The sequence below is a fragment of the Serratia sp. YC16 genome (assembly GCF_009707615.1).
GTDB classification, from domain to species: Bacteria; Pseudomonadota; Gammaproteobacteria; order Enterobacterales; family Enterobacteriaceae; genus Serratia; species Serratia surfactantfaciens.
This window is the reverse complement of the sequence record NZ_WLYN01000012.1, coordinates 57,390-105,748: the sequence shown is the minus strand read 5'-3', so window position 1 is coordinate 105,748 and position 48,359 is coordinate 57,390. Positions and strand designations below refer to the sequence as shown.

46 protein-coding genes, 9 tRNA genes, 1 pseudogene and 1 riboswitch (1 of these 57 only partly in view) are annotated in these 48,359 nt (G+C 59.7%); of the genes and pseudogenes, 6 read left to right on the top strand and 50 right to left on the bottom strand.

Features of this window, described 5'->3' with window-relative positions:
• The 6 genes and pseudogenes from GKN89_RS21900 to GKN89_RS21875 form a co-directional block, all read right to left on the bottom strand.
• On the bottom strand, positions 1–534 hold a 534-nt coding region (locus tag GKN89_RS21900; protein WP_154747759.1), incomplete at its 3' end, for an amino acid ABC transporter ATP-binding protein.
• 9 nt (positions 535–543) lie between these two features.
• Entirely contained in the window at positions 544–1,431 is an 888-nt protein-coding gene (locus tag GKN89_RS21895; protein WP_154747758.1) for an amino acid ABC transporter permease, read from the bottom strand.
• 30 nt (positions 1,432–1,461) lie between these two features.
• On the bottom strand, positions 1,462–1,989 hold the full coding sequence (locus GKN89_RS21890; protein WP_154747757.1) for a GNAT family N-acetyltransferase: 528 nt from the start codon (positions 1,987–1,989) through the stop codon (positions 1,462–1,464).
• Positions 1,990–1,998: 9 nt separating this feature from the next.
• Positions 1,999–3,016: pseudogene (locus tag GKN89_RS21885) on the bottom strand (transporter substrate-binding domain-containing protein).
• Between the two features lie 26 nt (positions 3,017–3,042).
• Positions 3,043–4,368: an LLM class flavin-dependent oxidoreductase gene (locus tag GKN89_RS21880; RefSeq protein ID WP_154747756.1), complete on the bottom strand. Its 1,326-nt coding sequence runs from the start codon at positions 4,366–4,368 to the stop codon at positions 3,043–3,045.
• Between the two features lie 189 nt (positions 4,369–4,557).
• The gene (locus GKN89_RS21875; RefSeq protein ID WP_019454095.1) at positions 4,558–5,721 is read right to left on the bottom strand and encodes a M20 peptidase aminoacylase family protein; all 1,164 of its coding nucleotides are present in this window, start codon (positions 5,719–5,721) and stop codon (positions 4,558–4,560) included.
• Positions 5,722–6,066: 345 nt separating this feature from the next.
• Between GKN89_RS21875 and cspE the strand changes: the two genes are divergently transcribed.
• Positions 6,067–6,276, top strand: a complete 210-nt coding sequence (gene cspE / locus GKN89_RS21870; protein WP_004940030.1) for a transcription antiterminator/RNA stability regulator CspE — start codon at positions 6,067–6,069, stop codon at positions 6,274–6,276.
• A gap of 57 nt (positions 6,277–6,333) precedes the next feature.
• On the opposite strand, the gene GKN89_RS21865 is transcribed toward cspE, so the two are convergent.
• The 3 genes from GKN89_RS21865 to crcB form a co-directional block, all read right to left on the bottom strand.
• Entirely contained in the window at positions 6,334–7,524 is a 1,191-nt protein-coding gene (locus tag GKN89_RS21865; protein ID WP_154747755.1) for a multidrug effflux MFS transporter, read from the bottom strand.
• A gap of 6 nt (positions 7,525–7,530) precedes the next feature.
• Positions 7,531–8,127, bottom strand: a complete 597-nt coding sequence (locus tag GKN89_RS21860) for a TetR/AcrR family transcriptional regulator (protein WP_063918885.1) — start codon at positions 8,125–8,127, stop codon at positions 7,531–7,533.
• Between the two features lie 288 nt (positions 8,128–8,415).
• On the bottom strand, positions 8,416–8,799 hold the full coding sequence (gene crcB, locus GKN89_RS21855; RefSeq protein WP_019454092.1) for a fluoride efflux transporter CrcB: 384 nt from the start codon (positions 8,797–8,799) through the stop codon (positions 8,416–8,418).
• Between the two features lie 79 nt (positions 8,800–8,878).
• Positions 8,879–8,941: riboswitch (Fluoride riboswitch) on the bottom strand.
• Between the two features lie 83 nt (positions 8,942–9,024).
• On the opposite strand from crcB, the gene GKN89_RS21850 reads away from it, so the two are divergent.
• Positions 9,025–9,453 carry a GNAT family N-acetyltransferase gene (locus tag GKN89_RS21850; RefSeq protein WP_154747754.1) on the top strand — a complete coding sequence of 143 codons (429 nt, stop codon included), beginning with the start codon at positions 9,025–9,027 and terminating at the stop codon, positions 9,451–9,453.
• Between the two features lies 1 nt (position 9,454).
• On the opposite strand, the gene GKN89_RS21845 is transcribed toward GKN89_RS21850, so the two are convergent.
• Entirely contained in the window at positions 9,455–10,522 is a 1,068-nt protein-coding gene (locus GKN89_RS21845; RefSeq protein ID WP_019454090.1) for a diguanylate cyclase, read from the bottom strand.
• A 218-nt stretch (positions 10,523–10,740) separates the two neighbouring features.
• Between GKN89_RS21845 and tatA the strand changes: the two genes are divergently transcribed.
• Positions 10,741–10,959 carry a Sec-independent protein translocase subunit TatA gene (tatA, locus tag GKN89_RS21840; protein ID WP_019454089.1) on the top strand — a complete coding sequence of 73 codons (219 nt, stop codon included), beginning with the start codon at positions 10,741–10,743 and terminating at the stop codon, positions 10,957–10,959.
• 94 nt (positions 10,960–11,053) lie between these two features.
• Here tatA and lipA read toward each other — a convergent pair whose 3' ends face one another.
• From lipA to leuS, 13 genes are all read right to left on the bottom strand, one after another.
• Positions 11,054–12,019: a lipoyl synthase gene (lipA, locus tag GKN89_RS21835; protein ID WP_025301835.1), complete on the bottom strand. Its 966-nt coding sequence runs from the start codon at positions 12,017–12,019 to the stop codon at positions 11,054–11,056.
• A complete protein-coding gene (gene lipB, locus GKN89_RS21830; RefSeq protein ID WP_025160045.1) occupies positions 12,012–12,680 on the bottom strand; it encodes a lipoyl(octanoyl) transferase LipB in 669 nt (222 codons plus the stop codon). The genes lipA and lipB overlap by 8 nt, the downstream gene beginning before the upstream one ends.
• A 134-nt stretch (positions 12,681–12,814) precedes the next feature.
• A complete protein-coding gene (gene ybeD, locus GKN89_RS21825) occupies positions 12,815–13,081 on the bottom strand; it encodes a DUF493 family protein YbeD (protein ID WP_004940012.1) in 267 nt (88 codons plus the stop codon).
• 104 nt (positions 13,082–13,185) lie between these two features.
• Complete coding sequence (dacA, locus tag GKN89_RS21820; RefSeq protein ID WP_019454086.1) at positions 13,186–14,397, bottom strand: D-alanyl-D-alanine carboxypeptidase DacA; 1,212 nt, start codon at positions 14,395–14,397, stop codon at positions 13,186–13,188.
• A 180-nt stretch (positions 14,398–14,577) separates the two neighbouring features.
• Positions 14,578–15,663, bottom strand: coding sequence for an endolytic peptidoglycan transglycosylase RlpA (rlpA, locus tag GKN89_RS21815; protein ID WP_019454085.1), 1,086 nt, complete (start codon positions 15,661–15,663; stop codon positions 14,578–14,580).
• A 10-nt stretch (positions 15,664–15,673) separates the two neighbouring features.
• On the bottom strand, positions 15,674–16,786 hold the full coding sequence (gene mrdB / locus GKN89_RS21810; RefSeq protein WP_004940006.1) for a peptidoglycan glycosyltransferase MrdB: 1,113 nt from the start codon (positions 16,784–16,786) through the stop codon (positions 15,674–15,676).
• A gap of 8 nt (positions 16,787–16,794) precedes the next feature.
• Positions 16,795–18,690: a peptidoglycan DD-transpeptidase MrdA gene (gene mrdA / locus GKN89_RS21805; RefSeq protein ID WP_019454084.1), complete on the bottom strand. Its 1,896-nt coding sequence runs from the start codon at positions 18,688–18,690 to the stop codon at positions 16,795–16,797.
• 38 nt (positions 18,691–18,728) lie between these two features.
• Positions 18,729–19,199 (bottom strand): 23S rRNA (pseudouridine(1915)-N(3))-methyltransferase RlmH, encoded by a 471-nt coding sequence (gene rlmH, locus GKN89_RS21800; RefSeq protein ID WP_004940002.1) that lies wholly within the window; start codon positions 19,197–19,199, stop codon positions 18,729–18,731.
• Positions 19,200–19,202: 3 nt separating this feature from the next.
• Complete coding sequence (gene rsfS / locus GKN89_RS21795) at positions 19,203–19,520, bottom strand: ribosome silencing factor (protein WP_016928774.1); 318 nt, start codon at positions 19,518–19,520, stop codon at positions 19,203–19,205.
• A gap of 194 nt (positions 19,521–19,714) precedes the next feature.
• Positions 19,715–20,377, bottom strand: coding sequence for a nicotinate-nucleotide adenylyltransferase (nadD, locus tag GKN89_RS21790; RefSeq protein WP_063918888.1), 663 nt, complete (start codon positions 20,375–20,377; stop codon positions 19,715–19,717).
• Positions 20,367–21,401 (bottom strand): DNA polymerase III subunit delta, encoded by a 1,035-nt coding sequence (holA, locus tag GKN89_RS21785; RefSeq protein ID WP_019454082.1) that lies wholly within the window; start codon positions 21,399–21,401, stop codon positions 20,367–20,369. Before holA ends, nadD begins: the two co-directional genes overlap by 11 nt.
• Positions 21,398–21,958 (bottom strand): LPS assembly lipoprotein LptE, encoded by a 561-nt coding sequence (lptE, locus tag GKN89_RS21780; protein WP_063918890.1) that lies wholly within the window; start codon positions 21,956–21,958, stop codon positions 21,398–21,400. Before lptE ends, holA begins: the two co-directional genes overlap by 4 nt.
• 14 nt (positions 21,959–21,972) lie before the next feature.
• Positions 21,973–24,555: a leucine--tRNA ligase gene (gene leuS, locus GKN89_RS21775; protein WP_025160042.1), complete on the bottom strand. Its 2,583-nt coding sequence runs from the start codon at positions 24,553–24,555 to the stop codon at positions 21,973–21,975.
• Positions 24,556–24,840: 285 nt separating this feature from the next.
• Here leuS and GKN89_RS21770 point away from each other — a divergent pair, with 285 nt between their 5' ends.
• Complete coding sequence (locus GKN89_RS21770; protein ID WP_019454079.1) at positions 24,841–25,323, top strand: zinc ribbon-containing protein; 483 nt, start codon at positions 24,841–24,843, stop codon at positions 25,321–25,323.
• A gap of 40 nt (positions 25,324–25,363) precedes the next feature.
• Here the strand turns inward: GKN89_RS21770 and GKN89_RS21765 are convergent, their stop codons facing one another.
• From GKN89_RS21765 to miaB, 12 genes are all read right to left on the bottom strand, one after another.
• Positions 25,364–26,068 (bottom strand): FMN-dependent NADH-azoreductase, encoded by a 705-nt coding sequence (locus GKN89_RS21765; RefSeq protein WP_154747753.1) that lies wholly within the window; start codon positions 26,066–26,068, stop codon positions 25,364–25,366.
• Positions 26,069–26,216: 148 nt separating this feature from the next.
• Complete coding sequence (rihA, locus tag GKN89_RS21760) at positions 26,217–27,149, bottom strand: pyrimidine-specific ribonucleoside hydrolase RihA (RefSeq protein ID WP_154747752.1); 933 nt, start codon at positions 27,147–27,149, stop codon at positions 26,217–26,219.
• 113 nt (positions 27,150–27,262) lie between these two features.
• Positions 27,263–27,988, bottom strand: a complete 726-nt coding sequence (locus GKN89_RS21755; RefSeq protein WP_019454076.1) for an amino acid ABC transporter ATP-binding protein — start codon at positions 27,986–27,988, stop codon at positions 27,263–27,265.
• Positions 27,988–28,662, bottom strand: coding sequence for a glutamate/aspartate ABC transporter permease GltK (gltK, locus tag GKN89_RS21750; protein WP_019454075.1), 675 nt, complete (start codon positions 28,660–28,662; stop codon positions 27,988–27,990). Before gltK ends, GKN89_RS21755 begins: the two co-directional genes overlap by 1 nt.
• Positions 28,662–29,402, bottom strand: coding sequence for an amino acid ABC transporter permease (locus GKN89_RS21745; RefSeq protein ID WP_154747751.1), 741 nt, complete (start codon positions 29,400–29,402; stop codon positions 28,662–28,664). Before GKN89_RS21745 ends, gltK begins: the two co-directional genes overlap by 1 nt.
• Before the next feature lie 213 nt (positions 29,403–29,615).
• Positions 29,616–30,512: an amino acid ABC transporter substrate-binding protein gene (locus GKN89_RS21740; protein WP_019454073.1), complete on the bottom strand. Its 897-nt coding sequence runs from the start codon at positions 30,510–30,512 to the stop codon at positions 29,616–29,618.
• Between the two features lie 391 nt (positions 30,513–30,903).
• The gene (gene lnt, locus GKN89_RS21735; protein WP_019454072.1) at positions 30,904–32,433 is read right to left on the bottom strand and encodes an apolipoprotein N-acyltransferase; all 1,530 of its coding nucleotides are present in this window, start codon (positions 32,431–32,433) and stop codon (positions 30,904–30,906) included.
• 7 nt (positions 32,434–32,440) lie between these two features.
• Positions 32,441–33,319, bottom strand: a complete 879-nt coding sequence (gene corC / locus GKN89_RS21730; RefSeq protein WP_004939973.1) for a CNNM family magnesium/cobalt transport protein CorC — start codon at positions 33,317–33,319, stop codon at positions 32,441–32,443.
• An 84-nt stretch (positions 33,320–33,403) separates the two neighbouring features.
• Positions 33,404–33,877 carry an rRNA maturation RNase YbeY gene (ybeY, locus tag GKN89_RS21725; protein ID WP_004939970.1) on the bottom strand — a complete coding sequence of 158 codons (474 nt, stop codon included), beginning with the start codon at positions 33,875–33,877 and terminating at the stop codon, positions 33,404–33,406.
• Positions 33,874–34,929 carry a PhoH family protein gene (locus tag GKN89_RS21720; protein ID WP_154747750.1) on the bottom strand — a complete coding sequence of 352 codons (1,056 nt, stop codon included), beginning with the start codon at positions 34,927–34,929 and terminating at the stop codon, positions 33,874–33,876. Before GKN89_RS21720 ends, ybeY begins: the two co-directional genes overlap by 4 nt.
• Before the next feature lie 234 nt (positions 34,930–35,163).
• Complete coding sequence (locus GKN89_RS21715) at positions 35,164–35,499, bottom strand: zinc ribbon domain-containing protein YjdM (RefSeq protein ID WP_004939967.1); 336 nt, start codon at positions 35,497–35,499, stop codon at positions 35,164–35,166.
• Between the two features lie 120 nt (positions 35,500–35,619).
• On the bottom strand, positions 35,620–37,044 hold the full coding sequence (gene miaB / locus GKN89_RS21710) for a tRNA (N6-isopentenyl adenosine(37)-C2)-methylthiotransferase MiaB (RefSeq protein ID WP_154747749.1): 1,425 nt from the start codon (positions 37,042–37,044) through the stop codon (positions 35,620–35,622).
• Positions 37,045–37,241: 197 nt separating this feature from the next.
• Here miaB and ubiF point away from each other — a divergent pair, with 197 nt between their 5' ends.
• A complete protein-coding gene (gene ubiF / locus GKN89_RS21705) occupies positions 37,242–38,423 on the top strand; it encodes a 3-demethoxyubiquinol 3-hydroxylase (protein WP_154747748.1) in 1,182 nt (393 codons plus the stop codon).
• 87 nt (positions 38,424–38,510) lie between these two features.
• Here ubiF and GKN89_RS21700 read toward each other — a convergent pair.
• From GKN89_RS21700 to nagB, 15 genes are all read right to left on the bottom strand, one after another.
• Positions 38,511–38,585, bottom strand: a tRNA-Gln gene (locus tag GKN89_RS21700).
• A gap of 4 nt (positions 38,586–38,589) precedes the next feature.
• A tRNA-Met gene (locus GKN89_RS21695) sits at positions 38,590–38,666 on the bottom strand.
• A 41-nt stretch (positions 38,667–38,707) separates the two neighbouring features.
• Positions 38,708–38,782, bottom strand: a tRNA-Gln gene (locus tag GKN89_RS21690).
• Positions 38,783–38,826: 44 nt separating this feature from the next.
• Positions 38,827–38,901 (bottom strand) — tRNA-Gln (locus GKN89_RS21685).
• 44 nt (positions 38,902–38,945) lie between these two features.
• Positions 38,946–39,020 (bottom strand) — tRNA-Gln (locus tag GKN89_RS21680).
• 44 nt (positions 39,021–39,064) lie between these two features.
• Positions 39,065–39,139, bottom strand: a tRNA-Gln gene (locus tag GKN89_RS21675).
• A gap of 44 nt (positions 39,140–39,183) precedes the next feature.
• A tRNA-Gln gene (locus tag GKN89_RS21670) sits at positions 39,184–39,258 on the bottom strand.
• Positions 39,259–39,288: 30 nt separating this feature from the next.
• Positions 39,289–39,373: transfer RNA gene (locus tag GKN89_RS21665), tRNA-Leu, on the bottom strand.
• Between the two features lie 16 nt (positions 39,374–39,389).
• Positions 39,390–39,466 (bottom strand) — tRNA-Met (locus GKN89_RS21660).
• A gap of 218 nt (positions 39,467–39,684) precedes the next feature.
• Positions 39,685–41,349: an asparagine synthase B gene (asnB, locus tag GKN89_RS21655; RefSeq protein WP_019454068.1), complete on the bottom strand. Its 1,665-nt coding sequence runs from the start codon at positions 41,347–41,349 to the stop codon at positions 39,685–39,687.
• Positions 41,350–41,633: 284 nt separating this feature from the next.
• Positions 41,634–43,076 carry a glycosyl hydrolase family 18 protein gene (locus tag GKN89_RS21650; protein WP_063918896.1) on the bottom strand — a complete coding sequence of 481 codons (1,443 nt, stop codon included), beginning with the start codon at positions 43,074–43,076 and terminating at the stop codon, positions 41,634–41,636.
• A gap of 189 nt (positions 43,077–43,265) precedes the next feature.
• Positions 43,266–44,018 carry an HAD-IIA family hydrolase gene (locus tag GKN89_RS21645; RefSeq protein WP_019454065.1) on the bottom strand — a complete coding sequence of 251 codons (753 nt, stop codon included), beginning with the start codon at positions 44,016–44,018 and terminating at the stop codon, positions 43,266–43,268.
• 67 nt (positions 44,019–44,085) lie between these two features.
• Positions 44,086–45,306, bottom strand: coding sequence for an N-acetylglucosamine repressor (locus GKN89_RS21640; RefSeq protein WP_019454064.1), 1,221 nt, complete (start codon positions 45,304–45,306; stop codon positions 44,086–44,088).
• Between the two features lie 27 nt (positions 45,307–45,333).
• On the bottom strand, positions 45,334–46,473 hold the full coding sequence (gene nagA, locus GKN89_RS21635) for an N-acetylglucosamine-6-phosphate deacetylase (RefSeq protein ID WP_154747747.1): 1,140 nt from the start codon (positions 46,471–46,473) through the stop codon (positions 45,334–45,336).
• An 18-nt stretch (positions 46,474–46,491) separates the two neighbouring features.
• A complete protein-coding gene (gene nagB, locus GKN89_RS21630) occupies positions 46,492–47,292 on the bottom strand; it encodes a glucosamine-6-phosphate deaminase (protein ID WP_004939952.1) in 801 nt (266 codons plus the stop codon).
• A 335-nt stretch (positions 47,293–47,627) separates the two neighbouring features.
• On the opposite strand from nagB, the gene nagE reads away from it, so the two are divergent.
• Positions 47,628–48,359: the start of an N-acetylglucosamine-specific PTS transporter subunit IIBC gene (gene nagE, locus GKN89_RS21625; protein WP_025160040.1), read on the top strand. Its footprint extends 1,305 nt past the window's final position; the window shows 732 of its 2,037 coding nt (coding positions 1–732); its start codon is at positions 47,628–47,630; the stop codon falls past the right edge of the window.

Here is a 48,359-nt window from a genome sequence, read left to right as displayed (position 1 = left end):
CTGCTGTTGGCCGCCGGAGAGGTGGCGCGGGTAGGCGTCCGCCTTGTGACGCAGCCCGACGGTGTCCAAAAGTTCATAGGCCACCGCCTTCGCCCGTTCGCGGGAATGGATCTTGTGCACCACCGGCGCTTCGATGATGTTTTCCAGCACCGTCAGATGCGGGAACAGATTGAAGTTTTGGAACACATAACCGACGTTGATGCGTTGCCGCAGAATGGCCTTTTCCTTCAGCTCGTACAGCCGGTTGCCTTTGCGGCGGTAGCCGACGTAGTCGCCGTCGATGCGGATAAAGCCCTCATCGACGCGCTCCAGGTGGTTGATTGCCCGTAGCAGCGTCGATTTGCCGGAGCCGGAAGGGCCGAGGATCACGGTCACGGTGCCCGGCTGCAGCGTCAGGCTGACGTCGTCCAGCGCCTTGTGCTTGCCGAAGAACTTGCTGACGTTGCTGATTTCGATCAGGCCGCGTGCCGGCACCGGGGTGAGGTTACGTGTCGGCTGCTCGGACAAGGCGTAATAATCAATAGCTTCAGACATGCGGGGCTCCTAACGTTTTAACCAGCCGGCCAGTTTCTGCCAGGGTGTCGGCGGCAGTTCGCGCACCGCGCCGCGGGCGAAATAGCGCTCGATGTAGTATTGGATCACCGACAGCGCGGTGGTGATGAACAGATACCAGACGGTGGCGACCATCAGCAGCGGTATCACCTGCTGGGTGCGGTTATAGATCACCTGAATGGTGTAAAACAGCTCCGGCAGCGCCAGCACATAAACGATAGAGGTACCTTTCGCCAGGCTGATGATCTCGTTGAAGCCGGTCGGAATAATGGAGCGCAGCGCCTGCGGCAGAATGATGCGGAAGGTGCGGCGGTAACCCGGCAGGCCCAGCGCTGCCGCCGCTTCGTGCTGGCCGTAATCCACGCCCAAAATGCCGCCGCGGATGATCTCGGCGGTGTAGGCGGACTGCACCAGCGTCAGGCCCAGCACCGCCACCGCGAACTGGCCGAGAATGTCGATGGTGGGGAAGCTGGCGAACACCACGGAGGTGAAGGGGATGCCCAGCGAGATGGCGTCGTACAGGTAGGAAAAGTTGTACAGGATGATCAGTACCAGGATCAGCGGCAGCGAGCGAAACAGCCAGATATAGCCCCAGGCCAGCGACGCCAGCAGGTAAGAGCGCGACAGCCGCGCCAGCGCCAGCAAGGTGCCGAACAGAATGCTGAACAGGGTACCTAGCAGCGTCAGCAGCAGAGTTTGCCCCATCCCGGCCAGCACCGCCGGCGCGAAGAACCACTCGGCGAATACGCCCCATTCCCAGCGCGCGTTGCCCGCCACCGATTGCACGATGGCGGCCAGAATGAACAGCGAAAACAGCGCGCCGATCAGCCGCAGCGGATAGCGGGCGGGCACCACTTTCAAGACTTCTTGTTTGGACATGTCAGGTCTCCTGCTACAGATAAAAAAGGGTTAGGCGATTTTCCTTTCCGACGCGCAACAACACGCGTCCTCTGCAATCAGGCTCTTGCGGAACGGCAGGCGACCGTCGTAGGGCGGGCGGCTGTAAACCTCGCTGTCGACGGCCGGATCGAACTGCGGCTGATAGCCGTTGTTCAGATACAGGCCCACCGCTTCAGGCTGGCGAAAGCCGGTGGTCAGATAGAGCCGGCGATATCCCTGCGCCAGCGCCAGCGCTTCCAATTGCTGCAACACCCGCTGCGCCAGGCCTTGACGGCGCAGATCGCTCCGCGTCCAGATCCGTTTCAGTTCGGCGGTTTGCGCGTCGTAGCGCTTGAAGGCGCCCATGGCGATCGGCGCACCGGCGCGCAGCAGCACGATAAAGGCGCCCTGCGGCGGCGCGTACAGATCCAGCGGTTCCGGTTCCTGGTCACCAAAATAATCGCCGTAACGCTGGCGATATTCACCGAACAGCCCCTCGATCACCGGGGCGATCAGCGGGTCGGTCGGCAGCGTCTGAATGAAGGTGTCTGCTGTCATCGCACGCTCCTAGTCGCCCAGGCCGGGCGGGTTGATTTCCGACTGTGCAAGGCGTTCGACGCTCTCGCCCCAGCGGTTGAGCACCCGATCGTATTGCCCGCCGCGGATCGCGCCGTTCAGCGCTTCGTTCACCGCCTGTACCAGGCCGTTGCCTTTGCGGGTGGTGACGGCGATGTGCGCCGCCTTCGGCCAGCCGCCTTCCACCGTGCCCGCCAGCCGGGTGCGGCCATTCAGCGCCGCTTTATAGGCGCCGAGCACGTTCGGCCCAAAGTAGGCGTCGGCCCGGCCGGACTGGATCGCCAGCGTGGCGGCCGCATCATCGGTCACGTAGATCGGTTGGAAGGGTTTGAGCCCCTGCTGCCGGTTCTGTTTATCCCACGCCAGCAGGATCGCTTCCTGATTGGTGCCGGAGCCGACGATGATCTTTAATCCGGCGATATCGGCGGGTTGTTTGATCGTCGCGATCTTGCCGCCGGTTTTGACGTAAAAGCCGAGCGAATCGATGCGGTAGGTGGCGAAATCGAAGCGGGTTTTGCGCTCTTTAGTGACGGTAACGTTGGTGATGGCCGCGTCATACTTGCCGGAGACCACCCCCAGCGGCCAGTCTTCCCACGAGGTTTGCACCACGTTAAGCGTTAGGCCCAGGCTGTCGGCCACCAGCTGCGCGATATCCACTTCGCTGCCGATAAGCCGCCGGTTGTCGGNCCCACGAGGTTTGCACCACGTTAAGCGTTAGGCCCAGGCTGTCGGCCACCAGCTGCGCGATATCCACTTCGCTGCCGATAAGCCGCCGGTTGTCGGCGGCGAACAGCGCCAGCGGCGGCGTGTTGAGCGCGGCGATCGCGACGGTGAACTGCCCCGGCTTTACGAAGTGGAAATCGGCCGGCAGTTTGGCGATCGCCTGCGGGTTTTTCGGCGCGTGGATCGGGGTTTCATTGGCCTGCAAATCGATGCCGGTGCCCGCCTGCGCGGCGCCGGTCAGGCTCAACAAGGCCGCCACGAGGGCGGCGGTAACGGTTTTCTGCATAGCGGGTATCCCTGAAAGCGATCTTATTATTGGGTGAATCTGTTCAATGGGCGTTTCAGGCCCAGGTGTTCGCGCAGCGTGTCGCCGCGGTACGCTTGGCGGAACAGGCCGCGCCGCTGCAGGACGGGCACCACCCGCTCGACGAAGTGACCGAAAGCGTTGGGCGTACCGCCGCTGATGATGAAGCCATCGGCGGCTTCGCTGTCGAACCAGCGCTGCAGGCCGTCGGCCACCGCTTCCGGCGTGCCGCTGAACACCGGGCGCGGCGAGGCGGCTTCCAGCGCCACCTGGCGCAGCGTGAGGTTACGCTCACGGGCGTTGCGCTTGATCGCGTCGGTGGTGCTGCGGAAGCTGTTTTGCCCCAAATCGCCGATGTCCGGGAACGGGGCATCCAGCGGATGGCGAGCGAAGTCGTAATGTTCGAAGTAGCGGCCAAGATAGTTGAGGGCGTTTTCGATGCTTACCAGGCGAGCGGTCTCCTGATACTGGCGCTCGACGTCCGCGTCGTCGTCGCCGACGATCACGCTGACGCCCTGGAAGATACGCAGATCGTCCGGTTCGCGCCCTTGTTCCACCAGTTGCCGTTTCACGTCCTGATAGAAATCCTGCGCCTGTTCCAGCGTGTCGTGATGGGTGAAAATCGCATCGGCGTGCCTGGCCGCCAGGCGTTTGCCGTCTTCAGAAGCGCCGGCCTGGAACAGAATCGGGCGGCCCTGCGGCGTGCGGCCGATGTTCAGCGGCCCTTGTACCGAGAAGAACTCACCCTGGTGGTTGAGGGTGTGCAGTTTCCCGGCGCGAAAGAATTCGCCGCTGGCTTTGTTGCGCACGAAGGCGTCCTCTTCCCAGGAGTCCCACAGTCCTTTGGCGACGTCAAGAAACTCATCGGCGATGCGGTAACGCAGGCTGTGCTCCGGGTGTTCGGCGCGCGAGAAGTTTTTGGCTGAGCCTTCCAACGGCGAGGTCACCACGTTCCAGCCGGCGCGGCCGTTGCTCAGGTGATCGAGGCTGGCGAACTGACGGGCGACGGTGAACGGATCGCTGTAGGAGGTGGAGAGGGTGCCCACCAGGCCAATTTTGTCGGTGGCGGCGGACAGCGCGGCCAATAGGGTCAACGGTTCGAAGCGATTAAGAAAATGCGGAATGGATTTTTCGTTGATATATAAGCCATCGGCGACAAACACGAAATCGAATTTTCCCTGCTCGGCTTTTTTCGCCGTGGCGATATTAAATTCGAGGTTGATGCTGGCGTCGGCAGTAGCGTCCGGGTGGCGCCAGGCGGACATATTTCCCGACGCGCCATGCAGAATGGCGCCCAGCCGTAATTGACGTTGATTATTCGCGCTGTTGCTCATCGTGATTATCCCATCATGCGCCGCAGAGGCGCGCAGTGTCTGATGGAACCACTATTGATGAGCGGCGGCGGGATGTAAAACAACAAAACAGCATATTCAAATGTTGAAAACGGCAAATATCACGGTAGGCGAAAATAATAATCCCCGGCGCGGCATCAGCAGCGTCGGGGAAATAATATTTGTTGTTATTCAGGCGTTGCTGAGGGTTTTTTCCGGCGCGGTGGTTAATTGTTGCAGCGTGCGTTCCGCCAGCAGCGTGAAATATTGCGCCGCCGGGAACAGAGCGCGTTCATCGGGATTGAAACGCGGATGATGCAAGCCGAACTCGCTGGCGGATCCGATGCTGACAAACACGCCTGGAACATGGTGCAGATAAAGCGCGAAATCTTCGCCGCCCATCTGCAGTTCCGCCTCTTCAACCCGGTAACCGGCCTCGGCGGCGACGGTTTTGCTGAATGCCGCCCAATGCGCGTCGTTGATCACCGCCGGTGGCCCCGGCTGCCAGTGCAGTTCGGCCTGGGCGCCCAGCGCGGCGGCGACGCCGTCGATCACCTGACGAATCTTGTCCGGCACCTGGCGGCGCACCGCGTCGCTGTGGGTGCGCACCGTGCCTTCCAGCTCCACGGTTTGCGGCAGTACGTTCCAGGTATTGCCGCCTTCGATGCGCGTCACGCTCACCACCAGCGATTCCAGCGAGCTGAAGCTGCGGCTGGGCAGCGTCTGCAGTGCGCCGACGATCTGGCTGGCGGTGACGATGGTGTCGACGCCCTGTTCCGGTTTGGCGGCGTGGGCACCTTTGCCGGTGATCTGGATCTGGAAACGATCGACGTTGGCGTAAAACGGCCCGGCGCGGGTGGCGAAGGTGCCGGTGGGCAGTTCCGGCGCATTGTGCAGGCCAAACACCGCCGCGACGTTATCCAGCGCGCCGGCGTCGATCAGGTGCCGGGCGCCGTTGAAGGTCTCTTCCGCCGGCTGGAAGAAGATGCGCACCGTGCCGGGTAGCTCGGCCTCGCGCGCTTTCAGCAGGTGTGCGGCGCCGAGCATCACCGAAGTGTGAAAGTCGTGGCCGCAGGCGTGCATCACGCCGCGGTTTTGCGAACTGAAGGGCACATCGGCGATCTCGTCGATCGGCAGCGCGTCAATGTCGCCGCGCAGCGCGATGATCGGCCCTTTGCCGCTGCCGATCTCCGCCACGACGCCGGTTTTCAGCGCCAACGGCAGCAGGCGAATGCCCGCCTCTTGCAGCCAGCGAGTCAGCCGGGCGGTGGTGGCGAATTCGTGATTGGAAAGCTCGGGGTTTTGGTGCAGCTCACGCCGATAGGCGATAATTTTGTCTGCCAACTGGCTGGTCATAGGCTTGGCTCACAGTGGGAAATAAACCCTAACCCTAGTGCAGCGGGCGCCGAAGCAAAAAGACCATCTGGTTATATTTCATAGCGATTGCGTCTGCACGGGGGCGTCAACGATGGCGAAATGGGCAAGTTTGGGCGTTCGCTCGTTGTTTGCCGGCGCCTGAAGAGGATTGACCTGAAACGGTAACTTATCGCAACCGGTGCAATCAATTTACACCGGGCAACACGGATTTTTTCACTCTTTATCGGATTTCTGTGATCGCGGTGGTGGACAAAATCCTGCCTGCTTGCTGTACTGTGATCGACACAGGTTTTGTGTCTTTCATTCACGTTAAAGGTAAGTTTGATGTCTAAGATTAAAGGTAGCGTTAAGTGGTTTAATGAATCCAAAGGCTTCGGTTTCATTACTCCGGAAGATGGTAGCAAGGACGTTTTCGTTCACTTCTCTGCCATCGTTAGCAACGGTTTCAAAACGCTTGCTGAAGGCCAGCGTGTAGAATTTGAAATCACGAACGGTGCCAAAGGCCCATCTGCCGCTAACGTTACTGCTATCTAAGCTGCGTAGCTGAATTTCTTAAAACCCGCTCATTGAGCGGGTTTTTTATTGGGCGCATTATGCTTCGCTGCGGCGGGCCAACAGGCTGAATAGCAGGATGGCGACGGCGTAGCAGCCGACGATGGTCAGCGCCATCGACAGGCTCGAGGTGCCGCCCAGCCCGGTGAGCGGCACGGCGCAGGCGCCGAGCGCGAACATGCACACGCCGATCAAGGCTGAGGCGCTGCCCGCTTTGTCACCCTGGCTTTGCATCGCCAGCGAAGAGGCGGTCGGGCCGACGATGCCGATCACCGCCACCGAGAAGAACAGCGGCACCAGCAGCAATACCAGCGGCGCGTGCAGCGCGGCGGCCAACAGCAGCAACAGCGACGCGCCGGCCGCCAGCGTCAGCCCGCTCTTCAATACCCGCCGCTCACCCCAACGCGAACTGAGGCGGCTGGCCAGCTGCGCTGCAATGATCAGCCCGACGCCGTTAATGGCGAAGCACAGGCTGAACATTTGCGGGCTGAGGCCGTAGATCTGCTGCAAGACGAAAGGCGAGGCGCCGATATAGGCGAACATGCCGGCCATCACGAAGCCCTGCGTCAGGCACAGCCCCATGAAATAGCGCTGGGTCAACAAACTGCCCAGCGACATCAGCATCGCCAGGATGCCGCCCTGGCTGCGGCGCTCGACCGGCAGGGATTCGCGCAGCTTCAGCGCCGACAGGCTGAACAGCAGCACCGCGATGGCCGCCAGTACGCCGAAGATGCCGCGCCAGTTCATCACCTGCAGCATGACGCCGCCCAGCACTGGCGCGACGATCGGCGCCAGGCCGTTGACCAGCATCAGCAAGGCGAAGAAGCGGGTCAGCTCATGCCCGGCATACAGATCGCGGGCGATGGCGCGGGAAATCACCGCCCCACCGGCGCCGGCGATGCCCTGCAGCAGGCGAGCGATCAGCAGTTGGTCGATGGTGGGCGCCAGCGCACACCACAGCGAAGCGCCCAACAGCAGGATCAGCGACAGCAGCAGCGGGCGCATGCGGCCCAGTTTGTCGCTGTAAGGGCCGAAAATCAGCTGGCCGACGCCCAGACCGAGCAGCCCGGTGGTCAGGCTGAGCTGCGCGGCGGCGGTGGAGGTATTCAGCTCGCCCGCCATCTCCGGCAGGGCGGGCAGGTAGAGATCGGTGCACAGCGGCCCCAGCGCGGCCAACAGGCCAAGCACGACGGCGTACACCAGACGTTGTCTGGCTAAGTGTTTGGTCATGAGAGATTAGGATTTCCTGAACAGATGAGAAATGGCCTGCTGATACAGATCGCGCAGCAGGGACGCATCAGCTTTTTGCGTGGTAAGGATCCGGTAACCGGTGCCTTCGCTCATGACGGCGATAAACTCCACTCGCGCGGCGATCTCTTCCGCGCTGAAATGGGGATACAGCCGCTGCAGGTTGTGGCACACGTGGCGAAACAGCCGCGCTTCAGCGTCGCTGAGCATTTTGGCCACCACCGGATTGCGCGTGGCCTCGGCGGTCACTTCCAGCATCAGCATGTGGTCGGTTTCGCTCTCGCCCGGCTGCTGGAACAGCGTGCGCGCCGCCAGCACGCCGGCGATCAGATTGATGTGATCGCCAAGGTTTTCCAGGCGCTGCATCTTGTTGGCGATGATGCGGTTGACGATCTCCTCGATAATCGCGTCTTTATTGGCGAAATAGCGATAGATTTGGCCGACGCTGAGCTGTGAGCCCTGGGCGATTTCCGCCATGCTGGCGGCGTGGAAACCGTGGCGGCGGAAGCTGATTTTCGCCGCTTCGACGATCTGATCGCGGCGCGCCTGCACCTTGGCCTGTTTAGTGTCGTTGGGGGAGAGCATCTGCCCGATCCTTTGCTACGCGTGAGCCGGGTTCACATTTTTGGGTGTGAACGTTCATTCTCAATTGTAGTGCAACCGACGGGAAGGGTGCAAGATGAACGAGTGCTGCGGGAAAAGGCGTTTAAGCGAACAGGTAAGATTTGATAAAGGCGGCGACGATCAGCACGCACAGCGCAACGGCGATCGCTTCGGCGGCGGTTTTCGGCAGGCTAAACATAGCGGTTTCTCATCCAGTCAGGGGTACTGGATGAGATTATGCGCATGCAAGATTAAGGAAACATTAAGGACTTAGCGCCCGTTGACCCACATGACCAGCATGAAAGCCAGCAGCGTCATCGCCAGCGAACCGGCCAGGTTGAGCAGCATATTGGCCAATGCCCAGCCGAAGCGGCCATCCTGCATCAGGTACACCACCTCCAGCGAAAAGGTAGAGAAGGTGGTCAAGCCGCCGCAAAACCCGGTGGTGATCAGCAATTTCCAGGTGGGATCCAGGTGCGTCATGCGGGTGAAAATCGCCATCGCCAGGCCGATGATAAAACCGCCGACCAGATTGACCATCAGCGTACCGAGCGGAATGTGGGCGTTCAACGGATTCATTTTCATGCTTACCGCCCAGCGCAGTACGCTGCCGACGCCGCCGCCGATAAATACGGCCAGTAAAGAACTCAACATGGGGCAACTACCTTTCAATCAGAGAAATTCACGGGACTCGGAAAGGGACAGGCGTAACGCTACGCGCCTCTCTCCGAGAGGTTACGTAGACATCATCAGCCTGTGAAGGCGGTTAGGGAGGAATGTCATCTCCAGCGTGCCGCACGGCCTTTTTCGCCGTACCCGTTGGATGTTACACCTAAAGCCGCCTATTTTGTAGTATCGACACTTTGCGAGGTAAAACGGATGGAAATCAGAACGGCGCGTCTGAGCGACCGGCACGCTATCGCCGAATTAATGACGGCGCTGGATTATCCCGGCACCGAGGCGTTTCTGACGCAGCGAATGCAGCAACTGTTGGCGCATCCGGATGAGGCGCTGCTGGTGGCGGTGGAGGAGGAGCAAGTGCTGGGCGTGTTGTCGCTGCATTTTCTGCCTCAGCTGGCGTTGGCCGGCGATATTGCCCGCATCAGCTATTTTTGCGTCGACGATCGGGCGCGCGGCACGGGCGTAGGGCGGTTGCTGTTGGCGGAGGGCGAGGCGCTGGCGCACCGTCGCGGCTGCGATCGGTTGGAAGTTCATTGCCACAGCCGCCGTGAGCGGGCCCATGCGTTTTATCGGCGCGAAGGCTTTGTCGAAGCGCCAAAGTATTTTGCCAAGCTATTAAGTCAGTAAGCTAGCCACCCGTCGGCGTCGCCGTTTCCAGCCGGTTGCGGCCGTTTTGCTTCGCCCGGTAGAGCGCGCCGTCGGCGGCTTTCAGCCAGTCCAGATAACCGCCCAACTCAGGGTGGTAGTTGGCGATGCCTGCGCTGATCTGCAGCCGTAGCTGAGGCGCCTCTTTGAAGCTGACGGCGTCCAGCCGTTGCTGAATGCGCTGCAGGACGGTTGTCGCCTGTTCGGCGTTGGTGTTCGGCAGTACCGCGCCAAATTCGTCCCCGCCGTAACGCCCGACGATATCCACGTTGCGTAAGCCGATCAGCAGCTCTTCCGCCAGCGCCGCCAGGGCTTCGTCCCCCAGCGCATGGCCGAAGGTGTCGTTGATGGTTTTGAAGCGATCGATGTCCATCAGAATCAGCGTGGCGCTGTCCTGATAGCGGCGGCAGCTGTCAAACTGGCGATGCAGCAGATGCTCCCAGTGGCGGCGATTGTACAAACCGGTCAGCCCATCGCGGGTGCTGATACGCTGCAGCTCCTGTTTCTTTTCCGCCAGCCGCTTGGCGGTGCGGTAGGTCACCAAACCAAGCAGCGTTGGATACAGATAGATCATCGGCAGGCACAGATAGATTTGCAGCGGGGTGCTTTGCGGGTGAAACGGGAAACCGAGCAGCGCGCCGGCGATCGCCGCGGCGGCCAGCTGAATCATCAATCCTTTCACAAACAGCGTTTTGCCGGCCGAGGCGATGTTGTTCATGCTCATCATCGACAGGATGACAATCGCAGGCAGCGCATTGAACGCCATCATCGCCGCCCAGACGCCGCCGAAAGCGGAGTCGATCAACAGGTTGCGAATTTCGGCTTTGAACGGATCTTTGGCGCGGCAGGCCAGGCGGTAGGCGAGATGCGGCCAGAGAAAGCCGTGAAAGGCCAGCAAGAGCCAGACTGCCGTTGGCGGAGCCAGCGGGTAGAGCGCGGCGCAGACGCAGATAAAGCCAAGTCCCAAACCGGCCACGCGGGGCAGATAGGTGCGCTTGGCGAAGCTGAGGCCGGATTTTCGGGCATCGAAAATGGGTGGGGCAATATACATCCGGCATCTCCCTGATGAGTCTCACGGCAGCGTATCATGCGGGTGATAAACTAAGAATAGTCTGGTATTCACGCCGTGAAACCGTGTGGCATTCCTGCGACGGATCTCACTCTGTTACATGTTGCGGTTGTGCGAGCCGGGGGAAAGTCGCTAAATATTCGCAGGCAAGGTCAGTTTTTCTCGCTGTTCACGCAGCGCTCTATGATAAGAAGGTGAGTATGGAAGGTATCAGCATTACCAAACTTCTGGTGATTGCGGTGTTGGTGATTTTACTGTTCGGCACCAGCAAACTGCGCACGCTCGGCGCCGATCTTGGCGCGGCGCTGAAAGGCTTTAAAAAAGCCGTGGGCGACGACAGCACACCACCGCCGGCCGCCGGCAACAACGCCGCCGAGAGCCAATCCGCTCAGCAGAGCGTCGAAAAGAAAGACGTTTAATCCCGTCTGATGGCGCACAATAAAAAAACGGATGCCTTGCGGACATCCGTTTTTTGGCGTTTCCGCCGTCTTTAGCGTAACAAACTATTACGCGTTATTTCACTTCCATCCCTTTGGCCTGCAGATCGGCGTGGTAAGACGAACGCACGAACGGACCGCAGGCGGCGTGGGTGAAGCCCATCGCCATCGCTTCTTCTTTCATCTCGTCAAACTCGGCCGGGCTGACGTAGCGTTGCACCGGCAGGTGGTGACGGCTTGGCTGCAGGTATTGACCCAGCGTCAGCATGGTCACGCCATGGCGACGCAGATCGCGCATCACTTCGACGATTTCCGCGTTGGTTTCCCCAAGGCCGACCATCAGGCCGGACTTGGTCGGGATATCCGGGTGCGCTTCTTTAAAGCGTTCGAGCAGCTTCAGCGACCACTCGTAGTTGGCGCCCGGGCGCACCTGGCGGTATACGCGTGGCACGTTTTCCAGGTTGTGGTTGAATACGTCCGGCGGCGTGGCGGTGAGGATCTCTAGCGCGCGGTCCATACGGCCGCGGAAGTCCGGCACCAGCGTTTCGATTTTGATGTTCGGGCTCTTGGCGCGGATGGCCGAGATGCAGTCGGCAAAGTGCTGAGCGCCGCCGTCGCGCAGATCGTCGCGGTCAACCGAGGTGATCACCACGTAACGCAGCGCCATGTCGGCGATGGTTTGCGCCAGCTTTTCCGGCTCGTTGGCGTCCGGCGCGATCGGGCGGCCGTGGGCCACGTCGCAGAACGGGCAGCGGCGGGTACAGATGGCGCCGAGGATCATAAAGGTGGCGGTGCCGTGGTTGAAGCACTCGGACAGGTTAGGGCACGAGGCTTCCTCACAGACGGAGTGCAGGCCGTTCTTGCGCATCGCGGCTTTGATGCCCTGAATGCGCGTTGAGTCGGCAGGCAGTTTGATCTTCATCCACTCGGGTTTACGCAACAGCTCCTGCCGTTCGGTGACCACCGTTTTGACCGGGATCAGCGCCATTTTGTCAGCATCGCGGTATTTGACGCCGCGTTCCATCTGAATTGGTTTACTCATAATCGTGCAGGTTCCAGTTACGAAGCTCGACCGTCTGGTAGCCGAGTAAATGAACAAATTCCTGTACCAGGATTGGGTGTATGTCTTCAATGCCAACGCCGGGCGCCAGCGCGCTGACCTGCGTCATCTGCATGCCGGCGTAACCGCAAGGGTTGATGCGTTGGAAAGGGCTGAGATCCATCGCCACATTCAGGGCAAGGCCGTGGAATGAGCTGCCTTTGCGGATCCGCAAACCCAACGAACAGATTTTCTGCTCCCCCACGTACACGCCCGGCGCATCCGGGCGGGCGCGCGATTCGAGACGGAAGTGGGCGAGGGTGTTGATAACCGTATCTTCTATCGCCGTGACCAATTGGCGTACGCCGACCTTGCTGCGTTTCAGATCGACCATCACGTACATCACCTGCTGGCCCGGCCCGTGATAGGTCACCTGGCCGCCGCGATCGCTCTGGACAACCGGGATATCGCCGGGCATCAGTACGTGCTCGGCTTTGCCGGCCTGGCCCTGGGTGAACACCGGGTGATGCTGCACCAGCCACAGTTCGTCCGGCGTGCTCTCGGTACGACCGTCGGTGAAGTTATGCATGGCTTGGGATACAGGCGCGTAGGGCTGCAACCCCAGCTGACGCAAAATGATCTTGTCTGGTTGCAAAAGAGTCATCGTCAGGTTACAGAAGTGGTAAAGCCATTATACCGGGCGCTCCGGCCTGCGACCAGCCTTTCGCTGACCAAAAATGCGCAACCCGGGAAGACGCTGCGCCATCCCGGGTTGATAAGCAGGGGTTTATGCTGGAATTACAGCACCATGCGAACAATTTCAATGTTGCCCAACTCTTCGTACAGGGTTTCGACCTGCTCGATGTGAGTGGCGTTGATGGTGATGGAGACGGAGTGGTAGTTGCCTTTGCTGCTTGGCTTAACCTGCGGGTTGTAATCGCCCGGTGCATGGCGCTGCACCACTTCAACTACCTGGTCAACCAGCTCAGGCTGCGCCAGGCCCATCACCTTGTAGGTAAACGAGCAAGGGAATTCGAGCAGTTCGTTCAGTTTAGTTTTTTGCATGTGCGTGCGCTCCAGAGTGCTAGCTAATCTATAAATTATAACTCCCGCCGGGGCGGGAGTTAATGTTATTCAGTATATGGGGGCAATTTTGCCCGTTTCAACCGTTAACCGAACCAGTGGTGGAACATCAGTTTGATATAGTCCACGATGCGGCTGAAGAAACCACCTTCTTTCACTTCGTTCATCACCACCAGCGGACGCTGATCGATGGTTTTGCCGTCCAGTTGGAAGTTGATGGTGCCGACCACCTGATTTTTCGCCAGCGGCGCGTGAATTTCCGGCGTGTTCAGCACATAGCTGGCCTTCAGATCTTTCATGCGGCCACGCGGGATGGTCAGGTAGACGTCTTTGTCCACGCCCAGCTCAACGCGATCGGCGTCGCCGAACCAGACCGGCTCGGAGGCGAACTCTTTACCGACTTTCAGTGGCGCCACGGTTTCAAAGAAGCGGAAGCCCCAGGTCAGCAGTTTCTTGCTCTCGGTTTCACGGCCTTTGTAGGTGCGGCCACCCAGCACGGCGGAGATCAGACGCATCTGGCCTTCGGTCGCCGAAGCCACCAGGTTGTAACCCGCCGCGTCGGTGTGGCCGGTTTTGATGCCGTCGACGTTCAGGCTGGTGTCCCACAGCAGACCGTTACGGTTCATCTGGCGGATATTGTTGAAGGTGAACTCTTTCTCTTTATAAATCGCGTATTCGTCCGGCACGTCGCGGATCAGCGCCTGGCCGATCAACGCCATGTCGCGCGCCGAGCTGTATTGCCCTTGGGCATCCAGGCCGTGCACCGTCTGGAAATGGGTATTCTGCAGGCCCAGCTTGTTGACGTAGGTGTTCATCAGGTTGACGAACGCGTCCTGGCTGCCGGCAACGTAGTCGGCCATCGCCACGCAGGCGTCGTTACCGGACTGCAGGTTGATGCCGCGGGTCAGTTTGGAGACCGGCACGCGATCGCCTGGCTTCAGGAACATCAGCGAGGAGCCTTTGAACACCGGGTTGCCGGTCGCCCAGGCGTCCTGGCCGACGGTCACCATGTCGTCCTGGCCGATTTTGCCGGCTTTCAGCGCCTGGCCGATGACGTAGCTGGTCATCATTTTGGTCAGGCTGGCCGGATCGCGACGCGCGTCGGCGTTCATCTCGGCCAGCACTTTGCCGGAGTTGTAATCAATCAGGATGTACGCTTCCGCATCGATCTGCGGGACACCTGGGATCATGGTTTTGAGGTTAACGTCATCGGCATGCGCGACGGAGGCTGCGCCCATTGCGATAACGGTGCCGAATGCGATGCTCTTGATTAAGCGAAAAGAAGTTACTTGTTTCATGATCGGGACTACAACATCCGTGAAAGTAAAGTTAAAAAACGAGCCACACTATAGCAGATGCGATCCCGGCAGGCATTACCCATTCATCTGCCTAATTGCGGTTAGTGCACTTTTAGCTGCAAGAAAATGTTTCAGCTAAATAACCGCTTATCGGCCGTGAATGCCCGCCGGGCTTAATGCTCAGGGTGCAGCAGTAACGAAAGACTGTTGTTGCGCTTCGCTGGCCAGGCGTTGTTGCAGCTGGGCCGCCTGCTGACGGCTGCTGAATGGGCCGAGCTGAACGCGATAAACGTTGCCGTTGGCCGCCACTTTGCCTGGGACGCCAAACTGCTGGCTCAGGCTTTGCTGCCAGCTTTGGGCGCGCTCGGCGCTGCTCAGCGCGCCGACCTGCACCACGTAACCGCCTGAGGAAGAGGCGGCAGCCATGCCGGCAGCGGCGGTGGCGCCGGCCGCAACCGGTGCGGCCACCGAAGCGGCTTCAGGCTCGGAGCCTTCCAGCACGCCGGCCGGTACTGCGCTTGGCGCGCCGAGGAAACCACCGCGGCCGTTTGCGGCGTTGCCGCCGGCGGCTGGGGCATTGTCGTCGGTGCGCAGAGTGCTGTTATCGATCGGGCGCACCGCCGCGCCGCTGGCGACCGGCACGTCCTGCTGGATCGGGGTGCCCATGCCGCTGGAGCCGAGATCCGGGCGCGCCGGCAGGGCGTAGCTCTGTTTCGCCACGATGGTGCCGATGGTGCCAGGGCCGCTCAGCGTGCCGTCCGGCGCCACGTTGATGAAATCTACCTTGACCTTGGTGTTGTTGGACAGGTTGAGGCGGTCGGCGGCGGCTTTCGACAGATCGATGATGCGGCCTTTGGTATAAGGCCCGCGATCGTTGACGCGTACCACCAGCTGACGGCCGTTGGCCAGGTTGGTGACGCGCACATAGCTGGGGATCGGCAGGGTCGGGTGCGCCGCGGTCAGGCCGTTAGGATCGAACTGCTCGCCCAGCGCCGTGGTGTTGCCGTTGGCCTCTTCGCCGTACCAGGCCGCCAGGCCGGTCTGCGAGAAGTTCTGCGGATCTTTTACGATGCGGTAAGTATCGCCATTAACCTTATAATCCTGCATGTTATTAGGGTTATAGGGTTCATATTGAGGCTCGACGCCACCGATTTCCACCACCGGGCCGTTGTACGGCTGCTGTGGCGCCTGCTGTTCCGTGGTCGGGGCGGTACAGGCGGAGAGCAACACCGCCGCGACGCCGATCCAAAGCCATTCCTTACGCATTACTCACCTCTTATAAACTTTTAGACAGCATTTTCCGATGCGTGTGGATCGACATGATGATGCCGAAACCGGCCATCAACACTATCAGCGCCGAACCCCCGTAACTGACCAGAGGCAAAGGTACGCCAACTACCGGCAAAATGCCACTGACCATACCGATGTTAACAAAGACATAAACGAACAAAATCAGCATCAAGCCGCCGACCATCACGCGGCCGAAGGTGGTTTGCGCCTTGGCGGCGATCATCAGCCCGCGAATGATCACCAGCAGGTAGAGCGCCAGCAGCACCAACACCCCGATCAACCCCAGCTCTTCGGCCAGAACGGCGAAGATAAAGTCGGTATGGCGCTCCGGCAGGAACTCCAGCTGCGACTGGGTGCCGTGCAGCCAACCCTTGCCGGACAGGCCGCCGGAGCCGATGGCGATCTTCGATTGAATAATGTGGTATCCGGCGCCGAGCGGGTCGCTCTCCGGATCGAGCAGCATCATTACGCGGTCGCGTTGATAGCCGTGCATCAGGAAGAACCACAGCACCGGGATAAAGGCCGCCAGCGCGACGGCGGCGACGGCGATCAGCTTCCAGCTCATGCCGGACAGGAACAACACGAACAGGCCGGAGGCGGCGATCAGGATAGACGTGCCCAGATCCGGCTGCGCGGCCACCAGCAGCGTCGGCAGGAAGATCAGCACCAGCGCGATGGCGGTGTTTTTCAGTGAAGGCGGGCAGACGTCGCGGTTCATAAAGCGCGCCACCATCAGCGGCACGGCGATCTTGGCGATTTCCGACGGCTGGAAGCGTACCACGCCGAGATCCAGCCAGCGTTGGGCGCCTTTACTGATCTGCCCGAAGGCGTCCACCAGGATCAGCAAAATCACGCAGAAGATATACAGATAGGGCGCCCAGCTTTCGTAGACGCGCGGCGGGATCTGCGCCATGACGGCCATCACGATCAGCCCCATGACGATCTGCCCGATCTTGCGCTCCATCATGCCGATGTCCTGGCCGCTGGCGCTCCACATCACGAAGGCGCTGTAGACCAGCAGGGCCAGGATCAGCAGCAGGAACGTCGGGTCGATGTGGATTTTGGTCCAGATCGAGCCTTTTTGTTGGCTTTCAGTCATGTTCTACCTTAGTCACCTTCTACGCCAGGCGGCAGCGGAGCCTCGCTTGGCAATTGCGTATTGTTGTCGCCCAGCATGATGTGGTCGAGGATCTGGCGGGTGATGGTGCCCACCGCCGGACCGGAGCCGCCGTTTTCCAGGATGATGGCGACCGACACCGTCGGGTTGTTGAACGGCGCGAAGGCGGTCATCAGCTTGTGATCGCGCAGGTGTTCCGCCAGTTTGTGGGCGTTGTAGGTTTCGTAACCGAAGACCTGTGCGGTGCCCGATTTCGCCGCGGCTTTATAAGGTGCGTCCGCAAAGTATTTGCGCGCCGTCCCGTTCGGACGGTTGGCCACACCGTACATGCCGTCTTTGGCGATTTCCCAGAAGCCGGAGTGAATATCGCCGATCTGCGTGTCTTCTTCCTGTTTGAACGGCACCAGCGCGCCGTTGACGCGGGTACTCTGCAGCAGGTGCGGCGTTTTGACCGTGCCATCGTTGATCAGGGTGTTCAGCGCCTTGGCCATCTGGATCGGCGTGGCGGTCCAGTAACCCTGGCCGATGCCCACCGGAATGGTGTCGCCCTGATACCACGGTTTCTTATAGCGTTTCAGCTTCCATTCGCGCGTCGGCATCAGGCCGGAGCGCTCTTCGGCCAGATCGATGCCGGTGTACTGGCCGTAACCGAATTTGGTCAGCCAGCTCGACAGCCGATCGATCCCCATGTCATAGGCGACCTGATAGAAGTAGGTATCTGCGGATTCTTCCAGCGCCTTGGTGACGTTCAGGCGGCCGTGGCCCCATTTTTTCCAGTCGCGGAAGCGTTTTTCCGAGCCGGGCAGTTGCCACCAGCCGGGATCGAACACCACGGTATTCTTGGTGATCACTCCGGCGCTCAGCGCCGACACCGCGATGTAAGGTTTCACCGTCGAGGCGGGTGGGTAGACCCCTTGCGTAGCGCGGTTGATCAGCGGGCGATTCGGATCGTTCAGCAGCCCCTGATAGTCCTTGCTGGAAATGCCGTCGACGAACAGGTTCGGATCGTAGCTCGGGTTAGACACCATCGCCAGGATGGCGCCGGTGCGCGGATCGCTCACCACCACGGCGGCGCGGCTGCCGACCAGCAGCTGTTCGATATAGCGCTGCAGGTTGAGATCGAGCGTCAGGTAAACGTCCTGACCGGCGGAAGGCGGCTGCTCGTGCAGCTGGCGGATCACCCGGCCGCGGTTGTTGACCTCGACCTCTTCATAGCCGGTTTTGCCGTGCAGCGTGTCTTCGTAGTAGCGTTCGATGCCCAGCTTGCCGATATCGTGGGTGGCGGCGTAGTTGGCCAGCTTGCCGTCTTTGTCCAGGCGCTCGACATCACGGTCGTTGATCTTCGACACGTAGCCGGTAACGTGGGTGAGGGCGGAACCGTAAGGGTAGTAGCGGCGCTGGTAGCCTTTCACTTCCACGCCGGGAAAGCGGAATTGATTGACCGCAAAGCGGGCGACCTGGACTTCGGTCAGCGCGGTTTTCACCGGAATCGAGACGAAACGGCGCGAGCGCTTGCGCTCTTTTTCGAAATTGGTGATGTCGTCGTCGGTCAGATCGACCACCGGGCGCAGCGCCTGCAGCGTGGCTTTGAGATCGTCGACTTTTTCAGGCATCAGCTCCAGCTGGTAAATGGTGCGGTTGAGCGCCAGTGGGGTGCCGTTGCGATCGTAGATAATGCCGCGGCTGGGCGCGATGGGCACCAGCTTGATGCGGTTTTCGTTGGAGCGGGTGCGGTAATCCTCGACGCGGACCACTTGCAGATTATACAGGTTGGCGATCAGGATGCCGGACAGCACCAGGATGACCAAGAACGCCACCAGGGCGCGGCGTACAAACAGGGCGGATTCAGCCGTATAGTCGCGAAAAGGGTTACGTTCTATTTTCATCCCGCTGCTTTATTTCACTCTGTCACGGTCACCACCGGCTATTCCCGGTGGTAAGGATGATTTGTAGTAATACTCCAGGCGCGGTAGAGGCTTTCGGCCACCAGAACGCGCACCAAAGGATGCGGCAGTGTCAACGGAGAAAGTGACCAGCTCTGCTCGGCAGCGGCTTTGCAGGCGGGCGCCAGCCCTTCCGGGCCACCGATCAGCAAGCTGACGTTGCGGCCATCCTGCTTCCAGCGCTCAAGCTGCTGCGCCAGCTGCGGCGTTTCCCACGGCGTGCCTGGGATATCCAGCGTAACGATGCGGTTGCCTTTGCCCACCGCCGCCAGCATCTGTTCGCCTTCCTTGTCCAGAATGCGTTTGATGTCGGCGTTTTTGCCGCGTTTGCCCGCCGGGATCTCGGTCAGCTCAAACGGCATATCTTTGGGAAAGCGGTGCAGGTAATCCATAAAGCCGGTTTGCACCCAGTCTGGCATTTTGGTGCCGACCGCCACCAATTGCAGTTTCACCGCTTAGCTCCAGAGTTTTTCCAGCTCGTACAGGCGACGGCTCTCTTCTTGCATCACGTGCACGATCACTTCGCCCAGATCGACCACGATCCAGTCGGAGGCTTCCTGGCCTTTCATACCGTACAGTTCCATGCCTGCGGCACGGGATTCCTGCACCACGTGGCTGGCGATCGACATAACGTGACGCGTCGAGGTGCCGGTGCAGATGATCATGCAATCGGTGATGCTGGATTTGCCCTGTACGTCCAGAGCGATAATGTCTTGGCCTTTCAGGTCATCGATTTTATCGATGACGAAATCTTGGAGCGCTTTACCTTGCAAAGGTTCCCCCTCGGGTGTGTTCTGTTCAGTCGGCTGCGGCGGGCAAAATGCGCGCGCTGCGGCGTAACCGGATAATGGTTTCGGCAGGCTGCCGCTGAAAGCCAGCTAACTGGTGACTGCCCGGCCAGCTAAGGTTTCCGGGGTTTTCAGCGGATACCTGAAAAATAGCGGCGCAGTATATCACGCACCTTTCGCTAGCGATATAAACCCTGCAACTCGATATAGCGCTGCACCGAGCGGGGCAGCAGGTCGTCGCAGTTGAGGCCCTGATGGCGGCGCTGGCGGATCTCGGTGGCGGAAATTTCCAGCTCCGGCGTATCGGCCAGGTAGATATGGCCATGCGGGCGGCGGCTGAGCTGCGCCGGGTCGGCGGTGCGGTGGCGTTCCAGCCACTGCTGCAGCTCCGGCGTGTCCATGCGATCGTTATAGCCTGGGCGCGCCAGCACCAGCAAATGACAGACGTCCAGCAGCGCCTGCCAGCGGTGCCATTTATGCAGCGTCAGCAGCGAGTCCTGGCCAATAATAAACGCCAGCGGCTGGGCGGCGCCACGCTCTTTACGAATCGTTTCCAACGTCTCGATGGTGTAGGAGGGGGTGGTGCGGTGCAGTTCGCGATCGTCGACCGCAAACAGCGGGTTGCCGGCGATCGCCAACTCGACCATCTTCAGGCGCTGCTGCGCATTGGCCTCCGGCTGCGGGCGGTGCGGCGGCACGTGGTTAGGCAGCAGCGTGACGCGATTCAGGCCCACTTCGGCGGCCAGCGCCTCAACCGGCCGCAGATGGCCATAGTGGATCGGGTCAAAGGTGCCGCCGAACAGCGCGTGCAATACGGTGGGGTGTTCCGGATTAGTGGGCATCGGTAAAACTCGTGGCCAGGGGTTTGCCGCACAGCAGCATCGACAGGGTTTCCAGTTCCGGCCAGACCGACTGGCCATAGTCCTGCTTGAGCGTCAGCTCGATTTGCGTCAGCAGCTGTACCGCCTGCTGCAACTGGGGACCGGACAGGCGTTGCAACGCCTGGGTCACCAGCGGGCGGCGGTTCTGCCAGACCTTGTGCTGATCGAACAGCGTGCGCAGCGGCGCAGACGCCATGCGGCGCTGCAGCGTCAGCAACAGCAGCAGTTCGCGCTGCAGAGTGCGCAGCAGGATCACCGGCTCCACGTCCTCTTGCTGCAGCTGCTGCAGAATATGCCAGGCGCGCTTGCTCTTGCCGGCCAGCAGGGCGTCCAGCCAGTGGAACGGCGTGAAGTGGGCGGCGTCGTTCACCGCCTGTTCGACGCGCGGCAGCGTGAGCTTGCCGTCCGGGTGCAGCAGCGACAGCCGCTCCAACGCCTGCGACAGCGCCAGCAGGTTACCTTCGTAGCAGTAGCACAGCAGCTGATTGGCGGCGTCGTCCAACTCCAGCTTCATCGCTTTGGCGCGTGCGGCGACCCAGCGCGGCAGCTGCGCCTGTTCCGGTGTCTGGCAACTGACGAGGGCGCCGTGCGGGCTGAGCGCCTTGAACCAGGCACTGTTTTCCTGCGCTTTGGTGAGGCGCGGGCCGCGCAGGATCAACAGAATATCGTCGTGCAGCAGCGTGGCGAGTTTGCTCAACTGCTCGCCGATCGGCGCCGTTGGGCCGTTTTCCGGGAAGATCAGCAGCAGCGTCTGGCGGCTGGCAAACAGGCTCATCGCCTGACAGATGCCGAAGATGGCGTCCCAGTCGGTATGGGCGTCGAGGGAAATGCTGTAGTGCTCGCTGAACTGCTGCTGTTGCGCAGCCTGCCGGAGTAAATCCTGGCTTTCCTGCAGCAGCAGCGGTTCATTGCCGCTCAATAAATAACAAGCGCGCAGCCCCTCTCGGAGCTGCGCGGCAAGTTGTTCCGGGTAAATGCGGATCATTGTGCGGTTTGGCTTGCCGCTCGTTCGCCGACGGCAGCGGCTTTCTGCCGGTTCTCTTCTTCCGCCGCATGCACGGTCAGCAGTTTGCGCACCAGTTGTTGCGCCGCCTGCTCACGCATTTCCTGGCGAATGATCTCCTGTTCGGAGTCCTTGGCCAGCGCGGTCAGCGGGTTGTCGAAGAACGAACGGAACACTTTCACCGACAGCGGATACAGGTCATGCCCCGGGATCAGCACCTGGGCCTGTACGGTCAGCACCAGCTGGTACTCGGCGGTTTTACCGTCCTGGAAGATCGAGGCGGTATCCTGGCTTTCCGTCGCGCCGAGGATGCGCAGGGAAGGCACGTCTTTACGCTTCGGATCGCTGACGATAGTCACGTCGTTCAGGCGCAGTTGCTCACGCACCGCACGCGTCAACGGGCCGTAAGGGTCGGCGCTGTCCAGGATCAGCGTTTTCATTTCATTAGGCACCTGCGTGGTGCCACGCAGGTGAAAACCGCAGCCGGCGGTGACCAGCACCGCCAACCCCAGCAACAGCGTTAGAATACGTTGTCGCACAACTCCTCCTTGTGTTAACCCACAACCAGGTTAAGCAGTTTGCCCGGAACGTAGATCACTTTGCGAATCGTGACGCCGTCCAGATATTTAGCCACCAGATGCTCTTCGGCAGCGCGCGCGCGCACTTGCTCTTCGGTCGCATCGGCAGATACGGTGATTTTAGCGCGAACCTTGCCGTTCACCTGCACCACCACCAGCTTGGAGTCTTCGACCATCGCCTGCTCGTCGGCAACCGGCCATGGCGCGGTGTCCACGTCGCCTTCGCCGCCCAGCGCCTGCCACAGGGTGAAGCACACGTGCGGGGTGAACGGATACAGCATGCGAACTACAGCCAGCAGCGCTTCCTGCAGCAGCGCGCGATCCTGCTCGCTCTCCTGCGGCGCGCGGGCCAGTTTGTTCATCAGCTCCATCACGGCGGCGATCGCGGTGTTGAAGGTCTGACGGCGGCCGATATCGTCGGTCACCTTGGCGATGGTTTTGTGCAGATCGCGGCGCAGCGCTTTCTGATCTTCGTTCAGCGCCGCCACGTCCAGCGGCTGTACCGCGCCTTTTTCCACGTGATCGTAGGCCAGTTTCCACACGCGTTTCAGGAAGCGGTTCGCCCCTTCCACGCCGGATTCCTGCCACTCCAGCGTCATTTCTGCCGGTGAAGCGAACATCATGAACAGACGCACGGTGTCCGCGCCGTATTTTTCCACCATCTCCTGCGGGTCGATGCCGTTGTTCTTCGACTTCGACATTTTGCTCATGCCAGCATAGACCAGTTCACGGCCTTGCGGATCGGTGGCCTTGGTGATGCGGCCCTTGTCGTCGCGCTCGACGGTGGCGTCAACCGGGGATACCCAGACGCGCTCGCCGCTGTTGCCGGTGTAGTAGAAGGCGTCGGCCAGCACCATGCCCTGACACAGCAGGCGTTTGGCCGGCTCGTCCGAATCCACCAGGCCCGCATCGCGCATCAGCTTGTGGAAGAAGCGGAAGTACATCAGGTGCATGATGGCGTGTTCGATGCCGCCGATATATTGATCGACCGGCAGCCAGTAGTTGGCGGCGGCCGGATCCAGCATGCCCTGGTCATACTGCGGGCAGGTGTAGCGCGCGTAGTACCAGGAGGACTCCATAAAGGTGTCGAAGGTGTCGGTTTCGCGCAGCGCCGGCTGGCCGTTGACGGTGGTTTTCGCCCACTCAGGGTCGGCCTTGATCGGGCTGGTGATGCCGTCCATGACCACGTCTTCCGGCAGGATCACCGGCAGCTGGTCTTCCGGCGTCGGCATTACGGTGCCGTCTTCCAGCGTCACCATCGGGATTGGCGCACCCCAGTAACGCTGACGGGAAACGCCCCAGTCGCGCAGACGGTAGTTGACCTTACGCTGGCCCACGCCCTTGGCGACCAGTTTGTCGGCGATGGCGTTGAAGCCCGCTTCATTATCCAGGCCGTCGAACTCGCCTGAATTGAACAGCGCGCCTTTGTCGGTCATCGCTTCGGCGCTCACGTCAGGCTGGCTGCCGTCGAGGTTCAGGATCACCGGCTTGATCGGCAGATCGTATTTGGTGGCGAATTCCCAGTCGCGCTGGTCGTGCGCCGGTACCGCCATCACGGCGCCGGTGCCGTATTCCATCAGCACGAAGTTGGCGACCCACACCGGCAGCTTCTCGCCGCTCAGCGGATGGACAACGAACAGGCCGGTCGGCATGCCTTTCTTCTCCATCGTCGCCATTTCGGCTTCGGCGACTTTGGTGTTGCGGCATTCGTCGATGAACTCGGTCAGCGCCGGGTTGTTGCGCGCGCCCTGTTGCGCCAGCGGGTGGCCCGCGGCGACCGCCACGTAGGTGGCGCCCATGAAGGTGTCCGGGCGGGTGGTGTAAACCGTCAGCTTCTCTTCGCTGTCCGCCACGTCGAAGGTGATTTCCACGCCTTCGGAGCGGCCAATCCAGTTGCGCTGCATGGTTTTCACCTGCTCCGGCCAGCTTTCCAGCGTGTCCAGATCGTTCAGCAGCTGATCGGCGTAGGCGGTGATTTTGATGAACCACTGCGGGATCTCTTTACGCTCGACCTTGGTGTCGCAGCGCCAGCAGCAGCCGTCGATAACCTGTTCGTTGGCCAGCACGGTCAGATCGTGCGGGCACCAGTTCACCGCCGAGGTCTTCTTGTAGACCAGGCCTTTTTCATACAGCTTGGTGAAGAACCACTGTTCCCAGCGGTAGTATTCCGGCTGGCAGGTGGCGATTTCGCGATCCCAGTCATAGCCGAAGCCCAGCAGTTTCAGCTGGTTCTTCATGTATTCGATGTTGTCGTAGGTCCACGGGGCCGGCGCGGTGTTGTTTTTCACCGCTGCGCCTTCCGCCGGCAGGCCGAACGCATCCCAGCCGATCGGCTGCAGTACGTTTTTGCCCAGCATGCGCTGATAGCGCGAGATCACGTCGCCGATAGTGTAGTTACGAACGTGGCCCATGTGCAGCCGGCCGGACGGGTAAGGCAGCATGGATAGGCAGTAGTACTTTTCCTTGCTGTCGTCTTCGGTAACTTTGAAAGTCTGCTTCTCTTGCCAGTGAAGCTGTACGTTCGATTCTATGTCTTCTGGACGGTATTGCTCTTGCATGGCGGCCGGTGGTCCTGTAGGTGTAAACCGTTGCCCCGGTCAGAGGCAACGCAATGAACATTTAGTATTCGTAGATCCGCATAGCATAGCTGATAAGACCTCCCGGCAACAACTCCAAGCGCCTGACTCGGCGCATTTAAAAAAAACGCCGCCATGACGCGGCTCACAACCTGCGGATCCCGCGTCTTGCCAAGTGACATCAGTCATTTACGGCTAAAATAAGAACAAGTAGCTTAGGGGTATCCCTACAGCCAAGTCCGGCGCAGCGTTTATCGAGGAGAGTCTATGAACAAGGTTGCTCAGTATTACCGCGAATTGGTGGCATCGCTGACCGAACGCCTGAAAAACGGTGAACGAGATATCGACGCCCTGGTGGCCAGCGCGGAGCGGCGGTTGAACGAGGCCGAAGGTCTGACCCGCGACGAGGTGCGGCAGGTGACGCAGGCGGTGCGGCGCGATCTGGAAGAGTTTGCCCGCAGCTACCAGGAGAGCCGGGACGAATTTACCGACAGCGTATTTATGCGGGTGATCAAAGAGAGTCTGTGGCAGGAGTTGGCGGATATCACCGACAAAACCCAGTTGGAGTGGCGCGAGGTGTTCAAGGACGTCAGCCACCACGGCGTTTACCACAGCGGTGAAGTGGTGGGGCTGGGCAATCTGGTGTGCGAGCAATGCCACTATCACCTGGCTTTTTACACCCCGGAAGTGCTGCCGCTGTGCCCGAAATGCGGCCACGACCAGTTCCAGCGCCGGCCGTTTGAACCTTGATGACGTTCCCCGTCAGGGCGGGGAACGCTAAGGCCGGCGTTTAACGGAACAGTTTCTTCAGCAGGTTGCTCAGGAAACCGCCGCTGACGGTTGCCGGGGCAGCTTTCGCCTGCGCCGGCGCGCTAGCCGCTACGGCGACGCCGGCCGGGATTTTCTGCGCGACCGCGATGCGGCTGTCCTGAGCGGCTTTTTCCGCCGCTTCCGGGCCGTAGGCAAAGCCTTCTGCCAGCACGAATTCAACGTCGGTGATGCCGATAAAGCCCAGGAACAGCTTCACGTACGGCGTGATCAGATCCGTCGGCGTGTCGGCGTGGATGCCGCCGCGACTGGAGATGACGATCGCTTTCTTGCCCGTCACCAGCCCTTCGGCGCCGGCGGAGGTATAGCGGAACGTCTGACCAGCGCGGGCGATCAGATCGAAGTAGATCTTCAGCTGCGTCGGGATATTGAAGTTGTACATCGGCGCGCTGATGATCAGCGTGTCGTGTGATTTCAGTTCGGCAATCAGCTCGTCGGACAGCGCCAGGGTGCTTTGCTGGTGCGGCGTCAGCGGTTTGTCGCCGGCGGTAAAACCGGCCATCACTTCGCCATCCAGCTCCGGCAGCGTCGGGTTGGCCAGATCGCGCACGGTAAAGGTGTCTTCAGGGTGAGTTTCACGCCATTGTTCAACAAAAAAATCGACTAATTTTCCAGACTGGGAATATTCACCCAGAATGCTTGATTTCAGGACCAGTACGCGGCTCATTGGCTTATCTCCAGGCGAAGTCTAATCGGTAACGATGTCAGTCGGTGTAAACGCATGGTAGAGGCAAGCCATGAACAGTGATAGCGCAAAAATTCGCTGAGTTAAATCAAAAAAGTTGAATGAGGGGCACGGGCGCGCCCCGATGGGATCAATAACGCGCTACGCGCTCGGCCAGCAGATCGATAAAGCCTTCGCGGTTAATGCCGGTCAGCACTTCCACGTTGGCCGCTTTGCCGGTTTGCTGGAAATAGTCCACCACCGTCATGCCGACGGTGTATTCCCCTTTGGTTTCCACACCCACCCAGCGTTCTACGCCGGTAAACAGCTGCGGCGCCAGCAGCCAGGCGATGGTGCAGGGATCGTGCATCGCCGCGCCGGGCAGGCCGCGCGGATGGCTGAGGTACAGCGGCAGATAAAAATCGAGCATCTCCGCCACCGCCTGGGCGACCGGATTGTCTATCTGACGAATGCGCTCGATATCCTGCGGCAGCACCAGCGCCTGATGGGTGACGTTCAGCCCGGCCATGGTCAGCGGCACGCCGGATTTCAGCACCATTTCGGCGGCTTCGGGATCGACGAAGATATTGAATTCCGCCACCGGCGTGGTATTGCCGGCGTTCATGCCGCCGCCCATAAATACGATGCGTTCGATGCGGCTTTTCAGCTCGGCATGCTGGGCCAACAGCAGGGCGATGTTGGTCATCGGGCCGGTCACCACCAGGGTGATCGGCTGCGGGCTGGCGCGCAGCAGGTCGGCGATCAGTTCAACGGCGCCTCGGGGGTCGGGCTTGAGGGTCGGTGTCGGCAGGTGGGTGTTGCCCATGCCGGTTTTGCCGTGGACATAGTCGGCGATCACCAGTTCGCGCATCAGCGGGCCGCTGGCGCCGGCGGCGACCGGAATGTCTTCGCGCTGCATCAGGGTCAACAGACCCAGCGCGTTATGCAGGGTTTTCTCCGGCGTCTGGTTGCCGGCAGAGGTGGTGATGGCTTTGACGTCCAGCTCCGGCGAACGCAGCGCCATGGCCAGCGCGATGGCGTCGTCGAGGCCGGGATCGCAATCGATAATAATAGGGCGGGGCATGTTCTTTCTCCTCTGTTTGTTATCCTGCGAGCATCGGATCAAAACCGGGGAGAAACAAGCGCTTTTAGTGCCGGGAGAAAAGATGCGCCCCTGGCGGGGCGCATAGAGAGAACTTAGTGCAGGATCTTGGCCAGGAAGTCCTTGGCGCGCTCGGATTCGGGATTGTTGAAGAAATCGTCTTTGTTGCGGTCTTCGACGATTTTGCCTTCGTCCATAAAGATCACCCGGTTCGCCACTTTGCGGGCGAAGCCCATTTCGTGGGTCACCACCATCATGGTCATGCCTTCGTTCGCCAGCTCGACCATCACGTCCAGCACTTCGTTGATCATTTCCGGATCGAGCGCCGAGGTCGGTTCATCGAACAGCATGGCGATCGGATCCATGCACAGCGCGCGGGCGATGGCGACGCGCTGCTGCTGGCCGCCGGACAGCTGACCGGGGAACTTGTTGGCGTGGGCGGAAAGGCCGACGCGTTCCAGCAGTTTCAGCCCCTTCTCGCGTGAGGCGGTTTTGTCGCGCTTGAGCACTTTCACCTGCGCCAGCGTCAGGTTGTCGATGATCGACAGATGCGGGAACAGCTCAAAGTGTTGGAACACCATGCCGACCTTGGCGCGCAGCTGCGCCAGATTGGTTTTCTTGTCGTTGACCGGCGTGCCGTTCACCAGGATATCGCCCTGCTGGATCGGCTCAAGGCCGTTGACGGTTTTGATCAGGGTGGACTTGCCGGAACCTGAAGGACCGCAGACGACAACCACTTCGCCTTTTTTCACTTCGGTGGTGCAATCGGTCAACACTTGAAAGTGACCGTACCACTTAGAAACATTTTTCAGGGATATCATCAAACAGTCCTTTTCTTCAAATAGCTTACCAGCGCCGAGGCGGCGAGGCTGATAACAAAATAGACAAAGCCGGCGAACAGGATCATTTCAACCTGGGTGCCGTCGCGTTCGCCGATGGTCGATGCGGTGCGGAAGAAGTCGGCCAGGCTCAGAACGTAAACCAGCGACGTATCCTGGAACAGCACGATGCCCTGAGTCAGCAGCAGCGGCACCATGGCGCGAAACGCCTGCGGCAGGATCACCAGCCGCATGGATTGCCAGTGGGTCATGCCCAGCGCCAGCGCGGCGGAGGATTGGCCGCGCGAGATGCTGATAATGCCGGCGCGGATGATTTCCGAGTAATAGGCCGCTTCAAACAGGGAAAAGGCTACCATAGCCGAGATCAGGCGAATATCGGTTTTCGGCGACAACCCTAGAACCTGTTGTAATAAGCTTGGAACCACCAGATAGAACCACAGCAGCACCATCACCAGCGGCACCGAGCGGAACAGGTTGACGTACAGGGTGGCGAACCAGCTGATCGGCTTGAACGGCGACAGACGCATCACCGCCAGCACGGTGCCCCACAGGATGCCGACCACGATGGCGGTCACGGTGATCTTCAGCGTGATCGCCATGCCCTGCAGCAGGAAAGGGAAGCTTGGGACGATCGACGCCCAGTCAAATTCGTACATTATTTACTCCCCAGGTTGCCAGGCAACTGCACTTTCTTTTCGACCAGACGCATAAACAGCATGATAACGGCGTTGATGCCGATATAAGCCAGCGTGATGGCGGTAAAGGACTCATAGGCGTGTGCGGAGTAATCCAACAGCTTGCCGGCCTGTGCGGCCATGTCCACCAGCCCGATGGTTGAGGCGATGGCGGAGTTTTTGACCAGGTTGAGCATCTCCGAGGTCATCGGCGGCACGATCACCCGGTAGGCGTTCGGCAGCAGCACGTAGCGGTAGGTTTGCGGCAGCGTCAGGCCCATCGCCAGCCCGGCCGCTTTCTGGCCGCGCGGCAGGGATTGAATGGCGGCGCGCACCTGCTCGCAAACGCGGGCGGCGGTAAACAGCCCCAGGCAGAGCATGGAGGAGACGAAGAACTGCACGTTGGGATCCAGCTCGCTTTTAAACCAGATGCCGATATTGGCCGGCAACAGTTCGGGGATCACCAGATACCAGGTAAAGAATTGCACGATCAGCGGCACGTTGCGGAACAGTTCGACGTAACAGGTGCCGAGGGCGGAAAGAAAGCGGTTGGGTACGGTACGCAAGATACCGAACAGCGAACCGACGAAGAAAGCGATAATCCATGCACAGACGGAGAGGGCCACCGTGACCTGAAAGCCGGACCAGATCCAGCCGAGGTATGTGGTGTTCCCAAACGGGGCCTGCTGCAGGAAGATACCCCAGTTCCAATCTATTGACATAACAAACTCCGGTAAACGGGCGCAGAGCGCCGAAGATTGATGACTTGATGAGCGCCGATCGCCGCGCGGCCAGTCTGGCTGGCTTATTGTGTGCGGAGGTCGGTGATGCGCCTTGGGGAAAATGAGGGAGGGGAACGGCCCCCCTCATACCTGTCTGTCCCAGTCATCAACTGGGCCGGTTTGGCCTGGCGGCCGCTCCGGCTGTCATTCTATTTAGTTCAATGCCTTGTCGTTAGGTTCTTTGAACAGCTGCTTCATGTCGTCCGACAGTTCGAAGTTCATGTTGAGGTTTTTCGGTGGAATAGGCTGCTTGAACCATTTATCAAACCACTTGGCCGCTTCGCCGGAGGTTTGTGCCTGGACGATGGTGTCATCGACCAGTTTCTTGAACGCAGGATCGTCTTTACGCAGCATGCAGCCGTAAGCTTCTTTCGACTGCGGCGTGCCGATGATTTCCCACTGATCCGGCTTCTTGGCCTTGGCGCGCTCACCCGCCAGCAGGGCGTCATCCATCATAAAGGCCACCGCGCGGCCGCTTTCCAGGGTGCGGAAGGAGTCGCCGTGGTCTTTGGCGCTGATGATGCGCATGTTCATTTTGTCGCTGTCGTTCAGCTTGTTCAGCAGCACTTCGGAGGTGGTGCCGGAGGTAACGACCACCGGTTTGCCGGCCAGGTCTTTAAAGTCTTTGATGTCGGAGCCTTTCTTCACCAGCAAGCGGGTGCCGACCACGAAAATGGTGTCGGAGAAGGCGGCCTGTTTCTGGCGCTCGAGGTTATTGGTGGTGGAGCCGCACTCGAAGTCATAGGTGCCGTTTTGCAGCAGCGGAATGCGGTTCTGCGAGGTAATCGGCAGCATTTTCACCTGCAGATTCGGTGCATTAAGCTTTTTCTTAACAGCTTCAACGATTTGGTTGGAGTAGTCCTGAGAGTAGCCCACAACTTTTTGTTGGTTGTCGTAGTAGGAAAAGGGCACTGACGATTCGCGGTGGCCGACAACGATCACGCCATTGTCTTTGATTTTCTTCAGCGTACCGGTCAGGTCTTCCGCGTGCGCCACGCTACCTGCCGCACCGAGCAGCAGTAACGATAACGCCAATTTACGCATTTGCATGGTCCAACTCCTTTGCTGTTGTGGTGGCTCTGACTAAAGAGCGTCAGGTTAAATCGACTATTTATTGCTCAAATTATAAAGATAGTCTTAGAACAGATAGCCGTTAAAAAATAACCGATTGTGAATACCTTGAAACTAAAATGTTTCATTTTTTGAGACGCCGCGCGCACCAAATCAATGCAACAAAACCCTGAAGCACCCGTGCGGTGCGTCAGATGCACCCAAAATGTGCACGGGTGCGACAAAACGTCAGCAAAAGTAAACCGGCGCGCGAGGTCGCCATAGATAAAGCAAGGAGTGTGCCAGCCGCGTTGATTTAACGGCGTTTTCTAACCGGGGAGGAATATTGACGGGAACGCGGGGCGCGGCGGGCGCGCCCCGGCGAAGAGGACTATTTGCGGCGCAGGCCCAGCATCAACGCCCAACCGCCCAGCAGCAGGGTGATCACCCACAGCGGCGTGCCGCCGAAACGCGCGTAAGGCGTGACGCCGGTGGTCGGCGTGACCTTCACTTCGAGCACCTTGCGGGTGAACTGCGGGATTTCGGCGATCACCTCGCCGTTGGCGTCCACCGCGGCGGTAACGCCGTTATTGGTGCTGCGCAGCAGCGGCCGGCCAAGCTCCAGCGCGCGCATGCGCGCCATCTGGAAGTGTTGCCACGGACCGATGGAGTGGCCGAACCAGGCGTCGTTGGAGATGGTCAGCAGGAAGTTGGTGTCCGGGCGGAAGTTATCGCGCACCTGCTGGCCCAGCACGATCTCGTAGCAGATCGCCGCCGTCAGGTTGTAACCGCGCACGCTGAGCTGCGGCTGTACATAGTCGCCGCGGCTGAAACCGGACATCGGCAGATTGAAGAACGGTGCGATAGGGCGCAGCAGCTCACCCAGCGGCACGAATTCGCCAAACGGCACCAGGTGGTGCTTGTTGTAGCGATCTTTGGCCGGGTAGCTGTACGGCGTCGGTTCGCCGAGCACGATGGCGCTGTTGTATTCCTGCACGCCTTGCGGGGTGGCGCGCGCATCGACAATCCCCGTGATCAGGCTGCTGTTCTTCGCCCGCATCAAGTCATCCATCATGGTCAGGAAGCCGTTCTGACGCGGCTCGAAGTCAGGGATGGCGGATTCTGGCCAGATGATGATCGGCGCTTTGCCCATATAAGGGCGCGTTTCATCCAGATAGGTTTGCAGCGTGCTGAGCAGAATGCTCGGATCCCACTTCATCGACTGGGGAATGTTGCCCTGCACCATGGCGACGTTCACCGCTTTATCCGGCTGCGGAGTAAACCAATGCAGCTGGCGCAGCGGCCACGGCAACAGCAGCAGCGCGGCGGCGATCACCGCAGCCGAGAGGCGGCGCTGATTGACGGCGTACACCAGCAGGCCGGCGATGGACATGAGCATAAAGGTGATGGCGTCGACGCCCAGCAGCGGCGCGATGCCCTTCAGCGGGCCGTTGATCTGGCTGTAGCCGAACTGCAGCCAGGGGAAGCCGGTCAGCACCCAGCCGCGCAGGAATTCGGTTACCTGCCACAGCGCCGGTGCGGCGATGGCCAGCCGCCACCAGCGGGTAGCCGGCCACAGGCGCGTCAGCAGCCCGGCGAACAGCCCGGTATACAGCGACAGGTAAGCGGCGAGCAGCACCACCAGGAAGACGTTGACGGCGAACGGCATGCCGCCGAAATCGGCGATGCTGACATACACCCAGTTGATGCCGCTGCCGAACAGCCCGAAGCCCCAGATAAAGCCGAGCAGGGCGGACTGTTTGGTGGTGCGATTGAGGGTAACGGCCAGCAGGCCGAATAGGGAGACGATGGCTGCAGGCCAGAAATCGTAGGGGGAGAACGCCAGCGTCCCGCCGGCGCCTGACAACAGCGCCAGCAGGGCGCGAACCCGCTGGCGTTCAAGCAATGAGGCTTTAGCCATGTTGGATTTAATCTTCCAGTTTCGGTGGTGGAGAATCGTCCGGAATTTTTACATGAACCTGGATGATACGTCGACTGTCGGCCATGGCAACTTTAAATAGGTAACCTTCGATTTCAATGGTTTCCCCGCGCGCCGGCAGGTGACCGAAGGCCTGCATCACCAAACCGCCGATGGTATCGACCTCGTCGTCGCTGAAATGGGTGCCGAAGGCTTCGTTGAAGTCTTCGATCGGCGCCAACGCCCGCACGGTATACATGTGGCGGCTGAGCTGGCGGATATCCAGATCGTCTTCGTCGTCGTATTCGTCTTCGATCTCGCCGACGATCAGTTCCAGAATATCTTCGATGGTGACCAGGCCGGACACGCCGCCGAATTCGTCAATGACAATCGCCATGTGGTAGCGCTGGGAGCGGAACTCTTTCAGCATGCGGTCGACGCGCTTGCTTTCCGGCACCACCACCGCGGTGCGCAGCACCTTGTCGATGCTGAACGGCTCGGAGTCTGCGCGCATGAACGGCAGCAGATCCTTGGCCATCAGGATGCCTTCGATGTGATCTTTGTCTTCGCTGATCACCGGGAAGCGCGAGTGGGCGGAGTCGATAATCACGTCCAGGCACTCTTCCAGCGTTTGGTTACGCTTGAGCGTCACCATCTGGGAGCGGGGGATCATGATGTCGCGCACGCGCTGCTCGGCGATATCCATCACGCCTTCCAGCATGTCGCGGGTATCGGGATCGATCAGGTCGTTTTGTTCGGAATCACGGATCAGCTCGACCAGATCGCCACGGTTTTTGGGCTCGCCGTGGAACAGCTGGTTAAGGATAAGAGTAAAGAACCCCTTCTTGGGACTGGGGCTGTCATTGCTTTGTGAATGGTCGTCGCTCATGGCGTTTTCGTTACTGTCACTCATGTCAGAGTTAAGGGGCGTCAGCGACAGCCCCGCAGGGGGCTGTGGGATACACGGCTGACGTCAGACGGGGTCTTTTTCCGCCAGGTACGGATCAGGATAGCCCAGTCCGTGCATGATTTCGGTTTCCAAAGACTCCATTTCTTCGGCTTCATCGTCTTCGATGTGGTCATACCCTAGCAGATGAAGGCTGCCGTGGACAACCATATGCGCCCAGTGTGCCTCCAGCGCCTTGCCTTGCTCAATCGCTTCCTGTTCAACCACCTGGCGGCAGATGATCAGATCGCCGAGCAGCGGCAGCTCGATGCCCGGCGGGGCCTCGAACGGGAAAGAGAGCACGTTGGTCGGCTTGTCTTTGCCGCGGTAGGTCAGGTTCAGCTCGTGGCTTTCCGCTTCGTCTACCAGACGCACGGTCACCTCGGCTTCTTCCTGAAATTGCGGCAGCACGCCTTCCAGCCAGCGCTGGAAAGTGGCTTCATCCGGCAGGCCGTCGCTGCTTTCACAGGCAATCTGCAGATCCAAAATCACCTGACTCATGGTGTCTCCTGCTCGGAGGCGGCGAGCGCCTCGCGCTTACGTTGTTCGGCAATCGTGTCTTTGCGCTTCTGTTCGGCCGCTTCCCAGGCCTCGTAGGCGATGACCACGCGGGCCACCACCGGGTGGCGCACCACGTCTTCGCTGTGGAAGAAGTTGAAGCTCAGCTCTTCCACGTCCGACAGCACTTCCACCGCGTGGCGCAGGCCGGATTTCTGGTTGCGCGGCAGGTCGATCTGGGTGACGTCGCCGGTGATGACCGCCTTCGAGTTGAAGCCGATGCGCGTCAGGAACATCTTCATCTGTTCGATGGTGGTGTTCTGGCTCTCATCCAGAATGATAAAGGCGTCGTTAAGCGTGCGGCCGCGCATGTAGGCCAGCGGCGCGACTTCGATCACGTTGCGCTCGATGAGCTTCTCCACGCGCTCGAAGCCCAGCATTTCGAACAGGGCATCGTACAGCGGGCGCAGGTAAGGATCGACCTTCTGGCTCAGATCGCCCGGTAGGAAGCCCAGCTTTTCGCCGGCTTCGACCGCAGGGCGGGTCAGCAGAATGCGGCGAATTTCCTGACGCTCCAGCGCATCCACCGCAGCGGCGACCGCCAGGTAGGTTTTGCCGGTACCCGCCGGGCCGATGCCGAAGGTGATGTCGTGATCGAGAATGTTGGCGATGTATTGCGCCTGGTTAGGCGTGCGCGGTTTCACCATGCCGCGCTTGGTTTTGATGGTGACCGCCTTGCCGTAATCCGGCACGCTGTCGGCGACCTGTTCCAGCACCCGGCTCTCTTTGATAGCCAGATGGATTTGCTCCGGATCGATATCCGGGATCACGCCGCGAATTGGCGCGGTATCCACGTACAGATGGCGCAGGATATCGGCGGCGGCGACCACGCACAGGTTCTTGCCGACCAGCTTGAAACGGTTGTCGCGGCGATTGATTTCGATGCCCAATCGGCGCTCGAGCTGCTTGATGTTGTCATCAAACGGGCCGCACAGGCTGAGCAAACGCTGGTTGTCTGCGGGCTCTAACAAAATTTCTTGTGTTGCGACGTTCAAACTATTCCTCTAGGTCACATCGGGCCTGGTTGATGTCACATAGCGCGTCCGGGACGCGCGCGTTCAGGACGAGCCTGAATACTCTCTTTCTTGAATTATTCATGGTGCGCCGCAACGGCGCAAGTTTACCGCTGATCTATCTGTGCGCCGCCGGCGGAATTCAAGGGAAGATAAGGAAAAAACGCGGCGGGGCGCAAAGCCCGCCGCGTCATCACAGAACAAGGCCGGCGGAAATCAGTTCTTTTTCACGAACTCGGATTTCAGCTTCATCGGGCCGAAGCCGTCGATTTTGCAGTCGATGTTGTGATCGCCTTCCACCAGGCGAATGTTTTTCACCTTGGTGCCGATCTTCAGCATCGAGGAGCTGCCTTTAACCTTCAGGTCCTTGATCACGGTGACCGCGTCGCCGTCCGCCAGCAGGTTGCCGTTGGCGTCTTTGACGATCAGCGCGTCCTGGTCTTCCGCCGGGGCGCTGTCGCTCCACTCGTGGGCGCACTCAGGGCAGATGAACAGGGCATTGTCCTGGTAGGTGTATTCGGAGTTGCACTTCGGGCAGTGTGGGAGTTGCATGTTATGTCGCCTCTTCAACAATAAAAAAATAAAAAAAGAAAATCACCGGGCGCGGGCGCCCGGCGGAGAAACGGTAAGGAGTAGCGCGAATGGGCGGCGATAAGGCGAGCCGCCGCGGCGTCAGGGCTGGTAAATGCCGACGCCCAGCGCGTTTTCTTTGCGGGTACGGGCGATCACCGACTGCGGGGATTCATGTACGCGCAGATCCATCTGCTGCTCGGTGCGCACCACTGCGCCACGCAGGGTGTTGGTCAGCACCTCGGTAATTTCCACGTCGACAAACTGGCCGATCATGTCGGGCGTGCCTTCGAAGTTTACCACACGGTTGCATTCGGTGCGCCCGGCCAGCTCCATCACACTTTTGCGCGAGGTGCCTTCCACCAGAATGCGCTGCACGGTGCCGAGCATGCGGCGGCTGAACTGCAGCGCCTGCTGGTTGATGCGATCCTGCAGAATGTACAGCCGCTGTTTTTTCTCTTCTTCGCTGACGTCGTCGGCCATGTCCGCCGCCGGGGTGCCCGGGCGCGACGAATAGATGAAGCTGAAGCTGACGTCGAAGTTGACGTCGGCGATCAGATTCATGGTCTGTTCGAAGTCGGCCTGGCTCTCGCCCGGGAAACCGACGATGAAATCGGAGCTGAGCTGAATGGCCGGCCGCGCCTTGCGCAGCTTGCGGATAATCGCCTTGTACTCCAGCGCGGTGTGGGCGCGTTTCATCATGGTCAGGATGCGATCCGAACCGCTCTGCACCGGCAGGTGCAGGAAGCTGACCAGCTCCGGCGTGTCTTCGTACACCGCGATGATGTCGTCGGTGAACTCGATCGGGTGGCTGGTGGTGAAGCGAATGCGATCGATGCCGTCGATGGCCGCCACCAGGCGCAGCAGTTCGGCGAACGAGCAGATCTCGCCGTCATGCGTGGCGCCGCGGTAAGCGTTGACGTTTTGGCCGAGCAGGTTGACTTCGCGCACGCCCTGCGCCGCCAGCTGGGCGATTTCGAACAGCACGTCGTCGCTCGGGCGGCTCACTTCCTCGCCGCGGGTGTAAGGCACCACGCAGAAGGTACAGTATTTGTTGCAGCCTTCCATGATAGACACGAAGGCGGTCGGGCCTTCGGCGCGCGGTTCCGGCAGACGGTCGAATTTTTCGATCTCCGGGAAACTGATGTCGACCACCGGGCTGCGGGTGCCCTGGACGTGGTTGATCATTTCCGGCAGGCGGTGCAGGGTCTGCGGGCCGAATACCACGTCGACGCAAGGCGCGCGGCTGCGGATAAGTTCGCCTTCTTGCGAGGCCACGCAACCGCCGACGCCGATGATCACCGACGGGTTCTTCTCTTTCAGCAAGCGCCAGCGCCCCAGCATGGCGAAAACTTTCTCCTGCGCTTTTTCGCGGATCGAGCAGGTGTTCAGCAACAGCACGTCCGCTTCTTCGGCGTTTTCGGTCCACTCGAAGCCGTGCGTGCTGTTCAACAGGTCGGCCATTTTCGATGAATCGTACTCATTCATCTGGCAGCCCCAGGTTTTGATATGTAGTTTTTTCGTCATTGACTTGCCATTACTCAGTGCGGAGCGAAAGTTGCGTTACGCGACATGCAGGGCGCGTATTGTAATCATTTGCCGCCGTTGTGACCAGCGCGGGGGAAAATGGCACGCAACCTGAAGCCGAAGCGAAAATCCGGTACACTGCGCAAAACGCCATGCCGGGTGGGATGGCGAGCATTCACACAGAAAACATAGCCAATATGAAGACATCTCAAAATCGGTATGACGCGGTGGTGGTGGGCGGCGGCATGGTCGGCGCGGCGGCGGCTCTCGGGCTGGCGCAGGCGGGCTGGTCGGTGGCGTTGCTGGAACATCAGGCGCCGCAGGCGTTCGAGGCGCAAAGCCCGCCGGACCTGCGCATTTCCGCTATCGGCTGCACCTCGGTGGGGCTGCTGAAACAGCTTGGCGCCTGGCCCGCAGTGACGGCGATGCGCACGGCGCCGTATCGCCGGCTGGAGACCTGGGAATGGGAATCGTCGCGGGTGGCGTTCGATGCGCTGTCACTGGGGCTGCCGGAGCTGGGCTTCATGGTGGAAAACCGCATTCTGCAGCTGGCGCTGTGGCAGCAGTTCGCGCAGTGCGCCAATTTGACGCTGCTGTGCCCCGCCAGGCTGCAATCGTTGCAGCGGGCGGACAAGGCGTGGCAGCTGACGCTGGATAGCGGTGAAACGCTGCAGGCGCGCCTGGTTGTCGGCGCCGACGGCGCCAACTCGCAGGTGCGCAAGCTGGCGGCGATCGGCACCAACGGCTGGCAGTATCGCCAGGCGTGCATGTTGATCACCGTCGATACCGGCGCGCCGCAGCAGGATGTGACCTGGCAGCGCTTCTTCCCGTCCGGGCCGCGCGCCTTCCTGCCGCTGTACGACAGCTGGGCGTCGCTGGTGTGGTATGACAGCCCGCAGCGCATTCGCCAACTGCAGGCGATGCCGCCGGCGCAGCTGGAGCGTGAGATCGCCGCCGCCTTCCCGCCGCGGCTGGGGCCGGTCAAGGTGCACGCCGCCGGATCGTTCCCGCTGACGCGCCGCCATGCGCAGCGTTACGTGCTGCCGGGGCTGGCGCTGTTGGGGGATGCGGCGCATACCATCAATCCGCTGGCCGGGCAGGGCGTCAATCTGGGGTATCGCGACGTGGATGCCTTGCTGAACGTATTGAGCGAGGCGCGGGAGCAGGGAGAGGACTGGAGCAGCGAGGCAGTGCTGCTGCGCTATCAGCGCCGCCGCCGTACCGACAATCTGCTGATGCAGAGCGGCATGGATCTGTTTTATACCGCCTTCAGCAATAACCTGGCGCCGCTGAACGTGGCGCGCAATTTGGCGCTGATGGCCGCGCAGCGGGCGGGCAAGCTGAAAGAGCATGCGTTGAAATACGCCTTGGGATTGTAACCGGCAGGGCTCAGCGGCGGCTGAGCCCGTTAGGCTTGGCTGAACGCCAGACAGCAAAAAGCCCGCCGAAGCGGGCTTTTCTAAATATGGCTGGGGTGCCAGGATTCGAACCTGGGTATGCTGGTATCAGAAACCAGAGCCTTACCGCTTGGCGACACCCCAATTATGGTGGCTACGACGGGATTTGAACCTGTGACCCCATCATTATGAGTGATGTGCTCTAACCAGCTGAGCTACGTAGCCGATGTTACTTTTTACTTCTTTGATTTGCAAGCAGTTTGTTATGGCTGGGGTACCTGGATTCGAACCAGGGAATGCCGGTATCAAAAACCGGTGCCTTACCGCTTGGCGATACCCCACCTGCAAACAAATCTTATGTTGAAACCCCATTCCCGAAAGAATATGGCTGGGGTACCTGGATTCGAACCAGGGAATGCCGGTATCAAAAACCGGTGCCTTACCGCTTGGCGATACCCCACCTGCAAACAAATCTTATGTTGAAACCCCATTCCCGAAAGAATATGGCTGGGGTACCTGGATTCGAACCAGGGAATGCCGGTATCAAAAACCGGTGCCTTACCGCTTGGCGATACCCCACCTGCAAACAAATCTTATGTTGAAACCCCATTCCCGAAAGAATATGGCTGGGGTACCTGGATTCGAACCAGGGACTGCCGGTATCAAAAACCGGTGCCTTACCGCTTGGCGATACCCCACCAGCAAACAAATCTTATGTAGAAACCCCATTCCCGTAAGATTATGGCTGGGGTACCCGGATTCGAACCAGGGACTGCCGGTATCAAAAACCGGTGCCTTACCGCTTGGCGATACCCCATCAACATACTGCGCCGACGATGAAGAGAAATGGTGCGGGAGGCGAGACTTGAACTCGCACACCTTGCGGCGCCAGAACCTAAATCTGGTGCGTCTACCAATTTCGCCACTCCCGCAAATGCAAAAAAGAGATGGTGGCTACGACGGGATTCGAACCTGTGACCCCATCATTATGAGTGATGTGCTCTAACCAGCTGAGCTACGTAGCCCTCTTTTTTTGCTTTGCCTTCATCGGCGTTGCGGGGCGCATTATGCGTATATGACCGATTTGCGTCAACAAGTTTTTTCCCGAAAAAGCGCCCGGAAGCGCCGTTTGTCTGGGTTGTGAACATTATGGCGATAAAATCGGCAATTCAGGCAGTTGGCGGGCGGAAAAGGCAACAAAAAGGCGGGCCAAAAGGCCCGCCCCGGGGAGAATGCCGCGCGATTATTTATAGGCGGCCTGGTGCACGCCGACGGCGCGGCCGGAAGGATCGTCCATCTTCTTGAACGATTCATCCCATTCGATGGCCTTGGCGGACGAGCAGGCGACGGATGGGCCGCCCGGTACGCATTCGGCGGCGCTCGGCAGCGGGAACAGCTCCTCGAAGATTTCGCGGTACAGGTAGCCTTCTTTCGAGGTCGGCGTGTTGTACGGGAAGCGGAAACGCGCGGTTTCGAGCTGTTGATCGCTAATTTGCTGCGCAGCGACCTCTTTTAGCGTGTCGATCCAGCTGTAGCCGACGCCGTCGGAGAACTGCTCTTTCTGGCGCCAGGCCACGCTGGCCGGCAAATAGGACTCGAAACATTCGCGGACGATGTGCTTTTCCATTTTGCCGTTGCCGCACATTTTATCTTTCGGGTTAATGCGCATCGCCACGTCGAGGAATTTCTTGTCCAGGAATGGCACGCGGGCTTCAACGCCCCAGGCGGACATCGCCTTGTTGGCACGCGCACAGTCGAACATATGCAGCGCCAGCAGTTTGCGCACGGTTTCTTCGTGGAATTCGCGGGCGTCCGGCGCCTTATGGAAGTAAAGGTAGCCGCCGAACACTTCGTCCGCGCCTTCGCCGGACAGCACCATCTTGATGCCCATCGCCTTGATTTTGCGCGACATCAGGTACATTGGCGTCGATGCGCGAATGGTGGTGACGTCGTAGGTTTCGATGTGATAAATCACGTCGCGGATGGCATCCAGGCCTTCCTGCACGGTGAAGTGGATTTCATGGTGCACGGTGCCCAGATGGTTGGCCACCTCCTGCGCGGCGCGCAGATCCGGCGAGCCCTCCAGGCCGACGGCGAAGGAGTGCAGCTGCGGCCACCAGGCCTCGCTGCGTTCCTGATCTTCCACGCGGCGCGCGGCGTACTTCTTGGTGATCGCCGAGATGACCGAGGAATCCAGCCCGCCCGACAGCAGCACGCCGTAAGGCACGTCGGACATCAGGTGGCTTTTCACCGACTCTTCCAGCGCGGTGCGCAGGGCGGCGGCGTCGGTCACATTGTCCTTGACGCTGTCGTAATCGAACCAGTCGCGGCGATAGTATTCACGAATCTCCCCGTCCTGGCTCCACAGGTAGCTGCCGGCCGGGAATTCCTTGATGGTGCGGCATACCGGCACCAGCGCTTTCATTTCCGAGGCGACGTACAGGTTGCCGTGCTCGTCGTGGCCCATATACAGCGGGATGATGCCCAGATGATCGCGGCCGATCAGGTAGGCGTCTTTCTCGGTGTCATACAGGGCGAAGGCGAACATGCCTTGCAGATCGTCGAGGAAGTCCGGGCCCTTCTCCTGATACAGCGCCAGGATCACTTCACAGTCGGAGCCGGTCTGGAAAGCATAGCGCTCGCTCAGCTGCTGGCGCAGCGCCTGATGGTTGTAAATTTCGCCGTTGACCGCCAAAACGTGGGTGTGCGCAGCGTTGTACAGCGGTTGAGCGCCGTTGTTGACGTCGACGATCGACAGGCGTTCGTGAGCCAGAATGGCTTTATCGCTGGCGTAAACGCCGGACCAATCCGGGCCGCGATGGCGCATCAGGCGCGACAGTTCCAGCGCTTTCTTGCGCAGTTCAACGGGATCGGACTTCAGATCGAGCACACCGAAAATAGAACACATACAACTCTCCTAACGGGCTTTTATGACTGTGATGTTGTTTTTTACTGTTATGGGCAGCATTGCCGATTCATTAGCGATAACGCGGTTTTGCTGCGCTGTGGTTATGAAAATGCGCCTAAAGCTGCAGGAGATGCAAGCGTTTTAGCCCTACGCTGAGAAATAGTTGTTTGTGTGGCGATGGTTTTTGACGGATTTTCAGTTATCGGCGTTAAAAATTATCGATTATGCAATTTTTAACGCGATAGCAGGATTGCCGGCCAGTGCGACCGGCAATCGATTAGCGATTAGGCGATGAGTTGCCACAGGGTGAAGGCGACGTCCGGCGTCCAGGCGACGTTTGAGGTGTGCGCCTGAATGCAGGTGTATTTCTTGCCTTTATAGCTCACCACATCGCCGGCTTTATAGCTGTGGCTGTTCTGCCACTCGGGCGCGCCCGGATCGGGCGGCGTTCCGTCGTTGGCGGTTTTGACCGCCAACGCGCTGCTGGGCAGCGAGGTATTGCCCTGGGTATCGGTGGCGGTAACGAAGTAGCTGTATTGGGTGGCCGGGGTCAGGCCGCTGTCGGCCAGCGACAGGCCGGCGGTCTGGCCGATCGGGTTGCCGTTGCGATAGACGGTGTAGCTGGCGATCGGGAAAGCGCCGGTGGCGGCGGCCCAGCTCAGTTTCAGCGAAGTGGCGCCCAGTTCGGAGACCGTCAGCGCCGTCGGCGCATTAGGCTTTCCCGGCGGCGGGGTAACGCCACCCTGAATCAGCGGCGCATAGCGGGTTTTGAACTCCCAATTGTAGGCTACGCCGGCTTTGCTCTTGCCGTTGTCCCAGTTGATTGACCAGGTCATCAGACCCTTGATCGACAGGTTTTTGGCGTCGAGACGCGAGAAGGCGTTATACACCGCCTGTTTGTTGACCACGTAGCCGGTAGCGGCGGCGTCGTTGTTGCTCGGCAGGCCGATGACGAATTTCGCTGCCGGGATCTTCGCATAGCCGCGGGTGCCGGTGACCAGGCTTTCCGTCAGATAGTAGAGGAAGTCCTCTTTCATGGCGTCATTATTCTGCGTGATCCAGGCGTTGAGTTCATCGACCCAAATACCGTCGCCGCCCTGGTTGTAATATTGTGGCGCGATAAAGTCGTAATAGCCTTCAAGGGCGTTGATATAATCCAGATAGGTGCCGTTAGTGCGTAAATACGGGAATTCCGGCGCCATGCTGATAATAAAGTTTTTTCCCTGCGCGGCGTAATAGTCTTTTACTTTTTTCAACGCCGCAGGCAAGACGGTTTTATTATTGGCGGCGCCGATCGCCGCCTGTTCCAGATCGATATCCAGACCGTCGAAGCCATAGACTTCTACCAGGCGAATAATCTCGTCTTTCAGCTTGTCTTCGTCGCCGGCCTTCAGCTCGATGTGCGCGTCTGCGCCGCCGAGGGAGATCAGCACCGCGCGGCCCTGGCTGTTCAGCACGCCCACCTGGCGGCGGAACTCGGCGTCGGACAGGTTGTAAGGCTTGAAGGTCGGGATACCCTGGCCTTTCATAAAGGCGACGGCCACCACGTTGTACTCGGCGGGAATGTCGGTCAGGTTCATATTGGCGAACTGGCCCTGCTGATAGCCGTCACTGGCGCCGGCGGCCCAGTTGTGCCAGAAACCCATCAGGATTTTTTTATTGGCGATCGTCGGCATAGTGGCCGCGTCATCGGCGGCGAGGGCATTAATACTGTTATTTGTGCTCATGGTAGCCTCATTAATCAGGGGTAAGGGTTTTCCGCTCGCCGGCAATATCCTTTATTGGCGGGGCGTAAAGTTATAATGAGGATTTTTAACGCAGGCAGGCTGAAACCTTTTACGGTCATGCGCGAATTAAATTCACGCTGGCGATAAAAAGAGGGAAATAATGGCGGCCGGGCAGCCGCCATAGCCGTATCAGAAAAGGGTAATATCGGCGACGGAAGGGTAGACGTAGCTCGGGCGGAACGGCATGGTTTCGATGTCGCTCAGCGTGGAGACGCCGGACAACACCAGCACGGTTTCCAGGCCGGCCTGGAAGCCTGCCAGAATATCGGTGCGCAGGTTGTCGCCGACGATCACCGTCTCTTCCGAGTGCGCCTGCATTTTGTTCAATGCGGCGCGAATGATCCACGGGCTGGGCTTGCCGACGTAAAACGGTTTACGGCCGGTGATCTTCTCGATGGGGGCGCACAGCGCGCCGCAGGCCGGCGAGAAGCCGTGGCCATGGCTATCCGGGTTGGTGGCGATAAAGCGCGCGCCGTTGCTGACGAAGTAGGCGGCTTTGTGCATCATTTCCCAGTTGTAAGAGCGGGTTTCCCCGACGATCACGAAGTCCGGGTTGATGTCGGTGATGGTGAAGCCGGCTTTGTACAGCTCATGGATCAGGGCGCCTTCGCCGACCACGTAGGCCTTTTTGCCTTCCTGACGGCGCAGGAAATCGGCGGTGGCCATCGCCGAGGTGTAGAACGCGCTCTCCGGCACTTCCAGCCCGGCGGAGGCGAAGCGGTTCGCCAGATCCTGCGCGGTTTGCGACGGATAGTTGGTCAGCACCACCAGCGGCATGCCTTGTTCCTGGATGCGCGCCAGGAACAGGTCGGCGCCGGGTACCGGCGTATTGTCATGCAGCAGCACGCCGTCGATATCGCATATAACGTTTTTGATTTTCATTTGTCGCTGTTTCTCATGATTACGGCAGGCAAGGGGTGACGATAACACACCTGCCAGAAGCGGCGGATCAGCTTTCCAGCAATCGCTGCAAGAGCACGCCGTTGAGCATCGCGCGTTTGGCCAGGGCGAAAGCGCCGATCGCCGAGCGATGATTGAGTTCGGAGGTCACGACCGGCAAGTTTTTGCGGAAGTCCTTCAGCACCTGGGTATTGATGCAGCTCTGTATGGCCGGCAGCAGCACCTTGTCCGCTTCGGTGATCTCACCGGCGATCACCACCTTCTGCGGATTGAACAGGTTGATGGCGATGGCCACCGCCTTGCCCAGATAGCGGCCGACGTGTTCGATCACTTCGCTGGCCAGCAGATCGCCGCGGTTGGCGGCCTTGCAGATGGCGTTGATGCCGCAGTCTTCCAGCGTCAGTTTGCTCGGGTAGCCCTGGCTCAACAGCTGGCGCACGCGCTGTTCGATCGCCGCGTTGGCGGCCACCGTTTCCAGGCAGCCGAAGTTGCCGCAGTGGCAGCGTTCACCCAGCGGATCGATTTGGATATGGCCGATCTCGCCGACGTTGCCGTTGTTGCCGAGAAAAATCTGCCCGTTGACGATGATGCCGGCGCCGGTGCCGCGGTGCAGGCGCACCAGAATCGAGTCTTCGCAGTCGCGGGTGGCACCGAAGTAGTGCTCCGCCAGCGCCAGGCTGCGGATGTCGTGGCCGACGAAGCTGGTGACGTTGAAGCGCTGCTGCAGATTATCCACCAGCGCCCAGTTGCTGACGCTGATGTGCGGCATGTAGCGCACCACGCCCAGCGCCGGATCCACCAGGCCAGGCAGGATCACCGCGATGGCGATCAGCTCGCGCAGGCGGCGCTGGTTAGCGTCGATGAATTGGGCGATGGCAGCGAACAGCGCATTCTCCAGCGTTTCCTGGGTGCGTTCCGGCAGCGGATAGTGTTCTTCGCTGAGCGATTTACCGCTCATGTCATACAGGGTGATGGTGGCATCGTGACGGCCGAGACGCACCGCGACGGTATGGAAATGACGGGTTTCCGACACGATGGAGATCGCGCGGCGGCCGCCGGTGGAGGCTTGCTGATCGACTTCTTTGATCAGCCCGCGCTCCAGCAGCTGGCGAGTAATTTTGGTGACGCTGGCGGGGGCAAGCTGGCTGAGTTCGGCAATTTGAATGCGCGAGATCGGGCCCTGCTGGTCGATCAGGCGGTAAACTGCCGCGCCGTTAAGTTGTTTGACTAAGTCAACGTTCCCTATTTGTGCTTGTCCGCCAGTGCTCATCAATAATGTTACTCGCTGTTCATTGAATTAAACCTCGTTACCGTTAACGAGCGTTTTGGTGATCTTGAAATCACGGGTGAAGGCGGTCAGGTTAGCCACCTTGCCGGCTTCGATGGTGCCCAGACAGTGCTCGACGCCGATGGCGCGCGCCGGGTACAGCGTCGCCATGCGCAGCGCTTCGTCCAGCGCGATGCCGATATGCTCGACGCTGTTTTGCACCGCTTCGATCATGGTCAGTGCGGAACCGCTCAGGGTACCGTTCTCATCCACGCACAGCCCGTCCCGATAGTATATTGTTTTACCGGCGAAAATAAATTGGTCAATATCTGCACCCGCCGGCGCGGTCGCGTCGGTGACCAGCACCAATTTATCACCTTTCAGGCGTTTGGCGTTACGGATACTCGCCCAAGCCACGTGATGGCCGTCGGCGATGATGCCGGTATAGACCTCCGGCGTATCGAAGATCGCGCCCATCAGCCCCGGTTCGCGGCCGGTGATATACGGCATGGCGTTGTACAGGTGGGTGGCGAAGCTGATGCCGGCGGCGAAGCCGGTGCGCGCCTGATCGTAGGTGGCGTTAGAGTGGCCGGCGGAGACCACGATGCCGGCCTCGGTCAGCTGCTTGATAAAGTGCGGCTCAACCATTTCCGGCGCCAGCGTCACCTTGGTGATCACGTCGGCGTTGGCACACAGGTAATCGATCATTTCCTGAGTTGGCTTGCGAATGAACGCCGGGTTATGGGTGCCTTTTTTCACCGGGCTGAGATACGGCCCTTCCAGGTGCAGGCCCAGCGCCTGGTTTTGGTGCTTTTTCAGATAAGCGCGCATCACGTCGACGCTGTGCTTCATGAATTCGTCGCTGCTGGTGATCAGCGTCGGCAGATAGCTGGTGCAGCCGGATTTCTCGTTGGCGCGCTGCATGATCTCCAGCGTTTCCTCCGAAATCGCTTCCAGCGAATCGTTGAACTGTACGCCGCCGCAGCCGTTCAGCTGCACGTCGATAAGCCCGGGGGCCAGGATGGCGCCACCCAGGTCGCGCGTTTCGATGCCGGCGGGCAATTCAGCCGCCGGGCAGACTCTCTCGATCAGCCCATCAGCGATAATGACTGCATGGTCATCAAGTACGTCGTGGCCGGTATAGATTCGGCCGTGGGTTAAAGCGAACATCGTAGCCCCCTGCAAAGATTAAAGACTTTTAACGCTTTCCGCTTCTAACTCGCGGAAGTATTTGACGGTTTTGACTTTCAGCTCCATGGTGGCCGGTTCGTCGCACACCACCACTGCTTTGGCGTGCAGCTGCAGGCAGCTGATGGTCCACATGTGGTTGATGTTGCCTTCCACTGCGGCTTCCAGCGCCTGCGCCTTGGCGTGGCCGGTCACCAGGATCATCACTTCTTCCGCGTCCAGCAGCGTGCCCACGCCGACGGTCAGCGCATATTTCGGCACCAGGCTGACGTCGCCGCCGAAGAAGCGCGAGTTGGCGATGCGGGTGTCTTCGGTCAGCGTTTTGATGCGGGTGCGCGAAGCCAGGGACGAAGCCGGTTCGTTGAACGCGATGTGGCCGTCGATGCCCACGCCGCCCATGAACAGGTTAATTTTGCCGTAAGACTTGATCTTCTCTTCGTACTGGCGGCACTCGGCGTCGACATCCGCGGCGTTGCCGTTCAGCAGGTTGATGTTCTCACGAGGAATATCAACGTGGTCAAAGAAGTTGCGGTACATGAAGGTGTGATAGCTTTCCGGGTGTTCCTGCGGCAGGCCAACGTACTCGTCCATGTTGAAAGTCACAACATGCTTAAAGCTTACTTCACCTGCTTTGTGCATCGCAATCAGATGTTTGTAGGCTTCCAGCGGCGTGCCGCCGGTAGGCAGGCCGAGCACAAACGGGCGCTCTGCGGTTGGCTTGAATGCGTTGATGCGTTGAACGATATGACGCGCGGCCCATTTGCCGACTTGTGCGGTATCTTTCAGTGGGATAAGTCTCATCTAACACCTCTTGGGATAAGTAAACTAAAGCTATACTGTACGGGCCTGCGGGAGTCGTAAGCGTAACCCAGCTTTATGATTCTCGCGTGAATCGTCCGTCCGGTTGATTTTTTTGAATGATAAAATAAGTTTTGTGTGATGGCCAGCAATCTGGGAGGTAAAGACTACTTTTTGGTGATATTTATCACAAAAAGGGAGGTTTTAATTTGCGATACAAAATAAATTTTTTACACTCGGCATGAGTGATACGTGCCATGCGTTGTTTCTAAAAAGGTAGTGAGAGCTCCAAATAAACTACTAATAGGGTCCGTCCGCGGACAACATAGGGGGAAAAGGTGAACATTCTTAGTTATTTGCAAAAGGTGGGACGGGCGCTGATGGTGCCGGTCGCCACGCTGCCCGCCGCCGCCATCTTGATGGGCGTCGGGTACTGGATTGACCCTGTTGGTTGGGGCGGCGACAACGCGCTCGCTGCTTTCTTCATTAAATCCGGCTCCGCTATCATCGACAACATGTCGGTGCTGTTCGCTATCGGCGTGGCCTACGGCATGTCCAAAGACAAGGACGGCGCCGCCGCGTTGACCGGCTTCGTAGGCTTCCTGGTGCTGACCACCCTCTGTTCACCGGCCGCCGTGTCGATGATTCAGAAGATCCCGCTGGATCAGGTGCCTGCCGCGTTCGGCAAAATCCAGAACCAGTTCGTCGGTATTCTGGTGGGTATCATCTCCGCCGAAGTGTACAACCGCTTCAGCGGCGTCGAGCTGCCTAAGGCGCTGTCGTTCTTCAGCGGCCGCCGCCTGGTGCCGATCCTCATCTCCTTCCTGATGATCCTGGTCGCTTTCATTCTGATGTACATCTGGCCGGTGATCTTCAACGGTCTGGTGAACTTCGGTGAACACATCCAGAAAATGGGCTCGGTCGGCGCGGGCATCTATGCCTTCTTCAACCGCCTGCTGATTCCGGTTGGCCTGCACCACGCGCTGAACTCGGTGTTCTGGTTCGACGTGGCCGGCATCAACGATATCCCTAACTTCCTCGGCGGCCAGCAGTCGATCGAAGCCGGTAAA

Bases quoted from the DNA above. Each gene is read 5' to 3' on its own strand.
- lnt (WP_019454072.1), bottom strand. From the start codon at position 32,433: ATGGCTAAAGCCTCATTGCTTGAACGCCAGCGGGTTCGCGCCCTGCTG.
- nagA (WP_154747747.1), bottom strand. From the start codon at position 46,473: ATGTTCGCTTTAACCCACGGCCGAATCTATACCGGCCACGACGTACTT.
- GKN89_RS21745 (WP_154747751.1), bottom strand. From the start codon at position 29,402: ATGTCAATAGATTGGAACTGGGGTATCTTCCTGCAGCAGGCCCCGTTT.
- asnB (WP_019454068.1), bottom strand. From the start codon at position 41,349: ATGTGTTCTATTTTCGGTGTGCTCGATCTGAAGTCCGATCCCGTTGAA.
- mrdB (WP_004940006.1), bottom strand. From the start codon at position 16,786: ATGACTGAAAGCCAACAAAAAGGCTCGATCTGGACCAAAATCCACATC.
- miaB (WP_154747749.1), bottom strand. From the start codon at position 37,044: ATGACGAAAAAACTACATATCAAAACCTGGGGCTGCCAGATGAATGAG.
- rlpA (WP_019454085.1), bottom strand. From the start codon at position 15,663: ATGCGTAAGGAATGGCTTTGGATCGGCGTCGCGGCGGTGTTGCTCTCC.
- ybeY (WP_004939970.1), bottom strand. From the start codon at position 33,877: ATGAGTCAGGTGATTTTGGATCTGCAGATTGCCTGTGAAAGCAGCGAC.
- rihA (WP_154747752.1), bottom strand. From the start codon at position 27,149: ATGCCCCGCCCTATTATTATCGATTGCGATCCCGGCCTCGACGACGCC.
- GKN89_RS21850 (WP_154747754.1), top strand. From the start codon at position 9,025: ATGGAAATCAGAACGGCGCGTCTGAGCGACCGGCACGCTATCGCCGAA.
- GKN89_RS21860 (WP_063918885.1), bottom strand. From the start codon at position 8,127: ATGCTCTCCCCCAACGACACTAAACAGGCCAAGGTGCAGGCGCGCCGC.
- GKN89_RS21650 (WP_063918896.1), bottom strand. From the start codon at position 43,076: ATGAGCACAAATAACAGTATTAATGCCCTCGCCGCCGATGACGCGGCC.
- mrdA (WP_019454084.1), bottom strand. From the start codon at position 18,690: ATGAAAATAGAACGTAACCCTTTTCGCGACTATACGGCTGAATCCGCC.
- GKN89_RS21755 (WP_019454076.1), bottom strand. From the start codon at position 27,988: ATGATATCCCTGAAAAATGTTTCTAAGTGGTACGGTCACTTTCAAGTG.
- GKN89_RS21645 (WP_019454065.1), bottom strand. From the start codon at position 44,018: ATGAAAATCAAAAACGTTATATGCGATATCGACGGCGTGCTGCTGCAT.
- nagB (WP_004939952.1), bottom strand. From the start codon at position 47,292: ATGAGACTTATCCCACTGAAAGATACCGCACAAGTCGGCAAATGGGCC.
- dacA (WP_019454086.1), bottom strand. From the start codon at position 14,397: ATGAAACAAGTAACTTCTTTTCGCTTAATCAAGAGCATCGCATTCGGC.
- GKN89_RS21845 (WP_019454090.1), bottom strand. From the start codon at position 10,522: ATGTATATTGCCCCACCCATTTTCGATGCCCGAAAATCCGGCCTCAGC.
- holA (WP_019454082.1), bottom strand. From the start codon at position 21,401: ATGATCCGCATTTACCCGGAACAACTTGCCGCGCAGCTCCGAGAGGGG.
- GKN89_RS21765 (WP_154747753.1), bottom strand. From the start codon at position 26,068: ATGAGCCGCGTACTGGTCCTGAAATCAAGCATTCTGGGTGAATATTCC.
- nadD (WP_063918888.1), bottom strand. From the start codon at position 20,377: ATGCCCACTAATCCGGAACACCCCACCGTATTGCACGCGCTGTTCGGC.
- GKN89_RS21740 (WP_019454073.1), bottom strand. From the start codon at position 30,512: ATGCAAATGCGTAAATTGGCGTTATCGTTACTGCTGCTCGGTGCGGCA.
- GKN89_RS21865 (WP_154747755.1), bottom strand. From the start codon at position 7,524: ATGACCAAACACTTAGCCAGACAACGTCTGGTGTACGCCGTCGTGCTT.
- GKN89_RS21895 (WP_154747758.1), bottom strand. From the start codon at position 1,431: ATGTCCAAACAAGAAGTCTTGAAAGTGGTGCCCGCCCGCTATCCGCTG.
- gltK (WP_019454075.1), bottom strand. From the start codon at position 28,662: ATGTACGAATTTGACTGGGCGTCGATCGTCCCAAGCTTCCCTTTCCTG.
- GKN89_RS21715 (WP_004939967.1), bottom strand. From the start codon at position 35,499: ATGCAACTCCCACACTGCCCGAAGTGCAACTCCGAATACACCTACCAG.
- crcB (WP_019454092.1), bottom strand. From the start codon at position 8,799: ATGTTGAGTTCTTTACTGGCCGTATTTATCGGCGGCGGCGTCGGCAGC.
- GKN89_RS21890 (WP_154747757.1), bottom strand. From the start codon at position 1,989: ATGACAGCAGACACCTTCATTCAGACGCTGCCGACCGACCCGCTGATC.
- cspE (WP_004940030.1), top strand. From the start codon at position 6,067: ATGTCTAAGATTAAAGGTAGCGTTAAGTGGTTTAATGAATCCAAAGGC.
- ybeD (WP_004940012.1), bottom strand. From the start codon at position 13,081: ATGCAAAAAACTAAACTGAACGAACTGCTCGAATTCCCTTGCTCGTTT.
- ubiF (WP_154747748.1), top strand. From the start codon at position 37,242: ATGAAGACATCTCAAAATCGGTATGACGCGGTGGTGGTGGGCGGCGGC.
- GKN89_RS21640 (WP_019454064.1), bottom strand. From the start codon at position 45,306: ATGAGCACTGGCGGACAAGCACAAATAGGGAACGTTGACTTAGTCAAA.
- GKN89_RS21875 (WP_019454095.1), bottom strand. From the start codon at position 5,721: ATGACCAGCCAGTTGGCAGACAAAATTATCGCCTATCGGCGTGAGCTG.
- leuS (WP_025160042.1), bottom strand. From the start codon at position 24,555: ATGCAAGAGCAATACCGTCCAGAAGACATAGAATCGAACGTACAGCTT.
- lipA (WP_025301835.1), bottom strand. From the start codon at position 12,019: ATGAGTAAACCAATTCAGATGGAACGCGGCGTCAAATACCGCGATGCT.
- GKN89_RS21880 (WP_154747756.1), bottom strand. From the start codon at position 4,368: ATGAGCAACAGCGCGAATAATCAACGTCAATTACGGCTGGGCGCCATT.
- lipB (WP_025160045.1), bottom strand. From the start codon at position 12,680: ATGACTCTTTTGCAACCAGACAAGATCATTTTGCGTCAGCTGGGGTTG.
- tatA (WP_019454089.1), top strand. From the start codon at position 10,741: ATGGAAGGTATCAGCATTACCAAACTTCTGGTGATTGCGGTGTTGGTG.
- GKN89_RS21770 (WP_019454079.1), top strand. From the start codon at position 24,841: ATGAACAAGGTTGCTCAGTATTACCGCGAATTGGTGGCATCGCTGACC.
- corC (WP_004939973.1), bottom strand. From the start codon at position 33,319: ATGAGCGACGACCATTCACAAAGCAATGACAGCCCCAGTCCCAAGAAG.